This is a genomic window from Flavobacterium aquiphilum (genome assembly GCF_027111335.1).
GTDB lineage: Bacteria > Bacteroidota > Bacteroidia > Flavobacteriales > Flavobacteriaceae > Flavobacterium > Flavobacterium aquiphilum.
The window spans coordinates 3,171,521-3,229,191 of record NZ_CP114288.1 but is presented as its reverse complement, the minus strand read 5'-3'; the positions used below and the strand labels follow the sequence as shown (position 1 = coordinate 3,229,191).

The following is a 57,671-nucleotide window of genomic DNA, read 5'->3' as shown; positions in this document are numbered from 1 at the left end:
GAAAAATTGTTTTAAATAAATCCTTTGGTGTTGCAAATATTCAGGACAATATTCCTGTAGATAACCAAACAATTTTTGCCATCAATTCATGTACAAAGGTTTTTACTAGTGTGGCCATTATGCAACTGGTTGAAGATGGAAAGATCGAGCTATCGGCACCTATTTCTAAATATTTAGACAATCTTCCTATAGAGTGGGGACCTGTGAGAGTTAATCAGTTACTGACTCATTGTTCAGGATTACCCGATCTGCTAAAGCTGCTTGACCCGTATACGGGGGGCTTGGGAAGTCTGAAAAATGAAGAAACCATATGGGAAAAATTAAAATCCAAACCTTTGGAATTTCAACCTGGTAAGCGTTTTAGCTATAATCAGACCAACGCGTATTTATTAGGAAAAATAATAGATAAATTCAGAGAAAAGCCCTTTGCGGAAGTTTTTTCAGAAAAACAATTTAAACCTGCAGGTATACGCAATACCATTTTTGGTGATTCCCGCGATGTGATACCACATCTTGCACCAACTTATTTTTACAGAACAGAATTGGACGGACAAAAATATAAGGAGAAAAAAATGGTAAATAATTATTACGAGTTCCCCTATTTCAGAAGAACTGCTGCCGGGCTTAACAGTACTGCAGAAGACATGGCACAATGGGTTATTGCATTGCAAAACAGCAAACTCTTAAAATCCAAATCAACTTTAGAAACAATGTGGTCTCCAATTCAATTTAATAATGGTGAAAATACTCCGTGGGCACTCGGGTGGGGATTGGCAAAATTTCGCAAACATCATAGGGCTATAGGTATGTCAGGTGGTGGACGGGCTGCTTTTCTTATTTATCCCGATGACGACCTGGCGGTAATTGTATTAACCAATCTCGGAGGCGATTCTCCTGAAGATTATCTGGAAGAATTAGCGGCTTGTTATATCCCTGATATTTTAAATGCAGATCCATTGACTTTTTTGAGAATAAACTTGCAAAAAAGCGGATTCGATCAAGCCATTAAAATTGTGAAAGAACAACTTAAAAAAGACCCTTATTTTATACCAAATGAATTTGAAATCAACGAATGGGCATACAGAATGATGCAAAAGGGTCAAATTAAAAATGCTTTGCAGGTCTTTAAATTAAATGTATTCCTCTTTCCAAACAGCTCGAATGCTTATGACAGTTTTGGAGAAGCCTTATTGAAGGATAATAACAAAGAGGAAGCTATCAAAATGTATAAAAAATCCATCGAATTGGATCCAAAAAATGAGAACGCTAGCAAAGTTTTAGAAGGTCTATTATAAATATGATGGAGTTCCTATCTTTGTTAGGACGCAATTTATTACCCTCGTTACAGATAGTAAAAATGGCGGTAAAATCACCACCTATGAAAAAATAATTTATTTCTATAATGGTAAAGAAAATAAACTATCAGAATATAATAGCATAAAAAAAGATGTGTTAGAAAAATACAAATATCTTTCAGATTGTAATACTCCATACAATTCAGATAAAGTATTTGAGGTAGCATACAACAATAAAACATTTTCGACAGTAAGTGCTAAAGAGTCAACGATTTACAAAATAAGTGTTTCGATTTATAAGAAAATATAAAATTTTATCTTAGATATATAAACAGAAATAAGAGAGAAATTATATTTTAAAAATTGAATAGTTTTCAAAATTCTTTCTATAGTTTTATCCAAAGTAATGGACATGCAAACAAAAAAGGAAAATATCTTCAAGGGGTATCCTCTTGAATTTTTTAAATCCCTTTTCGAATTCTTCTCTTCTTTTTCTTCTTCAATTGCTTAGGTAAATAATCATAAGTCATTTCCGGTTGCAATAAAGAATCGATTAGTTTGCAAATTGCCAAAACATCCAATGTTTTTTTGGAATTATTTTCAAGGGTGAAAGCCTTTAGTCTTTCGGAGAGTTGCTGTTTATTTTCAGCAACGATAGGAGGTTCACAACGTTCCAGAATCCCTTTCGCACTATATTCTTTTCCCAAACTACTCCCATTAAAAATATTTTTGGTTACATGATCCACATAGGTTATCCCATATACTAAACCGGTTTCATTTTTTCTGAAAACCGTGCGGATTCCCTCTTTTTCCAACTGTTTGGCAAAACGGTCAAGCGATAAATTATGTTCTCTGATAAAAGTCATTTGAATCGTGTTTTTTAGCCGTGTTTTATCTGAAACTTTTCGGGTTTCGTTTGCTTTAAATTTGTCTTCTAAGAATTTCAAAGTCGGCTTAGTGTAAAAGTCACTGGCCTTGATCGGCACTCCGATTGGTTTTGCATTTTTGTCAAGGATTCTGTAAAGAAGGCCATTGTTTTTAAATACCCTGGATCTTTCGCTTCCCCGGTCAGCCTTAACATTGTACAACCCGAGAACGGCATTAAGCTCGGCAAGACTGGAATATTTATAATCAAACAATACCTTGTTTAAAACGCCATTGATTGCCTTTTTAGATTCAGTTTTTCCGTAATCTATTTTTCGGTTCGCAATGGGCTGTAAAGAAAACTGTTCGTTTGTTTTTTTGCTTTTAGCTTTTACAAGACCAAAAGTTTCTTCTATTTCTTTTCGCGCTTTTTCGGATTGATTTTTACCAATATTTTGCATGTTAATTCTACTTCCGTCCGCACGTACTTTTATCGAAACGATATGGATGTGAGGATGCCCCGAATCGTTATGTTGGTAAACCAAATACGGCTGTTGTCCGAAGCCTATTTTTTCCATATAGGCATTGGCTATATCCATCAGTTTTTCTTTCGAATGGTTTTCTGAAGGATCAAAATTCAAAGAAATATGAACACTGTTGCGTGTTACATTATCATTTAAGGTAACTTGATTTAACAATCTGTTTAACTTCATGGTATAATTCATTTTTTCCACGTCAACAGGATAATTACCTTCTCCGATGCATACAGCAATGCCTTGGGAAACTTTGTTCTCATTATAGTTAAAAGAGCTCCTTACAGAGTGTCCCGTTTTGATTATTGCAACCATTTTTGAGCTAGTTTTTCAATATGGTTTTGAATAGTGGCGACCAAATCAAAAAATGTTTTTTTATCCTGCTCATAAGAGACAATCCAGTACCTGAATTCGGCAATCTGACTAAGCGTGTGCAGCTTTTTAACGGCTTGGTTAAAGTTGTTTCCTATGGCATTTAATTCAAGGCGAAATTGGATCAGCTCGATCATTGTTTCGTCCAAAGACTCATTGCGGTATTTTAAAACAACAGGCTGTTGCAAGAGATTTTTTCGGGCATAATCGCTTAGTTTACGGCAGGTTGATTTTTTAAATCGGTCGTTTAGGGTTTCAAATTCACCTTGCGTTAATCTCAAATGGAGGAATTTGACACGGTTAACACTTTCTTTTTTCATCCTTTTTTCATCATTTATCAATTTCATTAGCATTAAAAACGTTGCAGTACCACTGCCCACGAGTTCCGAGTAAAAGGGCAGCAAGATATCGGTTGTGATACAACCGGACATCTTGCCGACTGCACAAAAAACAGCAGTCTTTCAGACTTTTATTACTACAACTAAATTAGAAAAGCTTTAACCACTAAACAATCCTCACTAAATTTTGAATCGAATAAAATCAGTGCTTGTTTCTACATTTACAACAGATAAATTATTAATTAAAACGTGAAAATTATGATTACAAAGAATGATGTTTCCAAGGTGTATGATACGGTTTTGAGTATCCCTGGAATGAAAGATGTAGTGAAGATTGATTTGAAAATTTCACGAAAAAATGTACTGCTATTGCATCATGTTATAGAACGCGGATTATCGACTACTGAGGATGATGGATCATCAATTCTCTTGGCGAGCATTGCTCAAGAAAATCTGCAGGAACTAAAACTCTTGGCAGAAGAATGTCTTCAAAAAGCAGGGCTTACAGAACTCAGTGAAAAGCTTACTATATTAAGTGAGACAGGAAAGTAAAAAAGGAGGGATGCCAATATAAAACGGCTTATTGGCATCTTTCTTAGTAAGTTCATTTTAACGCTTTATCGTTATTTTTTGTTTTTAACTAAAATTGAATGTTTTTGAAAAATCATGGCAGGTTTTTGGTAACAACCTGTAAAATAAATGATTGTAGTTTTGTTTCGATTCAAATCTTAATTGTCTAAATCGAAACTTCAAAAATCATGGAACGGAAGGAAACTATTAAAAGTAGAATTGTAGAAATAATTTGTCTGTTGTTTGTATTGTTATTTGTCTATGCAGCAGTCAGTAAATTATTGGATTTTGAGAACTTTCAAGTCCAGTTGGGGCAATCTCCATTACTAAGTGCTTTTGCCAGTTGGGTTTCCTGGTTGGTTCCAATTGTTGAATTGATTCTGGCTTTGTTACTTCTTTTTCCCAGATGGCGTATGATCGCTCTTTTTGCCGCTTTCAGTTTAATGCTTATGTTTACGGTATACATTCTTATTATTCTGAATTACAGTTCCTTCATCCCTTGTTCCTGCGGCGGAATTCTTGAAAAATTAGGATGGAAAGAACACCTCATTTTTAATATAGTTTTTATAATACTGGCGGCTGTGGGTATACTGATATTGGCCGGCGGGGTGTCATGGACACATCGTATTTCGAAACCTGCTGTACTCGCCAGTATTTTTTCGCTCACCACTTTTTTTAGTGTTGGTACCGTTGCTGTATTGTTCCTGTTATCGGAAGACATTATACATCATCGCAATAATTTTGTTCGTCGTTTTCCGGGGAATGCCACGCAAGTTAAAGAAATCGATCTCCGGTTTAGCTCTTATTATTTTGCAGGAGAGGCCAACGGCAAAATATATCTTGGTAATTATACCGCTCCGCTTTGGGTTACCAGATGGGATACCCTCTTACAGAAAAGAGATAAATTTAAGATTCATCCCTGTCGTACAGATTTTCCTTTTCAATCAGTACAGGTTCGTGTTTTACCTCCCAATTTTTATCTTATTGATGGGTCTGTTCCCGTAATTTTTAAAGGGAAGATAAAGGATTGGAGAGGGGATGTGAAATGGAATGGGACAACTACTTTTTCGCACTATCAGCTTATGGATTCACTAACATTGGCGATCCGTTCCAATGACAATATAAAGGGTGAAAGTCAGCTGGGATCTTTATATTTTGGGAACAAATCTAAAGCTCGTTTTAACGTACACTTACTTCAAAAACAGATAGATGGTATTTTCGATGTGGATGGAATGCTCCATTACGACTCAGCCCTTCAGAAACTGGTATATGTTTATCTGTACCGCAATCAATTTATTGTGGCAGACAAGACGCTTAATTTAAACCATCGGGGCAAGACTATAGATACAATTAACAAAGCCCAAATAAAAGTGGTTAACGTAAAAAGCAGGCACGAGCGGAAGCTGGCAGCACCTCCATTAATAGTAAATAAAACAAGTGCCGTCTGTAAAAATTTGCTGTTTGTCAATTCGGAATTGCTTGGAAAATATGAACCTGCCGAAATGTGGAAAGAAGCAAGTATTATTGACATCTATGATCTTACTACCAATTCCTATCAGGGCAGTTTTTATATCTACAATATTGGAAAAGAAAAGCTCAGGCATTTTATTGTTCGGGAAGGTAACTTTTATGGCTTTATCGGGCAGTATTTAGTTCATTACAAACTAAACAAAAGGTTAAACAACCTGTATCAAAATAAAAGACAATATAAAATTCGTCATTAATACATACTGCAGTGTCAGGGATGAGATCGAAAACCTGTAACAGAGTAGATCATAACTATTAAAACTATTTATTATGAAAACAATTTTTTCAAAAAGATTTATGGCACCGTTGGTTGTCATGATCTTAGGAGGAGCAGGAGCATTTGTGACCACTTCTATGAGTAGTACAAAATCGCTTGCACCAGTTCCTGGGTTTGTTAAACTCGACCCAAACGGTGATGAATGTGAGGAGCACGATGAGTGTTCCACAGTGAATAACGGAATTATTTGCCGTGTTGGATATTCGCCAGCCGGTGCACAATTGTATGATAAAAATTCGGCAGGCCAATGTACTGTGCCGGTTTATCGTCCATAGTCCCGTTATTTATTAAAAAGGCAATGCAGTTCTTTGATTGGAACTGCATTGTTTTTTAAACAAATGTCATGTTCTGATTAAAAATCAGTCCGGTTTTTTATCCCCTTTTAGATAATGGTCAAACCACTGTTCAATACTATGTGTGCGGTGTTACTTATTGAAGTGATTTGAAAGCGTGTCATGAGGATAAACGATCGATGAATATCTGTCGTAAGCTAGAAAAAAACACGGATTAATCTCCGCAATGAATAAGGGACAAAAATGGATAAGAAAGCATTCTGCAAGCTTAGATCAAGCTTCAAAATGATTTTTAGTAGTATAAAGTAATACTTAAATAAAATAGTTTAAAATCATTGATAGCAAATATATTGAAGTGATAAAAAAAGAAGAGTACATAAATTGTAACTTACAGTAAATCTTTATGCTCCATAAGATAGGCCAATGCTTCTTTTACTGCTTTCTCATTACTTTTAGGATTAAAACCCAGTTCGCTTCTTGATTTAGAAATATCGAAATCTTGTTGTAGACCAGAAAACATTGCAATATCTTTTGTGGTTAGTACAGGTGGTTTTCCGCTTACTTTAGCGGAAATCTCCATCAAGCCTGCTATAGCATACAATATAAACTTTGGAACAGAACCTGGCACTTTGAGTTTTAGCTCGGGATAAAGCTTTTGAGCTAATTTTGTGGTTTCCGTAATGGTCATGCATTTTTCATTGGTCAGAATATAACGCTCTCCCGACCGTCCTTTTTGTGCGGCAAGGTAACAACCTTCGGCTACATCTTTTACATCCACCCAATTCAGAGTAATCTTAGTATCTACCGGAATTTGTTTGTTCAAAATCAGTTTCAAAACACCATAGGAAACATTCAAAGGAAGAAATGCTTCGCTTCCAATCATTGCGCCGGGCATAACTGATACTAATTCAATTCCTAATTCTTTAGCCAGTTGGAAAGCCAGCTTTTCACCATCATTCTTCGAATTGTAATACATATCCCTTCGGTCTGGATTATAACCGTAACTTTCTTTGGTAGGGAGCTTGGTGTAATCCAGGGCAGCGATAGAACTCACGTAAACAATTCTTTTAACCCCCGCTTCTGAGGCGGCTTCTATCGTATTGCGTGTTCCCTGCATATTCACATCGTAGATTTCTTTTTTAGGGTCTTTAGCCCACAATTTAAAAGCTGCGCCTACTGCATAGAATGTATCAACCCCCTCTAGGGCTCTTTTAAAAGAAGTTTTATCAGTAATGTCCGCCTGAACAACTTCACAATCCAAGCCTTTGAAACAATCATTGTTTTTGATATTGCGAACGGTAGCCCTAACTTGATATCCTTTCTTTAGTAATAACCTCACAAGGTTGTTTCCCAAATGGCCATTGGCACCAGATACCAATACTAAATTTTTATTTGTCATATCCATTGATTTTAAATGATAGCACAAAGTTCTGCCTTGCTCATTTAAAATCACTTCACAAATGTTACCTAATAATCTGTTTTCGGATACGGCTCAAACTTTTCGGGTTCATGCCAAGAAAAGAGGCGATGTATTGCATTGGAACATTCTGTAATACTTCGGGATGCTCTTCCAACAGTTTTAAATATCGTTGTTCCGCTGTTAGTGTAGCCAACTCTTTTGAGCGTGTTTCATTATAATATAATGACTGTTGAAAGACCAAAATGCTAAAGTCTCTAAATGCAGAACTCTGTTGAATAAGCTCCTCTAAATCCGACTTAGTAATACGTAATAATTCGCACTCGGTAATGCATTCTAGAATTTCATCAGATTTTTTCTGATTCACAAAATTGGAATAAGAGGTAATGAAACCAGGAGGACAATTGATATGTGTGGTTACTTCATCATTTTTATCATTATAATGGAATAAACGGACAAATCCTGAAATTATTAAATACAGATACCTGGGTACTTTTCCTTCTTCCTCAAGGATACTATTTTTAGAATAGAGTACTGGTTCAAAATATTGAATGCACAAATCCTTCTCCCAATCAGAAAGTGTAAACCTTTGCGTAATAAGTTGGATAAGTTGATTGTGCATAGGACAAAGGTAAAAAATATGTAGTCGAGACTCAATGCGGAAATGAGCTTTTTTAAATCATTTAAATTTTAAGCTTCTACGTCAAACTCGGCTACCCAAGCCCATTGATTTACATATTCTTATAATGACTTTTTAAAGTCTTTAAATTCAAGTCATAATAGTACTATTTTAGAATGCAAGGAGAAGATGATATCAGAGGCTTAGTAAGATTATAGAATTTAGGTGAGCAGTCAGCATACCGCTCATGTTTATGGATTGTTACTGGTTCTGCTATGGGCTTTTTAGAAAACAAAGATGGATATTATCAATCCAAGTGGAGCGCAATTGTATAACAAAAATTCGGCAGATCAATGTACTGTGCCGGTTTATCGTCCATAGTCCCGTTATTTGTTAAAAAGGCAATGCAGTTCTTTGATTGGAGGGCACTGAAAAAGTCTTTTTTTTAAGATTAATTGTTAACAAGAGGAGTAGATAATCAAATTAAAAGAAACAATAGAGGATACTTAGGGAAATTTTACTTTATCAAAAGACAGAGATGCCAAAATAGGTCATAAATCCGCTAATAGTTTTTTCTTTGGATACAAGACTCATTTAGCAATGACCGAAGAGCATATCATTACAGCAGCTGTAATAACCTCAGGAGAAAAAGGAGATGCCAATTATCCGCATTTGCCATCCAGACAATAGCGAATTGGCCGAACAGATCATTTAGGTGCCAAACCTAATTCCCATTAAACCAGCTCTGCAAATAAATTGCAGCTAAACAACTTCTTTTTATCTTTTATTCCATAAATCATTTCCAAGATAAAGTTGTTTGGTCAATAATTCCTCATATATACTGCCTGCATTATCGCCATTTAAGAAAATTACATAGCCATTTTTTGATTTAGGAAACCATATAGCCAATGAGCTTACACCAGGGTCTTTTCCAGTATGTAATAAAGCAAATTCATCGTTGTTAAAGTCGGTTAAAATTTCCCAACCCAATCCGAAGAAGTCATTTTCTTTAAGTTTTGCATGATGTTTTATCATTTCCTGATACAAACTTTCATTAAGTCCGGCTCCATTGATCATATACTCTAAAAACTTCCCATAGTCTTCAACCGTAGTTAAAAGGTTTGCTGCAGCATTTGCCTCATAGTATTTTTCGATTTCTAATTTTTCTCCCTTATCGTTGAAGTTTTGGGCATATCTGGTTTCGTCCATTTCCTTGTCCCACCAAAAATGAGTATCTGACATTTTTAAAGGGTCAAATAAGAGTTCTTTTGCAAGCTCTTCTATGCTTTTACCAAGTTTATTTTCAATGGCATTTCTTAAATATTCAAAACCTTCACCCGAATATTGGTATTTTGTTCCCGGATCAAACTGAAAAGTTAGTTTATTTGATGGAGTCAAATAACGCCAATTTGGAAAACCCGTCTGGTGTGTTAAAATTATTTTTGGTGTAAGCTTTTTATATCTTTTGTCATTTTTAATATCTGGGTCAATCCAATATTTATATAAAGGCTCGTCTAAATCCAGCAATCCCTTGTCAATTAGTTTCAATACAGTGAGCGTAAAAATCGGCTTTGTCAGAGACGCTACTTTAAAAATGGTATTATAGGGTGCAGTTTTTTCTTTATCTAAAGTTCCATAAACTTCAATTTTGGATAATTTTCCACTTTCGATTATCCCAATTCCCAATGCAGGAACATTATTTCGTTTTAATAACTTTTCAATACTATGCTTATCGGTTTCAATAAGTGTGTTTTTATTGTCATAACTCGTGATTTCGTTACTGCTCTTATCGCTCTCAACAACTGTGTTTTGATGATCATAACTCAGGATTACGCTTAGTTTCCAATTATCATTATCCAAAATCCATAAATGGGTGAATTTTGCCGAGCTGGTCCATATATCTTCCTTACTTTTTTCTCTTAAATAGAAGTGATGGATTCCTTTTTGGATTGCCCCGTACAGTTTGCCATTGTTATATAGAGCAAAGACTTCTAAACTTTTTGCATCTACCTTACGGATTGGTTTTTTTTCTGAATCTGAACAAATGTATTTCTGCGTGTTCTCAAAAAACAAAGCTCTATTTTGAAACCCGATTTTGTCGTGGTAGAATTTTAAATCAACCGCTGTGTGATTTTTCAGGTAATCCAAATCACATTGATTGAATCCCCTCTCAAAGAAAATGCTGTCCTGCTTTTTAAGTGTTGCAAACAAGGCTGAACTTTTATCTACTTGTGCATTGGCGCCTAAAATAAATAATGCTGTAAAGGATACGATAAATAAGAATTGTTTTTTCATCTTTTTTTTTCTTCAAAGATGCAATAAAGAATCTTTTCCATCCTGAAAAACTACCCGACAATATCCCGACAATACCCCGTCAGCTTGGAAAAAAAACTCATATAATGCTAAAATTCAAACAAAAAAACAGTTTCCCTTTTTTGTCTATCTCGGCTGTATTTCTCAGGATAATCAATACATTGGAAAATACCAGAACAATCATAACAACTAAAATAAACTTACTGCCCAGTGAAAACCAGTTTTTAATAAAAGATGAAAGCATGAAAAGGATAACTGAGAAAATCGTCCATAAAATCTGGACAGAAACAATCTGTCTTGTCAGTGGGTTGAATTGCTTTTTAACAAGCATAATCATAAGAGGGATAACAATATTTATTGGAGGGACTACAGTAAATAGTAATGAAGATAAATTAATTACTTTAAGCAGTGTCAGGTTTATTTCGTCAGCAGTTTCCTGTTTTTGAAGCAGTTCGTTTTCTTGTATCCCTAAAGCTTTGGCCAATATTTTCAGTGTTTGTCCTTTTGGTTCATTACCCGATTCAATTCGTTGTATGGTTCGTACAGAAATTCCAGATCTATCAGAAAGTTCTTCCTGGGTCAGGTTAATTTTTTTTCGAATTTTATTAAGCTTTGACATCTTAGCCGCTTTTTTAACGTTGCCTAAATTGTATATTACGAAATAAATATCAGCCTATCCACCCAAAAAAAAATAAGGTAGGATTAACACAACTTGATTTCGTTTCACATCTTTTCAAAAATAACCAAAAGATTGTAAACCACACAAGAATATATTACGTCTGAACCGCTTCCAAACCAATGGACTTGAAATACACTGTAAAAAATATCACCAGAAACGCCATTTAGTCCATGCAATAGAGCCTCATAGAATACATTCCCTAAATTATTTCCTTATCTTTAACAGCTGTATAACAAGCTTTGTTCTGCTTAACTTCATTACAGCCAAATATAAAAAACAGAACTGCTGCCATAACTATCCCCCTTGTTCCATGCTTTACTATTTCAAATTTCATAATCTTTTTTTTAATTAAACTTCTTCTTTAATTTCTTTAAAATCAGTAAAAGCGGTAAAATGTGGGTTTAATGATAAAACCTGCCCTAAGCATTCCACGTTCTGATTTAAAATCAATAAGACTCTCACTATAGCCCTGCCACCATTGGAGAGTTATAAGTTGATTTACTTTTTTTGAAAATTTATAGCTGATTCCAAGATTTAAGCTTCCCTTAAAATTCCAGTAAGCACCTTTTCGTACTGTCACATCAACAAAAAATCTGTCGTTGTAGGAGATCCACTGCAGCTGTCCTTCTGTATAGCCGATATATTTTGGCAGAGACGGATTATTTTCCAGTAAAAATGGCAACCAGGCTTTTACGGTAACTATCAGTTCAGGCGAAAATACTCTTATAAAACCAATTGATATCATATTGATGCTTCTCGAGTAAATACTGTCGCGTCCATTTGATTCGTGTTCAATACCATAAGTTAATGCACCAAGAAACTTGTCATTATGAAATACCGGTTTAAGGAGCATTAGCCCGGGGTTATAGTTGCTTTCTTCAAACGGACTGGAAACTTTGTACACTTTCCAAAATGATTTCTGTGTATAAGTCAAATACGGATATGCACCAAATATTCCGGGTTTATTTGATAATCGCTGTTTGAAACTAAATTGAAACTTAGCATCCATGCTGTTTCTGGTAGGGGTTTCACCCAAATGAACACCTGTTACAAAATAATTATCTTTATATATTGAAAATGCGGGAAGTTTGGTAATTATTTTATGGATTGAATCTCTGTCTACTGAAAATTGGGCATAACCACAGCTAAAAAAGAGTAATAGTAATAAAATGAAGTGTTTTTTCATGAGAGCTTGGTGCTAATGGTAATCTGGTTCTGGCTAAGTATCTAGCTAATACTTTCAAAAGTAATCCTGCTCTTTCCAGTTCCGATTAATTCGATTAGTGCCACAATATGGGCAATATTGCTCACTTTTAGAATATCAACTTCCCGAAGTTCCTTTTGAGCACTTTCATTTTTTATTTTAACAATAAACTTTCCTGTAAATTCAGTAGTCCTTTCCCGATTAGAAGATTTACAAAATACCTTTCTGCATCCTTCATGAAGAAGTAATTCTGTCTGAGAAACTTCATTAAAAAAAAACAGTCCGGTTCCATCAGTATTAATCTCCACCTGTTGTCCCCTGAAATTTAAAAGTTTGATTAAAGCATCTAAAAATATAAGCACGCGTTCAAAATTGATTTCAGCAGTACTCAGATTTAAAATCTGACCGTTACACTTATGATGCGGAAAAACTCCGTAAGAGTTTCGAATTACATGATATTTCTTTGTTTCAAATATAATAGTACATGGATTATGCAGTTGATCAGGTAAATGCAAAATAAAATTTGGGTCATTCATAATACTTACGGCTAAATCAAAATCCAGTCTTGAGTTAAAGGATTTCCTAAGTATGTTTTTCTTTTCGATGAGCGGAATTTTAATACTTTTTACTTCCATAAAAGCATCTGTTAATTTGGGAAGAGGCTTTGGTTTTAAATTAAAACTTCTCCAATAACTGCTCACCGGCAAAGGGACTTTCATGGCAATACAAGCCTTTTTTACATCAGATTTTGCAATGCTATATTTTACGGTAATCTGATTTAAAGGATTTTCCCAAACTAATTTATAAAGCTCTTGCCTTGTAAATTCAATGTTGTTCATAATCAATATTTTAGCACTTTTAATAAATTGTAAATTCGGCTTTCTTCTACTAAAGCATTTTACAAGAAAGCTTCTTATTTCTCATCACTCCCCATTTCGTATAGGCAGCTACCTATGAAAAACCGACGCAAAAGTTGTAATCAATACATTTTGTCCGATTCCAAAATCATCTTTAAAATCCCATAAACATAATAGGGTGGTTGTGGAAGTTATATTCTCGTATTTCTGAATGTTAATTTTTATCCTGGATTTGTCTATACCCAGATTTGAACGCACAACCTCAATTATCCGGAGGTTTACCTGATTCGGTATTACCCAGTCAATATTACTACTGCTAATTCCGGTTCTTTTTTCAATCCATTGTTCTGAAGTTTCTTTTTTTTAGAAATTTTTTCATTACCTAAAAAGAAGGCGGCACAGAACCGCCGACAACTGTTATGACGACATTCATAAACTATTTTTTAAGTGTTGTTTTTTATCTTTCTAATGTGTTTATTTCAAAAAGAAAAAGTAAATAGCTATTTTTTAATCAATTATTCCCTTTTAAAATAATGGCTGCCGCTAGTATCTATAAAACATTTATTTAATAAAAAACCAATAAAAAGTATCCCAAGCATTTTATCGATAAAGCAGCCACCACTAATCAATACGGAGACATTGCCTCCCAGACAAATAACTAAGTAATATGAAATAATTACGACGGATTAAATGGTAAATCAATCGGTTAAGACCTATGATTTTTTAATGATGAGGAAAAGACAATAACGGGATATCTAAACCGGATGCCATTATCCTTGTTTTGCTTTTGTGAATCAGGGAATCCCAGAAACCATATTTTTTGGGCACCATAACCAAAATATCTGCCTGATAATGTTTGATTTCTTTTTCTATTTCATGAATAACGGCATTTGATCGCACTGTTTTATAAATGTATTTCACATCCTCAAACTCTTTTCCACTTACTCCATTCGTTACTAATACCTTATCTCGTTTCTTAATTTCAGCAACACTTTCATCGACACTAAAAAGTTCAATCTCGATATCAAGACTTCTTATTATTTGCATAATCCAGCTGAATCTTTTAGTGGCTGGAAAACTAAGGGTGTCACAGGCATAAAGAACCTTTCTCACTTTTTGAAAACGGGCGTTCAGAGGCACTGCCAAAATAGGAACATCAATATTTTTAATGAACGATGTTGTAGTGTTGCCCAGTAAATCCTGCTCAAAAGAACGTTCTGCCATACCCATGACTACAAGCGCTGCGCCCGTACTGTCAATTAAAGCTGAAAGTTCATCTTCCAGAAAAGAATGACTACAGAAGCACTGGACTTCAATTTTAAATAAATCGGCTATTTCCTTTCCCAGCGTTTCTAGTCTTAAAACAGCTTTATCTAATTCTTTCTGCGTTTCTTCTGCGCTAATAAGCGAATTTGCGCTGTGAACACTTAAAACAAAGGAATTAAAGAGAATAAGTTTTGCATTTGTTGCTCTGGTAATTCCTGCGGCATAGGTAACGGCATTTCTTGCTGTATCAGAATAATTTGTGGTTGCGATTATGGTTAGCGGTGTGATCATAATTTTAAATTTTGAGATGCTTTTTGAAAGACAACAGATTTTTATTATAAGCAGAAGAAAAAAACTTCTGCTTATAATATTTAGTTAATATTCGCCAATTGCTTTTTTGTATTTTGCCTCACAGATTTTGTATCTGGCTTTTGAATCAATAAGGTCAGCGTATGCTTTCTGCCACAGTACCTGCGCTTCTAAAACGTCCTCTCCCAGAACAGTTCCTGCATCAAAACGATCTTGATTTAAACGAAGATTTTCATCAGCCTGCTTCAGTGATTTTTTGTTCAAATCGATTTGTGTGGCGGCCTGATTAAGCATCAACCATGAATTCTGAACCTCAATGCCTAATAGTTCTTTTGTTTCTTCCAGTTCAAATTTTTGCGCTTCGGTTACAAATTGCTGTTCTTTAACTTTCTGTTTCCTCGCTCCCCAATCCAGAATAGGAATTGAAACGGTTACTAATCCCACGAAAGCCTGCATATCATCGCTTCCATCAGAAAAATTAATCTTTTTCCCGTAAGACCCAAGACCGTTTGCACTTAGCGCTACAGTGGGTTTCTGGTCTCCTTCGAGTAATTTAGTCTGATATTCATTAACCTCAACTGACTTAATGAGGGCATTCATTTCCGGACGGTTATTTACGGCCGACTCAACATCGGCTTTACTAACTAGTTGAATATCATCTAAAAAATTGCCTGTTACATCGTATTCAACTGCTCTCAAACCTGCAATTTGTGACAGAGCCAGTTTGGTTAACGTTAAACCATCTTTTGCTTTTGTCAAGTTTAGGATTGCTTCGTTTTGCTGTACTTCAACTTTTAAAAGATCATTTTTATAAATTAAACCGGCATTAAAAGAGTTTTCAAGGTCTTTTTTCAGCTCTCCCAAAAGTTTTAAGTACTTTTCCGCTAGAACTACTTTTTCTTTTAAGTTCAAGACCTGCCAATACGCTGTTTCAGCATTTAGCAGTACTTCATCTTCGGTTAAATTTTTCTGAGCACTCTGTAGATCAACAATAGAACTCGTCATTTTTTTTGCAGTCTGGATTTTACTTCCCGCGTATAAAACCTGAGTTACGGTAACTAAGCCGTTAGCACTGTATTCCGGCAGTAAAGTTTTAAAAGGATCCGAAAGATACAGACCGATAACACTTGCATCTACTGTTGGTTTTACGGCTGCATTGGCTGCCTGATTGGCCGCTTTGGCTGCATTGATGCTGCTTTGCGCTTTTTTGAGTTTTTTGTTATTTTCCAAGGCCATGCTTCTTATCTGATCCAAAGAAACAGTCTCTTGTGCCTGAACTATTCCCGAGAGTAAAATCAGAAATAGGGTATATATGGTGTTGTGTTTGCTTTTCATGTCAATTCATTTTTAAACTGTCTTTCCGAAACTTGAATGACAGGACGTTTGAAGAATTTATTATTTATCAATGCTCGTGAACCGGTTTATACAGTACATGATCTTCTCCATCTGGCTGTTCCTGCGGTGCTTCATCTACAATTATAGGTTGTTTCAGTAATTTATAATACATTACAGGCACTACAAAAAGCGTTAGTATCATCGAGAAGATCAAACCGAAGGCTAGCACGCTCCCTAACGGAGCCCACATAGGTGATTTCCCAATAATCATAGGCACTACTCCAACTGCAGCGGCTGCTGAAGTCAGAAATATAGGTCTCATTCTTCGTTTAGCGGCGGCTATGGCTGCGGCTTTATGATTGTATCCGTGATCCCTAATAAGTTCATCGGCATAATCCACCAGAATGATTCCGTTTCGCACCACGATACCTATTAAACTTATGATTCCCATAAATCCGGTCATACCAAGCGGATTTCCTGTTACAAGAAGACCTAAGAATGCTCCAAAAAGACTTAGTAAAAATGTACACAATACGATAAGTGACTTTCCTAGGCTCTTGAACTGAAACAACAGTGTCAGGAAAATCAGGATAAGGCTTACCCCCAGAGATACTCCCATACTTGGTGCATTTTCTCCGCTTGATTCTGCATCACCTCCGTATTGAATAGTAGTTCCGGGCGGTAGTTTAAGAGCGTCAATCTGCGGCTGTATTTCCTGAAGAATACGCGACGGTTTTTTACCCAGCTGTGCTTCAGAGAAAACACTCAGCATCTTTAATCCATTTCTTCTAAGAAGCATTCCGGTATGCCATTCGGGATCCAGCGTTGCTACAGCTTTAAGTGGTACTTTTTTCCCGTAACGAGTTGTAATATGCAGGTTTTGCAATGCAACGAGATCTTTACGGCTTTCTTCATCATAACGAAGAAAAATGTCTACCGTTTTATCCCCTTCCCACAAGGTTGAAATAGAGTATCCTTTTAAACCTGCACCTAAAGTTTGCGTAATGACCTGTGAGGTTATACCTAAGCGGTTTGCTTTGGCATTGTCTATGTTGAGTTTTACTCCCATATAATCATATTCACTGCTTAAGCGGACATAGTTTACTCCCTCGGCCTTTTCTAGAATTTTTTTGACTTGTATGGCTGTACGTTTCTGATCGGCTTCATTTTCACTTACTACCCTGATATCAATTGGCGCACCTTCCTGAAAACTCAACTGTTTGATTTTAACAGCTCCGTCTTGCATAAAACCTTTCAGCTTGTCCAGATATTCTCTGGCCATTTCATTTGCGGCATCGCTGTCGGTTGTGGTGATAAATACCTGTGCAAAGTGTTTTTTAGGAGTTTCGGGAGCGTATGACGTATGAAAACGCGGTGAACTCATTCCTATAAAACTGGTTACATCAACGACGCGCTTGTCTTCTTTTAGAATTTTTTCTAATTCTTTTACTTTCCCTTCGGTTTTTTCCAGAGATGTGCCGTTTGGCATCCAGACTTCCATGTTAAACTGATTGCGCTCACTTAAAGGGAAAAACTCCGAATCTACTTTTGTGGCTATAAAAAGAGCGGCAACGACAGAAAGCAATCCTATTCCCATGGTTATTTTAGGATTTCTAAAAGCCGCCTCGACCCCTTTATCAAAAACAGACTGAAGGTGATCCAGCAGATTTTTCTTTAGAGGCCTGTCACTTATTTTATGTTTTAATCCCTTTTTTATAAACACATAACAAGTATATGGAGTAAAAAGAAGAGCGATAAGCATAGAGACAATAAGAGCAATTGCAACCGTTACCGGAAGGTAGAACATAAAATCTTTGGCGATTCCATCCATAAAAATGGCCAGTGGTAAAAAAGCAAATATGATCGCGAGGGTTGCCGTAAATATGGGAACCATTAATTGTTTGGCGGCCTGCCAGGCTCCTGTCCACGGCTGTACGCCTTCGTCGAGTTTTTCTATATAGTTATCTACGACCACGATGGCATTATCGACCACCATTCCCAGTACAATAATTAGTGCAGCCAGTGTTACCTGATGAAGTTCAACACCAAGCATGTTCATAAATGCAAATGTAATCAGCATTGAAATTGGGGCAGCTGCAGAAGCTACCACAGCTATACGAAAAGGCAATAGCAGCATTACCACCAAAAGCACTGAACCGATTGCCAGACCAAATTCTTTCATAAAATGACTGATACTGTGCTCTACGTCCTTTGGCTGGTTCACAATGGTTTTCATTTTAATATCTGGCGGGAATGTTTTTTGTATTGCTGCAATTTTTGCTTCGACCTCTTCACCAAATGCCACAATATTGTTCCCCGGAAGCATATCAACAGACAAGACCATTGCTTTGTCTTCTCCTACACGTACAAACGATGATTTTTCTTCGAAACGGCGTTCAAGTTCTGCTACATCTTTTAAACGGACAATTGTTCCTGAAGGAGTTGTATATACAATCTGGCTGGCAATATCATTTTCATCCTTATAACGGCTGTTTGCATAAATCGGAACAATAGTATTAGAACCTACCGATACTTCTCCGGTATAGCCTGTAATATTTTGCTGCTGCAGGATTCCCATTAAAGTGCCGGCATCTAAGCCATACTGCTGGAGTTTTTTATCATTGATTTTAATGTAAATCTGCTGTCTTTGTCCTCCTGAACGATTGATTTTAGAAACCATCGGGATAACTTTAAGGCCGTCTTCAAGTTTGTCTAGGTATTTTTCGATCTCGGCATACGAACGCTCTTTTGACGATACAGAAATAATCATCGCAGTTACATCTGCAAAATTGCTGTTTATAAAAGGACCTATAACGCCCTGAGGTAGTTTTGAACGCAGATTGGCATCCATATCCAGCTGCAAAGTGTGCCAGAATTTTTTTCTGTCCTTTACCGTTGTGTAAATTTCGGTAGTTATAAATACCTGTCCCTCACGAACTTCAGACTTTACTTTTTTCTTTTTAATTTCTTCAAATGAAAATAAGTACTGCTCTATTTTTTTTGCTACTTCTTCCTCTACCTGATGTTCATTGGCACCGGGATAAATAGCATATACCAGAGCGGTAGGCATGTCGATTCGGGGGTTTTCGCTGCGGGGCATATTAACCAAGGAGTTAATTCCCATAAGCATCATCAGGACAACCAACACAATGACAACCTGCTTGTGTTTCATTGCGGCTTCCAAAAAGTGTATTTTACGCTTTGTCATCTTTTAATTGGATTTTAGGAAATTAGAATTTGACAGGCGTACCGTCTGTTAAGTTGATTTGTCCGTTTACAATGATATTATCTCCCGCCTGAAGTCCTTCTTTCACCACAACATCATTATTACCGGTCATTTTAGAAATATTGACTCTCTTTTTAAAAGCTATATGATCTGCTGTGGCGATATACACATAGTTTATATTATCCGGATCACGCACTACAGCCCCCGCGGGAATAATTACTGAATTTTGAGTTTTTCCGGAATTAATGCTGATATCTGCAATCATTCCCGGCAGCAGTTGTCCATTGGCATTCTCCAAACGCACCTTAACGGTATAAGTTTTTGAAAGATCATCGCCCTGCGGATTGATTATGGTAAGTTTTCCTTTGATTTCTCTATTCAGAGACGGGATCGTAATATTGGCATCTAGTCCGATTTTTAGTGAACTGATTTCATTTTCATTAATAGCGGCTACAGCATATACTTTATCTGTTTTTACAATTGTAAAAGCCGGAATTCCTGGTGCTGCGCTGGCACCTGCTTCGGTTAGTTTATGGGTTACAATTCCGGAAAAAGAAGCATACAATTTTGTGTCATGCATGTTTTTTGATGCCGTCTCCTTATTTGCTTTCGCCTGTGTCAAGCCGGTTTTTCCAGCAATATAATCACGTTCCGGAAGGCTTCCTTTTTTATACAGCTGGTCCAGACGATTGAAGTTATCCTGTGCCTGCTCCAGAGCTGCATTTGCTACGGTAAGATTGTTTTGATACGAATTTTGTTCAATTGATGCTAAAAGCTGTCCTTTTACAACACGCTCGCCTTCCTGCACCATCACAGCATTTACCCTTCCAGGTACACTAAAACCTATAGAAACGGTATTGTCTGCCTCGATAGTACCGCTGTAGTCCAAAACTTCTGCCTGAGATGACAGCTCTAATTTCCTCACACTGACTTTTACAGGTTCAGCTGTTTGGTTTTGGTTTGTTTCCTTTTTACCACACCCGGCACTTAATAATAGAACACTCAGAATAAACAGGATATTCCTCTTAAACATTACCATAATAATTTGCTTTTTAATTTATTATTAAAATTCCATCCAGTTATTCCAACTGATGGTGCAAATCTCCATAGAATGTTTAATCTGTAAAAGGTCTGTTCTGAGCCTTTTTTGGTCTAAAACCGTTATTTTATAAGAATGGGGTTTTATTTCCTTTGCATGAAAAAGGTTATTTTTAGAAAAAAATACAGCATTATTTAAAGCTTACTTATATTTATCACGAAATGATTTTGGCGTAATTTTCATTTTCTTTTTAAAGAATTTTCCAAAAAAAGACTGATCGCTGAAGTTAAGTATTTCGGCTATTTCTGTCAGAGAAAGTGAGGTTTCAATCAGCAGCTTTCGCGCTTCCATGACTACTGCCTCCTCAATAATTTCGCGGGAAGTTCCTCCTGTCGCTTCTTTCAGCAGTTTTGATAAGTGTCCCGGAGTGATAAAAAGTTTATCGGCATAAAACTGAACATTCCTGTTCTTGCGAACATGAATCGAAAGCAGGGATAAAAAATCACGAATAATCTCTTTTTTCCTGTTGGTTTTTACGTCGGTCTGATTCCCTCTGCTTCGGTGCATTTCCATTATTTCCAAAGCCAGTAAATTGAAATAATGAAATACCTTCGCATTTTTATAAAGATTAGTTTCCGATTGTGAAAAACAAAGTTTATGCATCTTTATCATGATATCGAAAATAATACTATAATGGTCTTCTGTAAGGGATAAAATGGGTGTCTGATTTAGCTCCGTAAACCGAAAAAGTCGTATATCCTCGTAAATCAGTAAATTGGTCATGGCAAATTCTTCTGTAAATACAAGACCGATACTCTGCACAGGTTCTATTATTTCCAGTATATGAATCATAGACTGCGAAGAGAGCGCCATCACGTCTTTCGGGCTGACAATAAAGGTTTCCAGATCAATCTGTACCCTCATCTTACCACACAGGAGAAGCATTATTCCAGTATTACTGCTTCTGAACGGGAATGGGAATGGATTTTCACGGATCAGTTCTTTGTTATAATGCACATGAAACTCGGCTCCATGCACCGCTTCCTCTCCTAGAATATTAAGAATATCCCGTAAGCTGTAATTATGTACTTCTTTGTGCTTATTCATATGATGTTACATTACCTGCAAATATATGTTTTACTTAGGTAATATATAAATCGATTAACTAAGCCTTTTACTGTAACCCACTTTTGCATTCCAGGAATCATTAAACGTGTACAGCAAATTAGCCAATGGAAAAAGATTGATGAAATTTAAAAGATGAGGATTCACATCGGTAGACAATAATATCTCCCTTTGGGCATATTTATATCTCAGACCGGCTACATAGTTAAGTTTTTCTGATTTTCCAGAATTCTGCGAATAAATAGCATTGATGTGATTGTTTGTTTTGGCAGTTCCACTAAATTAGGAATTGTCAACGGGTGGAACAGGTTCCGGATTGACGGTATTTCCATATAAATCGGTGTGTTCATAAAGTGTAGATGCGGTCAAAGCTGATTCGTTGGCAAAGGTGTTTGTATAGTCGAAATTGACCAAAGTAAATTTTCCTTCCTTTGTCTGCAAATTCGAATTGAAATAAGTAACTAAGCCGATTTTTTTAAAAAATATTGTTTTTGAAATTCTATAGATTAACTTTGTTGCCATTAAATAGTGCTAATTTATTGCATTTTTTAAAAATACTCAATGCACCCTTATATATCTATACTTACTATTTTTTTGACAATTTTGATGACCTATCATAATTGGAACATTAACCGTAATTCCATTTTTTTATCGGGATTCATTTACGTATTATGCTCTTATTCTTTAATGCACTATGTGTTATTTTTTGAAAAAAGTGTTTTTTTACTCGCTATTTTTTATAATAATACTGCTCCGATTGGTTTTATAATTGGTCCCCTATTATATTTTTATGTGAGAGGTACTCTATTCGATAATAGTAAATTTACCAAAGCTGATTATTTCCATTTCGTTCCAGCTTTTATCAATTTGGTTAGTATAACTCCATATTTACTAACTCCTTTTTCTTATAAATTAGCTTTAGCACAGCGAATAGTAAAGGATATTATGGTAGCAAAAACATTTACTGTAGGACTTTATCCTAATATTGTAAATATTATTGCAAGACCTACTTTATTGTGTATTTATCTAGTATTGGTACTTGTTATGTTGTTTCGCTTTTGGACTAAAATAGGTACTAATAAACGAATTCCTAAAGTCCAGACTCGTAAAGTATTGGTATGGCTTATTAGTTTTTTATTTATAATTCTATTAGTAATTGTATGTTTTGCGTTACTGTCTTATTCTTTTTTAAAAGAACCGAATCCAGACTTGGCCAAATTAAAAACTAGTTTACCAATGGATATTATTAGTTTTTGCCTGCTAGCTATCCCTGTTAGTTTATTAGTTTTTCCTGAATTGCTTTATGGAATTCCTCAAAGAAAGAAAAAAAACAATAAAAATAAATTTTTAGAATCTAAAAAACAGATAAAACCAGATGAAACAGTACCTCTAAAAAGCAATACTGTAAATGTTTTACAAAATGAGGAGCACAATGTGATACAAGAAGATCTTCAGGTAAAAGATATAGAGCCAAGATTTATTGAATTATCTCAATCGATCTTAGATTATATTAAAGAGAGTGAGATTTTTCTAAATACTAATTTTTCAATGGAAGAACTTTCCCGATCTATGAACGTACCCAAGCATCATCTTTATTATTGTTTTAATAGTATATTGAAAGTTAAATTAACAAAAATACGTGCTGAACTCAGGGTAGAATATGCAAAAAAGTTAATAGAAGATGGACTTTTAGATTCATTAACACTTGATGCAATAGGTAATAAAGCTGGATTTTCGTCACGTTCTTCTTTTCAGAGTACTTTTAAAGATGAAGTTGGTTGTACTCCAGGAGAATATCTAAAAATAAAATCTACCCTTTAGAATAAACTAAATTGCATTTTATGAAATTGAAATAATTACATTTCATAAAATACAGGTCTAAATAGACCTAAAACTTCTTTGATTTAAATCGCAATTTATAAAATAAACGAACTTCATTTTTGAATAGACACGCTTCTTCAGTTTTGTGTCTGCATAGATTTACCTATAGACTTGTCGGGCTTTTTTTGTATGTATTTAACAAAAAAGTACTAGTTGAAAATCATAACAAACTGAAATCTTTTTTAAAAAAGTATCTTTTTTTTTATGTTTTTAAACTTAATAGTCTTGATGATTTCAATAATAAAAGAATATTTAGAAATAAGCACAGTTCTATCTATTAAAGTCAAGTGCTTGAATTACTGAGTTTAAAAAAAAAATGATGTTGTTCAGAAATGTTTTTGTTTGCCAAAATCTTCGTTTTTGGACAAGGTTTGAGAGAGCAGGTAAATTACAGATTATTTCATTTTGTTTTTTTGCACGCTACAAATGGAATAATTTTTTATGAAAAAAACTCGACTCTTTAATTTTTGGGAAGCCTTTCAAAAATTTAAAATGGTATCATTACTCTTTGTAATTTTTCTTAAGCCTTTTTGGTTAAAAGTACATAGGAATGGACACATAATTTTTAGTGTGAAAATGTTATTGATTAATGAAAAAAGGAGGTTGAATCTAAATCTGTTTTTTTTCTTTTTATTATTTAGCCTGAATGGTTTTTCTCAAACCAATATTTCAGGGATAGTAAATAGCTATTTTTCGGTTACAGCTATCAATCAGCCCGTTTGTGCACCTTGTGATTTAGCATGTGTTAATACTATTACAGTTAGTAGTTCAGCCGGATTTTCGGTTGGAGATAAGGCTTTGATTATTCAGATGAAAGGGGCTACTATCGATGTCACTAATACTAGTGCAGGTGGAAATATATCGGCTATCAACAATACTGGTAATTATGAATTTTTCGAAATTAAAAGTATCGTTGGTAACGTTATAACACCAGTATATCCATTAATTAAAAGTTATACAATTAGTGGTTTGGTTCAGGTAGTAAGGGTTCCAAAATACGTAGGAGCAGTAAATATTAATGGTACTTTGACTGCAAAAGACTGGATTACTGCAGATAAAACAGGAGGAGTATTAGCTATTCAGGCAGATAAAGTGACTTTTAATGCCAATATAAATGTTGCAGGTAAAGGATACCAAGGAATTCAAATGTTGACAAATGGACCTAATAATGATTGTAGCATTAACCCTAATACCCAATATGTACAAAGTAGTACCTATACCGCATCTTTTACAAAAGGAGACGGGATTGTTTTAGATAATACAGGTAGCAATAGAGGACGATCACCACGAGCGAATGGAGGAGGTTCCGGAGTTTCTGGAGATTCTGGAGGCGGAGGCGGATCTAATTATGGTGCCGGAGGAGAAGGAGGAAAACGCTGGTGCGATGTTAATGGAGCCAATGCCGGAGGTATAGGCGGTGTAAGTTTGTCAACTTATTTTGCCCAGGACAAAGTTTTTCTTGGTGGTGCCGGAGGATCTGGATATGTAACAACAAGTAATCCTTCTTCGGCTGCAGATGGAGGGGGAATTGTTATCATTTTTGCGAATGAAATTGTTGGTAATGGTTATTCCATCATAGCTGATGGCTTCGCACCGTTAGCGGTTAATCCAACAGGTGCGCCAGATGGTGGAGGTGGTGGAGGTGCCGGTGGGACAGTCGTTTTAAAGACTCCTGTTTTTACAGGTAATTTAACGGTATCTACAAAAGGAGGTGACGGACAGGATTTGAATACAAATACGTATCATGGTCCCGGTGGTGGTGGTGGTGGCGGTGCTTTGCTTTATTCCTTAGCAAGTCTTCCTGCGAACGTGACATTGATTTCAGCAGGAGGTATTGGAGGACAACATTTGGACGGAGAAAGAAATGGTTCACAAAATGGAGGAACTGGAGGAAGCGTTTCATTGTACATTCCTGTCGAGAATCCTAATTATGAAGGGAATCAGGATAATGACGGTCTTAATGTAGAATGTGATTTGGATGATGACAACGATGGTATTTTAGATACAGTCGAAATAGGAAGTTTGTCTGATCCTTTTGGAGATGCAGATGGAGATAAAAAATTAAATTATGCAGATAAAGATGCCGCTGGTTTTGTTGATACAAATTCTGATGGTATTGATGATAGATATGACCAAGATTTAGATGGGTTAATAAATCAGCTTGATTTAGATTCAGATAATGATGGATGTCCAGATTCTGTAGAAGCATATGGTACTTCAACAGCTGATCCGGATTCAAATGGATATTATGGAACTGGTAATCCTCCTGTAACAAATTCAGCAGATGGCAAAGTAACAGCAGCTTCTTATGCCACTCCTGTAAATACTAACGGAACTTCTAAGGCGAATTATTTAGTTTCAAATGTTGTTGCAATTACTACTAGTCCAGCTAATACTAGCGTAAATGGAGGAGCTAATGCTACTTTTAGTGCAGTAGTTACGGGAACTCATTTAGTATATACCTGGAAGCAAAGTACTAATAGCGGTTCAACTTGGACAACTGTTACTAATGGAGGAACAAATCCAATTTTTTCAAATGCAGCCACAAATTCTTTGTCGTTAACGAATATTCCATACTCATATAATAATTATTTGTATAGGGTAGACGTTACAAGTACTTCAAATGTTTGTGCACAGCCTTCATCGAACACAGCAATTTTAAAAGTTACAAATAATGCGCCAGTTGCCGTAAACGATACTTACACTGTTGCCGAAGAGGGTACAGTGACATTGACCCCATTGGCACTGGATACGGATGTTGAAGGCGATACGCTGACCATTGTATCTATTAACGGAACAACTTTAACCGGAGGTGTTCAGACTATATCGGTTACCAACGGAACAGTAAATATCACTGCTACGGGTGTAATTACTTTTACGCCTTCAGCGGACTTTAATTCGGCTACCGCGATCAGCATTCCGTATGTGATTACAGATGGGGCTGCTACAGCTACAGCCAACGAACTGATTACCGTAACGGCAGTCAATGATGCGCCAGTTGCCGTAAACGATACTTACACTGTTGCCGAAGACGGTACAGTGACATTGACCCCATTGGCACTGGATACGGATGTTGAAGGCGATACGCTGACCATTGTATCTATCAACGGAACAACTTTAACCGGAGGTGTTCAGACTATATCGGTTACCAACGGAACAGTAAATATCACTGCTACGGGTGTAATTACTTTTACGCCTTCAGCGAACTTTAATTCGGCTACAGCAATCAGCATTCCGTATGTGATTACAGACGGGACTGCTACAGCTACAGCCAACGAACTGATTACCGTAACGGCAGTCAATGATGCTCCAATTGCCGTAAACGATACTTACACTGTTGCCGAAGAGGGTACAGTGACATTGACCCCATTGGCACTGGATACGGATGTTGAAGGCGATACGCTGACAATTGTATCTATTAACGGAACAACTTTAACCGGAGGTGTTCAGACTATATCGGTTACCAACGGAACAGTAAATATCACTGCTACGGGTGTAATTACTTTTACGCCTTCAGCGAACTTTAATTCGGCTACAGCAATCAGCATTCCGTATGTGATTACAGACGGGACTGCTACAGCTACAGCCAACGAACTGATTACCGTAACGGCAGTCAATGATGCTCCAATTGCCGTAAACGATACTTACACTGTTGCCGAAGAGGGTACAGTGACATTGACCCCATTGGCACTGGATACGGATGTTGAAGGCGATACGCTGACCATTGTATCTATCAACGGAACCGTTCTGACAGGAACAACACAGACTATATCGGTTACCAACGGAACAGTAAATATCACTGCTACGGGTGTAATTACTTTTACGCCTTCAGCGAACTTTAATTCGGCTACCGCGATCAGCATTCCGTATGTGATTACAGACGGGACTGCTACAGCTACAGCCAACGAACTGATTACCGTAACGGCAGTCAATGATGCTCCAGTTGCCGTAAACGATACTTACACTGTTGCCGAAGATGGTACAGTGACATTGACCCCATTGGCACTGGATACGGATGTTGAAGGCGATACGCTGACCATTGTATCTATCAACGGAACAACTTTAACCGGAGGTGTTCAGACTATATCGGTTACCAACGGAACAGTAAATATCACTGCTACGGGTGTAATTACTTTTACGCCTTCAGCGGACTTTAATTCGGCTACCGCGATCAGCATTCCGTATGTGATTACAGACGGGACTGCTACAGCTACAGCCAACGAACTGATTACCGTAACGGCAGTCAATAATGCTCCAGTTGCCGTAAACGATACTTACACTGTTGCCGAAGACGGTACAGTGACATTGACCCCATTGGCACTGGATACGGATGTTGAAGGCGATACGCTGACCATTGTATCTATCAACGGAACAACTTTAACCGGAGGTGTTCAGACTATATCGGTTACCAACGGAACAGTAAATATCACTGCTACGGGTGTAATTACTTTTACGCCTTCAGCGAACTTTAATTCGGCTACAGCAATCAGCATTCCGTATGTGATTACAGATGGGGCTGCTACAGCTACAGCCAACGAACTGATTACCGTAACGGCAGTCAATGATGCGCCAGTTGCCGTAAACGATACTTACACTGTTGCCGAAGAGGGTACAGTGACATTGACCCCATTGGCACTGGATACGGATGTTGAAGGCGATACGCTGACCATTGTATCTATCAACGGAACAACTTTAACCGGAGGTGTTCAGACTATATCGGTTACCAACGGAACAGTAAATATCACTGCTACGGGTGTAATTACTTTTACGCCTTCAGCGAACTTTAATTCGGCTACAGCAATCAGCATTCCGTATGTGATTACAGACGGGACTGCTACAGCTACAGCCAACGAACTGATTACCGTAACGGCAGTCAATGATGCTCCAGTTGCCGTAAACGATACTTACACTGTTGCCGAAGAGGGTACAGTGACATTGACCCCATTGGCACTGGATACGGATGTTGAAGGCGATACGCTGACAATTGTATCTATTAACGGAACAACTTTAACCGGAGGTGTTCAGACTATATCGGTTACCAACGGAACAGTAAATATCACTGCTACGGGTGTAATTACTTTTACGCCTTCAGCGAACTTTAATTCGGCTACCGCGATCAGCATTCCGTATGTGATTACAGACGGGACTGCTACAGCTACAGCCAACGAACTGATTACCGTAACGGCAGTCAATGATGCTCCAGTTGCCGTAAACGATACTTACACTGTTGCCGAAGAGGGTACAGTGACATTGACCCCATTGGCACTGGATACAGATGTTGAAGGCGATACGCTGACCATTGTATCTATCAACGGAACCGTTCTGACAGGAACAACACAGACTATATCGGTTACCAACGGAACAGTAAATATCACTGCTACGGGTGTAATTACTTTTACGCCTTCAGCGAACTTTAATTCGGCTACCGCGATCAGCATTCCGTATGTGATTACAGATGGGACTGCTACAGCTACAGCCAACGAACTGATTACCGTAACGGCAGTCAATGATGCTCCAGTTGCCGTAAACGATACTTACACTGTTGCCGAAGAGGGTACAGTGACATTGACCCCATTGGCACTGGATACGGATGTTGAAGGCGATACGCTGACAATTGTATCTATTAACGGAACAACTTTAACCGGAGGTGTTCAGACTATATCGGTTACCAACGGAACAGTAAATATCACTGCTACGGGTGTAATTACTTTTACGCCTTCAGCGAACTTTAATTCGGCTACCGCGATCAGCATTCCGTATGTGATTACAGACGGGACTGCTACAGCTACAGCCAACGAACTGATTACCGTAACGGCAGTCAATGATGCTCCAGTTGCCGTAAACGATACTTACACTGTTGCCGAAGAGGGTACAGTGACATTGACCCCATTGGCACTGGATGCGGATGTTGAAGGCGATACGCTGACCATTGTATCTATTAACGGAACAACTTTAACCGGAGGTGTTCAGACTATATCGGTTACCAACGGAACAGTAAATATCACTGCTACGGGTGTAATTACTTTTACGCCTTCAGCGAACTTTAATTCGGCTACAGCAATCAGCATTCCGTATGTGATTACAGACGGGACAGCTACAGCTACAGCCAACGAAATGATTACCGTAACGGCAGTCAATGATGCGCCTGTTGCCGTAAACGATACTTACACTGTTGCCGAAGAGGGTACAGTGACATTGACCCCATTGGCACTGGATACGGATGTTGACGGCGATACGCTGACCATTGTATCTATCAACGGAACCGTTCTGACAGGAACAACACAGACTATATCGGTTACCAACGGAACAGTAAATATCACTGCTACGGGTGTAATTACTTTTACGCCTTCAGCGGACTTTAATTCGGCTACCGCGATCAGCATTCCGTATGTGATTACAGATGGGGCTGCTACAGCTACAGCCAACGAACTGATTACCGTAACGGCAGTCAATGATGCGCCAGTTGCCGTAAACGATACTTACACTGTTGCCGAAGACGGTACAGTGACATTGACCCCATTGGCACTGGATACGGATGTTGAAGGCGATACGCTGACCATTGTATCTATCAACGGAACAACTTTAACCGGAGGTGTTCAGACTATATCGGTTACCAACGGAACAGTAAATATCACTGCTACGGGTGTAATTACTTTTACGCCTTCAGCGAACTTTAATTCGGCTACAGCAATCAGCATTCCGTATGTGATTACAGACGGGACTGCTACAGCTACAGCCAACGAACTGATTACCGTAACGGCAGTCAATGATGCTCCAGTTGCCGTAAACGATACTTACACTGTTGCCGAAGAGGGTACAGTGACATTGACCCCATTGGCACTGGATACGGATGTTGAAGGCGATACGCTGACAATTGTATCTATTAACGGAACAACTTTAACCGGAGGTGTTCAGACTATATCGGTTACCAACGGAACAGTAAATATCACTGCTACGGGTGTAATTACTTTTACGCCTTCAGCGAACTTTAATTCGGCTACAGCAATCAGCATTCCGTATGTGATTACAGACGGGACTGCTACAGCTACAGCCAACGAACTGATTACCGTAACGGCAGTCAATGATGCTCCAGTTGCCGTAAACGATACTTACACTGTTGCCGAAGACGGTACAGTGACATTGACCCCATTGGCACTGGATACGGATGTTGAAGGCGATACGCTGACCATTGTATCTATCAACGGAACCGTTCTGACAGGAACAACACAGACTATATCGGTTACCAACGGAACAGTAAATATCACTGCTACGGGTGTAATTACTTTTACGCCTTCAGCGGACTTTAATTCGGCTACCGCGATCAGCATTCCGTATGTGATTACAGACGGGACTGCTACAGCTACAGCCAACGAACTGATTACCGTAACGGCAGTCAATGATGCTCCAATTGCCGTAAACGATACTTACACTGTTGCCGAAGACGGTACAGTGACATTGACCCCATTGGCACTGGATACGGATGTTGAAGGCGATACGCTGACAATTGTATCTATCAACGGAACCATTCTGACAGGAACAACACAGACTATATCGGTTACCAACGGAACAGTAAATATCACTGCTACGGGTGTAATTACTTTTACGCCTTCAGCGAACTTTAATTCGGCTACAGCAATCAGCATTCCGTATGTGATTACAGACGGGACAGCTACAGCTACAGCCAACGAACTGATTACCGTAACGGCAGTCAATGATGCGCCAGTTGCCGTAAACGATACAAATAGAAGTATTCCATCAATTGCTAATGCGACATCAATTAACCCGCTTTCTGCAACAGATGTTGACGGAACAATAACTGGCTACACTATTGTAACACTTCCATCAAAGGGGATTCTGGCTTTGAACGGAATAACAATAATAACAGGACAAGTATTGACAACAGCAGAAATTGTAAAACTTACTTATGATCCAAGCGGTTTATTTACAGGAAATGATGCGTTTACTTTTACTGCAACGGATAATTCTGGAGCAAATTCTGCACCAGCTATAATTACAATTCCTGTTGGAAATAATCTGCCAATAGCAAATGATCATACTAATAATGGGATTCCTTCAAGTGCGGGTGCAACAGCAATTAATGCTTTAACAGCAACAGATACAGATGGAATGATAGTAAATTATATTGTATTGACATTACCATCTAATGGAGTGTTAGCATTAAACGGAGTTCCATTAACAGCTAATCAAATAGTAACACCTGCAGAAGCATTGTTGTTGACTTATGATCCAAGCGGAGTATTTTCAGGAGATGATTCGTTCAGTTTTACAGCAACGGATAATAATGGAGATGTAGATGCCACACCAGCAACTGTAAAAATTCCAGTTATAAAAAGAAATCTTGTTGTAACAAAAGATGAAATCGGTCCAGTTGTAGGCATCAATAAGGTTGTTCAGGTAGTAAATGTTTTAAACAATGATACTTTAGACAATAGTCCATTATTGATTACTAATGTTAATATAAATGTATTAACTCCAGATCCAGATAATAAATTGACGCTAAGACGAGATGGAATAGTTGAATTAGCCCCAAATACTCCTGCAGGAACTTACACCCTAACTTATGAAATCTGTGAAAAAGCGAATTCAGGAAATTGTAAATCAGCTTTGGTAGTAGTTAAAGTTACAGCTCCAACAATGACTATAAACGCAGAGAGTTATTGTGCGAAAAATGTTCCGTATGTTTCATATAATGTAACTGCTGATAATTTTACACCAACAGAATTGCTGACAATAAACTGGATAGATAGTGCTAATAATATTGTAGCCACACAAACTAATATGCCCTTAAGCGGTAATGTATTGTGGCCTGGTGCTGTAGTGGACACGAACAATAATCCGATTGATTGGCCAGGATGGATTTTAGTAAACGGGCAATGGTTAGAAGGTGCTGACGGATTTGAGTTGACAAGACCAGCGGTAACGATGCAGTTCACCTTAAATCCTACGCAATCAGTAACAGTAAATTATCCATCAGCAACATCGGGTTGTAATGCAAAACCTCAATTCGGAATAGAAGCCAGAAATGATGATGATATTGCAAGAGCAGACGGAATAAACGGTTCATTAAAAATTATTAATGTTTTAGACAATGATAATTTAAATGGTGTTCCAGTTAATCCTGCGAATGTTATTTTAAAAGGTGAAAATTTCCCATCAGGAATTACCCTAAATGCTGATGGAACTATTGACGTGGCTCCCGGTACAGCGAGCGGAAGCCATACTTTGACTTATCAAATTTGTGAAAAAGTCAACGGCAACAATTGCAGTAGTGCGACAGTTAAGATTTTTGTTGAAGTGCCGTCAATTGCGCTTGTCATGAAAGTGGCATCAGATGACAATAACAACAATGGTAATAATGAAGCTGGAGAAACTCTGACGTATACTTTTACGGTAACTAACACGGGTAATGTTCCTCTTCAAAACATTCAGATTTCTGATCTTTTACCAGGAGTTATAATTACCGGAGGCCCAATAAGTTTGGCGGTTGGAGAAAGTAATGACATTTCATTCACTGGAACTTATACCTTGACACAGACAGACATCAATTCAGGAGAGGTAAGTAACCAGGCAACTGCTTCAGGGACTACTCTAAGGGGAATCAGTGTTTCTGATAAATCTGATGTTGAGAATACCCAAGACGGTAATCCAACTGTTATAGAACTAAATGGCTGTAATATCAAAGTTTTCAATGCAATGTCTTTGAATGGAGATGAGAAAAATGAGAGATTTTACATTCGAGGTATCGAGTGTTATCCGGATAATACCGTTCAGATTTATAATCGTTGGGGAGTTTTAGTTTTCGAAAGAGATCATTATAATAATACTGATGTAGTATTTAAAGGTTTTTCAGAAGGAAGAACAACCGTAAAAGAATCAAACGGATTACCAGAAGGAACATATTATTACATACTGAGATATACTAAGCAATCGAAGCCTCAACAGGAATCAGGATACTTATATCTTACTAGATAATATTTCATACTAATAAAAATGGCTTAGCCATAGGTTAAGCCATTATTTTAAAAATATATAAATGAAAAAATTAGCTTTAGTTTTATTGTTTTGTTCTGTTGCTGGTTTTGCACAGCAGGATGCACAGTTTACACAGTATATGCACAATACCATCAATGTAAATCCTGCCTACGCTGGTTCCAGAGAAGTGATGAGTATTTTTGGGTTATACCGTACACAATGGGTAGGACTTGACGGAGCTCCCGAAACCAGTACAATCTCATTAAACACACCATTAAATAATAATGTAGGATTGGGATTCTCATTAATAAATGATAAAATTGGCCCTACTACCGAGAATAATATCTCGGTAGATTTCTCTTATACTATTCAGACATCAGCGACAGCTAAATTAGCATTTGGTATAAAAGGATCTGGAAATATTTTTAATCTTGATCCAAACAAACTGGAGCCTGAACATCAGGGAGATTCCCAGTTTTCAGATTTCAGAAACAAATTTTCGCCAAATGTTGGGGCTGGAGTTTATTGGCATTCAGACAATTGTTACGTAGGTCTGTCTGTTCCTAATTTTATCCAGACCAATCGTTATGATGATAATGACACCGCTATTTTTAAAGAGTTGATCAATTATTATTTCATTGCTGGTTATGTCTTTAACTTAGACCGTTACGAAATGATTAAATTCAAACCAGCTGTTTTAGCTAAAATGGTTGAAGGCTCTCCGCTTCAGTTAGATGTTTCTGCAAATTTTATGTTTAATGATAAATTTACAGCAGGTGTTTCATATAGATGGAGTGCTGCTTTAAGCGCAATGGCAGGATTTCAGGTTAGTAAAAGTATGTACATTGGTTATGCTTATGATAGAGAAACAACCAAGCTGAATAATTACAATTCAGGTTCACATGAAATCTTTCTGCGTTTTGAGTTTATGAATAATTATAGCCGAATTACATCACCAAGATTTTTCTAATTATGAAATTTAAAAAAATAGTATGCACCGTATTTTTGTCTCTTTTCTTTTTTAATGCAATTGGACAAAAAGCTTTATTGCAAAAAGCAGAAAAAGAATACAATGATTTTGCTTATGCAGATGCAATAGCGATTTACGAAAAACTTGCACTAAAAGGTTATGAAGATGAAACAATGTTTCAGCGACTTGGAAATGCCTATTACTTTAATGCTGAACTGCCAAAAGCAGTAATATGGTATGATAGACTTTTTATAATCAATTCCCATCAGGAAGCGGAATATTATTATAGATATTCACAAGCACTTAAGTCAATTGGTAATTATGAAAAAGCGGATAAAATACTGAATGAATTCAATAAAAAAAACGTAGTTGACAGCAGGGGCGTTTTATTTGAAAACAATAAAAATTATCTGGAACAAATTAAATTAAATTCAGGAAGATTTGAAGTTTCTATTGTAAATGTTAATTCAGTAAGTTCAGATTTTGGAAGTGCATTCCTGAATAATAATTTAGTGTTTAGTTCTGCTAGAAAAATTGGGAAAACGGAAGGAAAAATATTCAAATGGACAAACAAGTCATTTACCAATTTATATATAGCGGCCATTAAACCAGATGGAAAAGTTCATAATCCTGTTCTTTTAAACAAAGAAATCAATTCGAAGTTTAATGAATCGACTCCTGTATTTACAAAAGATGGTAAAACAATGTACTTCACCAGAAATAACTTTTTGGATGGAAAACGTGGAAAAGATGATAAAAATATCACATTGTTAAAACTCTACACAGCCAGTTTGATAGATGGAAAATGGGATAACATTATCGAACTGCCTTTTAACAGTGATGCATACAGTACTGCACATCCTGCGTTAAGTTTAGACGAAAAGAAGTTATATTTCGCTTCAGATATGCCGGGTACTTTAGGGCAGTCAGATTTATTTAGTGTTACAATCAATGCCGATGGAACATTTGGAAAACCTGAAAATCTTGGAGCAGGAATTAATACTGAAGGAAGAGAAACATTTCCTTTTATTTCGGGAGATAATGAATTGTACTTTGCCACTGATGGGCGACCGGGACTTGGCGGACTAGATATATTTGTTTCTAAAATCCTGGAAGATGCAACTTTTGATCAGGTGCAGAATATTGGAGAACCAATCAACACCAAATTTGATGATTTTGCTTTTATAATTAATAGCAGTACCCGTAAAGGTTATTTCTCTTCAAACAAAAAAGGTGGTATCGGAAATGATGATATCTACAAATTTACAGAAACAAAAAAACTGATTTGTGAAATAACACTTACTGGAACCATTTTAGACAGCAAAACGAATGAAGCCATAGAAGGGGCGAAAGTAACACTATTAGACGAAAATAATCAAGTCATTCAGGAAATTGCTACAGGAAAAAACGGAAACTACAATGTAAAAGTAAATTGCAACAAAAAGTATTCGGTTAAAGTGGAAAGAAAAGACTATCCAACCAAAGAAAGCCAGATTACAATTTCAACAAATATTGAAAATATATTAGATTTTACTTTAGAAAAAGAGAAAATTACTACGATAGAAATTCCGGAAATAAAAGGAATCAAAGCAGGAACAGATTTAGCTAAAATACTAAATATTTCGATGATTTATTTTGATTTAGCAAAATGGAATATAACAGATAAAGCAGCAATTGAGTTAGAGAAAATTTTAGCCGTAATGCAGGAATACCCACAGATAAAAATCGAAATCCGTTCACATACAGATAGCAGATCATCGACAAAATCAAATCTCGTTTTATCTGATAAAAGAGCCAAATCGATTATGGCATGGCTTATTGGAAAAGGAATCAATGCTGATAGATTAAAAGGTAAAGGATTTGGCGAAAGTAAATTAATAAATAAATGTAAAGACGGTGTTAAATGTTCTGAAGAAGAGCATTTAAAGAACAGAAGAAGTGAGTTTTTAATTTTATAGAATTAATTTGTAATTGTTATCTTATCCTGGGGAAATGAAAAAAATAAATAGAACAGCTGCAAGTATATAATTCTGCAGCTGTTTCTCATTGTTAAAAGAGTTATAATAAAACTTCGATCCTTTTTTTGCAGTTCATATAACTTCGAAAGTTGTGTGTTGGCTAATAGGAATAGCTTATGATAGTTTAGTAATATTTCCGGGAGCTACTTTTACTTTTTTGTGACCAAAATAAAGACATTATCAGCAGTGGTAATTATGATCAATAGTATCTTATATTTTTTTTAGAATAGTGGCAATTTTTTTCAGCATTAAATAATTCCGTTTGAGCATCTAAAATTATCCGGACGCTGTCAATGGATTCGGTATCGATAATTTTTTTGGTGGCCGAGACGACACAATCTGTTGCGGAAGCACCGGGATTACCTATCTCATAAACAATATCCGGCAGGAGTACAAAGTATCCTTTTGAGGTAAAATTGGAAATGTTAAATCCTGTAGGATTGTTTTGGGATGGATTTACGTAGTTGTACAATTCCTTTGACAGCTTTTCGTAAACATATACCACCATAGGATATTTTGTATCGGTATGATAATTGGCAGGATAGCATAAAACTCCATTTAAAATATTGCCCTTGGAATTGGTATAGGTAATCAGCTTAGAAGTTCCCCAATTGTATTTAAAATGCTGTGGGTTGCTTTGAAACAATACTTTATCTTTTGAATTCCGATTCTCTTTAAAGAGTATTCTGGGAGGTGTATTAAAATTTTCTTCCACATACGCATAACTGTTATTTTTCGTAGCTGCTATGAATTGACTGGTCTTCATTGTCTTGTCCAGCAAGGGCTGTACACCGGCTTTTCGGCTCCAAAAGCAATAACCTGTATGTTCCAGTGATACGGTCTTGATCAGTAGTCTGTCATCGGGTTGAAACAGACCTTTATAATTGCCGTTATAATTGCTTTTATGAGGTGATTGTTCTTCAGATTGCACCACTATTCGGTGCGTTGTTTTAGTTGAACGCCCATTGGTCAACCGAAAAGGAGTGGAACCATCCAATGGAACGCCCCAGATATCGTATTTATCGTAAAATAAAAGTGTTTTGTTTTGTGCTATCCATCCCGGATTACCAAAAGGGGAGGATTCTTCGGGCCAGTCGGACTCCATATCAGAAAAAGACACATTCAGCTCTTTGGTCAGGTTCTTGTGCAATCCGCTCTTACTATCATAAACCCACCAATTTCTGTCTTTAAAATAGACCACGTATTCTTCGTAAAAAGAAATAGATGATCCTCCACTGTTTGACTGATTTTGTAGCAGTAATTTTCGCTTTCCTGTTGCCAAATCCATGATGTAAACATTCAAGAGAGCATCCCGGTTCGCCTGCGGTTCATTTTGCAGAGGATTAAAGAGAAAAGCATATTTTTGGTCTCCACTTAACATCATCTTCGGGAACTCATTATCCGTAATAAAATTAAAGCGATACTCCTCAGGCCACCATACCAGTACTTTGGGGATCCCTTTCCAGTCGTTAATTTGCACTTTGGCAGGATAAAGGGCTTTGTCCTGCGTATTCCAGGTTTGTACCTCAGAGGTATCAACAGGACTTGTGGTTTTCTGTACCTTAAAAAATATTCTTTTACCATCCTTAGAGATGCTAAGATTTGGAAACGAAGAAGAGCAAATTTCTGTATCTTCCGGAAAATCTTTCATTCCTGTCGGGTTGAAAACAGCTAACCTAGCATCTGTTATCGTATAATGGCTTACGGAAGTACGTACTGTTTTTTCAGCATCCTTCAAAGCTTGCTTTAAAAAAGCGATGGAGGAGCCGTTCTCCTGCCAAACGATGTTGGAATAGTTACAGGGCTCTGCAGTACTGGCGATTAGAGTGGTCATCTTATCACGCAAACGGAGCAGGGTAATAGCTGTTTTGTTTCCCGACTTTGTGGTATACACTATTGCATCAGCTTTTGGATTGTACGAGTAAATTTCAACATCACTTAAAACGGCAGATGTACTAGTTTCCATATTTCTTAACTCCAACTGTTTTTTTCCATCGGTTCCCTTTTTTAAAATAATCAGGTCTTTGGTATTGTCCCTCAAATTGTATTGAATAACCTCTGGAATAATCTCCTCTTTAGAGGTAAGTAAGTTGGTGATTTTCAGTTCTCCCTTTTGAGTCTTACAGAAAAACCAACTGTCCCCGCAAAATCCCCCTTTACTGGCTCCCGGAAAATGATAGGTCTTGGTTCCTTTATTATTAGTCACAAACAAGCTGTCTTTGCCATTTTCATAGTGAAGAGAGAAGCTTACCCATTTTCCTTTTTCAGAGAGTTTTTCCATGGTAGGGAAACTCCATAAGTGATAATCAGCAGCGGTAAGTTCCTTTTTTGGCTTGTTTTGCCCAAATCCGATAAATGAAACCAAAAAAAGGACTATCACTAAAATAAAAAACATTATGCCGTTTATTAATGCAACAGGATTATCTATCTTGTATTTTGTTTTATTCGATTTCATTTTAGTATCCCGGGTTTTGAGGGTTCAGGTTCGGATTGAGTGTAAGTTCGGATTCGGGCAGGGGCAATAACCGGTCAGTGGTATTCCAACCCGCTTTGACAGGTGATAATGCTTCATCGAGCATATTTGCCCTTTTTAGGTCGAAAAAACGGTGACCATGTTCGGTAAAGAGTTCCACTCTTCGCTCCTGAAAAATGGCTTTGAGTATATCCTGTTGGCTTAAGGCGATAGTCCCTGCAAGTCCCGCGGTATTTCTGATTTTGTTCAAATCCTCTTTGGCTCCTATGAGGTCTCCCTGTTGCGCACGGGCTTCGGCGCGGATCAGGTATTGTTCAGCCAAACGGAAGACAATGGAGTATTCCAATGAACTTGTGGTCGTTGTTCTTTGTTTGTATTTATAAGGATAGTACAAGGTAGTAGTCCCTTTGGTTACCGAACCTATCCAGTGAATCCTGCGCTGGTCCCCGGGTTCAAATGCATTAACCAGTTGATTGCTTAAAGCCGAATTCGACGGAGGCACAGAGACGAATATAAAAGTTATAGCTTCCTGCGTATTTGTACCTTGGATGCGTGGCATGAATTGCCAGATGGTTGTTGTACTGCCTTTTAAGAATATCTTGTCCAGATTGGTTTCCCAGGCGTATGTACCAGTATTATTAATAAGATAGGAGGCCGCATTGGCGGCTTCTGCCCACATATTGTTGTAAAGATAAACTCGTGCCAATAATGCTGTCGCCACCGACTTATTAGGACGGATGCGGTCGCTGGAAAGATAGGCTTCGGGCAATAATGAAATGGCCAGATTCAAATCATTCACTAAGTGCGAATACAATTCAGTAGTGGGTATTTTGTGCATTACTTTGTTTTGCTGATAGTCGGTTGCGGTGATATAAGGAACTTCGCCATAGAGATTGAGCAGGTAAAAATGAAGCAACGAACGTACAAAAAGGGCTTCTCCCTTAAATTGGTTTTTATCTGCAACAGCTAATGCCGTGGAAGTCGAAACGCCTTCGATTATGGCATTTGCCGCATAAATTTGTTTGTAGCCGGTGCTCCACAAATTAAAATTATTCACATTGGAAGCCAGAATGGTGTTGTTGTAAAAATTTCGTGTTATTCCGGTAATACCGCCATAATACACTAATTCGTCTGCATAGTTTCCCATTTGATTAGACAAACCTCCCTGAGTTCCGGAAAGAATGCCCGAATCCCTCATTCTGGCATAAATATTGGACATGGCAGCATTTACCGTATTCCTGTCTTGGAAAACAGCACTTGCAGGAAGCTGTGATCTCGGGAGATCGACCTCGACAAAATTATCGCAGTCACTCATAAGCAGTACAATGGCCACAAGGAATATTCTCATAGCGTAATTGATAATTACGGTCAAGAATCTATTATTTGTACTCAATTGTGAAATTGTTTTCTTTTTCATATGCTGATATTTATTATTTTTTAATGGTCATATGCAATTCGCATATCATCATTGGTGTTTGCGACCAATTTTGCAGTCATGCTCATTTCATACTAGTTGAATTAAAAGATTAGAAAGTAAGTTGCAGTCCTGTTGTGAAGACTTTTAGCGGAGGGAGGGAAAACCTGTAACTGGATTCGGGATCGCCACCCTCATAGGAGGTAAACGTCAAAAGATTTTGCCCTTCAAACACCACTTTGCATTTCATTCCTTTGAGCCACTGCTGAGGGACGGTATAGGATAAAGACACGTTTTTAAGCCTTATATAGGAGGCATCTGTTATTATGGCATCGCTCGTATAATATTTGCTAAAAGCATCGACGGCCGTACTATTTACTCCTGTGGAGTACTTCTGATAGGTCGCGTTATCGCCGGGATTTTGCCAGTGGTCGATTACCGTTATATGCTGGTTGGTCATGCTGCCCGGCATCCCCGTGGTAAAAGAGGCGTTATAGCCCAGTTGATTGACGAACTGGAACAGAAAATCCAATTGCCAGTTTTGATAGCTTATCGTGTTTTGAAGCCCACCGTAATATTTTGGATTGAAGTCCTGTACATATTGTTTGTCTTCTGCTGCCGTAATTAAACCGTCCGCGTTGAAATCCTCAAATTGGTAAATGCCAATTGCGGGATCCATTCCTGTGTAATGGTACACTTTTTTTATATTTAGGGGTTCGCCGATTACATACTGGTTTTTGTAGGTTGACGCCTTGAGATTAGGGAAAGACACTAGTTTGTTCCCTGAAAAAGTCAAATTAAAATTAGTCGTCCAGTTAAAGGATTGCCCTTGGAAATTAACTGTACGTAGGGTTAATTCGACACCCTTGTTTTCGACCGTGGCGTCCAAATTGGCCTGTATAGAATTGAATCCTGTTACGGCAGGAAGGGGGATTCCCACCAATTGATTCGAGGAGCGATTGCTGTACCAGCCTGCCGTCATGAAAATACGGTCCTGACAAAAACCGGTTTCCAATGCGACTTCGAATTTTTTATTGACTTCCCAACCAAAATCGGGATTGTACAATCGATTAGGTTCCAAGCCATTCACGCCAGCGTAATTGATTCCCGAAGAACCATAGGTATCCAAAAACTGGTAATCTCCAATTTGATCATTTCCGCTGGAGCCGTAACTGACGCGAAGTTTTCCAAAACTCAGAAAGCCAAGGTTTTCTTTTACGAAGTTTTCATTGGAGAACAACCAGGCACCTCCGACCGCTCCAAAGGTGGCGAACTGCTTTCCGGGACCAAACCGGCTCGAACCGTCCCTTCGTCCGGTAAGATTCAAGATGTAACGCTCGTTCCATGAAAAATTAACCCTCCCGAAAAAGGCCTGATATTTATAGACCGATTCGCTGTGTACGATATCGTACACATTAAAGGCAGAGGAAAGATTATAGATTAGGCTATTGCTGCTGAATCCGTTGGCTTCCTGTACCAGCTGGCTGGCTGTTTGTTGTTGAAAGGTACCACCCAACAGTACTTCTGTTTTTCCTTTGCGAAAGCTTTTGGACCAGGAGAGTTGAGGCTCTATAATCCATGATTTTCGTGTGGTCGTATTGACATAGATCGATGACTTGTCGCTGCCCGATTTATAGGCAGGATCAACCATAGTGCTGGGACTGGTACGGCTGTCCTCAAAATGGGTATCGGTAAAACCAAAACTTGCTTTGGCAATTAAACCGGGCAAGATAACATAGGACAGCAGGCTGTTGGCTAAAAGATCGTTGCTTTTGGAAATGTATTTTCCTTCCAGATTGCTTAGCGGATTCGTCCATGTACTGTTCTCCCAGTTTAAATTACCCTGTGCGTCGTACAACGCCGGTGCATTGGGAGCCAAAACAAAGGCTTGGGATGTGAAGTCGAATCCCGGCTGGTTGTTTTCTTGTGCGGTATATCCCATTGAAAAATTAATGTGAAATCTTTTGTCCTCGGATTCATGGTTTAAATTGGCATACACATTGGCTTTTCTATAGTTAAAGTCACCGGGAAATACAGTTGTTTCCTTGTGATAATTGCCGTTGATTAGGAATTGAGTTTGTTCAGATCCACCAGAAATAGAGGTCTGTACATCGTTGATTTCCGAGGTTCCGCCAATGAGCACTTTTTGCCAGTCGGTATAGCGGTTTGGATCCCAGGTACCGTTTACGTCATAATCAGTTGGACCATACGGAATCCCATCATTGACAAAGGCCTCTCTTCTCATTTTTAGGTAGGGCTCGGTATGCATCAGGTCTGCAAACCGGGTCACTTTTCCTAATCCTCCCGAGAGGTTTGCGGTAAATTTTGTTTTGCCTGTTTTACCCTTTTTGGAAGTAATCAGCACTACGCCATTAGCCCCACGGGAACCGTAGATAGCCGTGGCATCGGCATCTTTGAGCACTTCGATACTTTCAATATCACTGGGGTTGATACTGTTTAAGGGACTCGTTGGACCAGGGAGAACAGCTCCCGTAATATCGGAACCCACTCCCGCAGCAGAATATGGAACGCCATCAATGATGTACAGAGGGGCATTTCCTTCAGTGCGGATGCTGTTTTGCCCGCGTATTTCAATATCAAAACCACCACCGGACACACCGGTAGATTGTTTTATATTGACTCCTGCCATACGTCCCTGCATGGTGGCAAGCATGTTAGTGACAGGCTGTTTCTCGATGTCTTTAGAGGTGATGCGCGAGATGCTTCCGGTGCGTTCGCTGTTCTTAACGGAATAATAGCCCGCATTGATCTTGACTTCCTGGAGTTTGGTGGCGTTTTCCTGTAAGCTGACATTTATAGTTGTGCGCCCTTGTACGGAAATTGTCTCAGTTTTGTAACCTACATAGGAAAAAATCAAAACATCTTGCGGCGATGCAGAAAGGGTATAGTGCCCGCTAAAATCGGTGGAGGCAGTAATTGACTTCCCTTTTACGGATATGCTTACTCCGGCCAGGGGATTGCTGCCATCGGTGACAATTCCCTGAACTTTAAACTGTTGGATTGTGCTTAGGCTATGCCTACTGAAATTGTTAGCTTGTATAGGGGAAAAAGACAGGATGAATCCCATTAAAAACAGGAAACAAAAAGCCTTTCCACCCTCTGAAAATGAAAAATTATTCATAATATTGGGATTGGTTAGTTAAATATGATTTGATTGGCTACAGGTCCTCTATACAAGTTTGGCGACAGGGTAGAGGGCCATTTTTGTTGCGGTGTCAGGAGTGACACGAAGCAACCACGTTCTTACAATTCGGTCATAGGCAATTTTTTTTAATTTTTAATTCAAATTCTTTGTCATATCGACGTAGGAGATAGCTCCGCAAGTTATATTACGTTTACAAAGTCATTGCGAGGCACGAAGCAACCACGTTCTAATTCAGTTATAGGCATTTTTTTTAATTTTTAATCATTCTGAGCGCAGTCGAAGAATGAGGGATTGCAGAGTCACGGTAAGGCACGAAACACCCCCACTTTCACGACTCACAATTCACGACTCACAATTAACAATTAACAATTAAATTAGGAAAGCCTCCTGCCGTTGCCTGTTGCAGCCAGACGGTGGCAGTGCCTTTCCAACTAATTCAATAATAATTAATGTATTGCGAAACTTAAAAAAGGAAGCAGTGCTATGAATGAAAGTTGAGTAGTACCTAAATAATGGGCGAAAAAAAGGCATGGAACTCAGCTTATTGCCCTCAAGGTACTGGTATACCTACACGCGAATAAGTGAGCCCACGCCCTAAAGCGTGAGCATTTGCACTTATCATCTCGCGTGTTAAAATTACCAGTTTTTGAGGACGAGATTCAAAGCGAATGCTTCAAATGTTTTATATGAAGAATCGCAAAATTAGTATTCCTGTTTTGAATACAAAACAAATATATGAAAAATATATAACATACTCATAGGTATGTGTTAAATATTTTTTTAATCCTGTTCTTACAGTATTAAATATTATGCATGGTTATTGAGATTATTATATCAGAATTAGATTTTTATTTAATCGAAAGAATTAGGGAATTGAGGATAAATTCAAATTTATCTCAAGTTGCTTTAGCTCAAAAAATTGGTGTATCCGAAGGTTATATTGGGAATATTGAAAATCATAAACAGTCTAAGAAATACAATATTCGAATGTTAGCTAGAATAGCAGTTGCCTTAGAATTAAAATCTTATTTAGATTTATTTCCTGAAAAAATTTATACGAATGATTTAGTTCGAATAAAAATTGATCTAATTGATAAAAAGAGTTTAAAGAGAGAAGGTAAATTTGGGTTAGAAAGACTTATTGTCTTATCAGTAACACCTCTGACAGAACATGAAATTTCTGCTTATGATAAAAAGTTTACAGGAAAATAAAATTGAAAATTCAAAATAAAGAAGATGCATATTGGCATCTTTTTTTTATGCCCATTAGTTAAATACTTGTCAATTCCGGATAAAGTGTTATCAATTCGGGAGTATTTGATTTGAGCTGAGTGAAAATGTTATTTGCCCATTCTATATTTGAGATATGGAATGGTATTAAATAATAATGTTATTGTGAATATCCCGGTGAGAGGCTATATACGAGGGAAGGTATATGAGGTAAGGAAGAGTTGTGGTTCTGGTCATAGTGATAGTTGGAGAGGTAGAAAGAAGAAATGAGAAGATGCTGGGGAGGTGTCTTTTTTATGTTAATAACTCACGATTTATTTGCTTTTAAAAAGGCTTATCTTCGTATATTTCACTACAACAAACATTTAAAATAATGAGTATACTTACTGATATAATTGATTGGGTTGAAACTAAACCTCAATTTTGGCAATATGCAATCGATAAGCTGATTAGAAATAATAATCTCACGCCAGATGATTTATCACTTATGAAAGAGATTTGCAAAGCAGAAACAGGTTTGAGCAAGGCTCAGTTTTCTGCTGTCGACTTTGGCTTGTTAAGAGCATTTATATCACACTCTGCCGGCAATGCTAGCGTAATACTTTCTAAAATCCAGAATATTGAAAACATCAATGCGCTTTCGCGCACTAGTGTATTGGAATTTGCACCGACGGGTTTAACAGCTGTTTATGGAGATAATGGTGTTGGAAAGTCTAGTTATGTTAGTGTTCTTAAGCATATATGCAACACTCGAGGACAAAAACCACCAATTAATGATAATTTGTATGACGCTGCCAGTCGAGGAACAGATAAAAAAGCTGATGTTGAATTTACCACGGATGGAGTAACTTTTAATACGGTTACACTAAAAAATACTGAGGTTAGTAATTCTACGCTCAAAAGTGTTGACGTTTTTGATTCTTTTAGCGCTAATCATTATATAGAAAACGAGGACGAAATTGCATTTATCCCACAGGGACTATCATTCATAGAAAAATTCGCTATTGCTTTAAAATATATTGAGACCGAAATTAATAATGAATCACAGGGATTGGAAAGTTCAAAGCTGAACTTACAGCTACTACAGGTCGATGAAGGGACAGCTGCTAAAATGTTCCTTGATAATTTGAATTCGGAAACAACGCTCGATGATTTGCGCGCCCATTCTCAGTGGCATTCAACGAGTGATGGTCGGGTTACTGCATTAAAAAAAATAATTGCTGATCTTAAAGCAACCGATCCAGCTGCAACTGTAAAAAGTAATGAGCAAAAAATAGAACGTTTTAAAGTGCTAAAGAATAAATTTCAGTCACTCGAAAATTCGTTAATAACACGCGAGACTTTAGATAACACAAAGAAAATTGCAGTGGATTATGCAACGGCATTGGAAACTCTAAAAGCTTCATCGGAAGATATATTTTCTGGCTTGCCATTAACTGGTATTGGTGATGCTACTTGGAAGCAACTATGGGAAAGCGCACGAAAATTTTATAATACTGAAAAAGGAGAAAATGTCTTCCCTGAAACCGATTCAGATAGTGCTTGCCCATTATGTCTTCAACAACTGGACGATTCTGCAAAAAGACGATTTGTCAATTTCGAGGAATTTGTAAAAAATGATCTACAACAAGTACACGATAATGCAGAAAAAGCATATGATGATTTTCTTCTGAAAACAAAAAGCCTATCTTTTATTATCGACGATCATGAACCAACAATTGTCGAACTGGAATCTGTTTTAGATGGTTATAGGCTTGGTCAAAATAAATATTTGGAAGCTTTATCGGGCGAAAGAGAAAAAATAGTAGCACTTCTAGCAGAAAAAAAAGCTATTGAAACTCTTCCAGTTCCAGAACTAGAGATTAATTCGAGGATTGTAATTGAAAAATTTGTAGCAAAGCTTGAAGCGGATAATATTAAATTAAGGCTACAATCGATTGAAGAAGATCTAAAGCCATTTGAAAATGAGCTGTTGCAACTCATTAATCAAAAGAGGTTATATGATTTTAAACCTCAGTTAGCTAGGGAAATTTATCGCCAAAAGAAGTTAGCTTTATTAAATAAATGCTATAGCAAATGTGCAACAAGAACTGTTACGATATTAAGTAATTCGGTAGCCGCATCGTACATATCTCAAAATCTTAAAGATAACTTTCAGGCAGAATTAGTAAAATTGGGTTTTAAAAACATTAAGATAGAAACCGAAACAAAAGGTGCGAAAGGAAAGCAATATCATTATCTTCGACTTGACGAACCAAATAGTCATGATGTTGCCCTTAAAGACATTTTAAGTGAGGGTGAACACCGCTGCATTGCCTTATCAACATTCTTGTCTGAATTATCATTGTCTGATCATAAAAGCGCGATTGTATTTGACGATCCTGTATCATCACTCGATCATAAATGGAGAAATAAAATAGCTAAAAGAATAGTGGAGGAGTCTCAAATTAGACAAGTAATTGTTTTTACACATGATATAACTTTCTTACTTATGCTTCAGGAGCATGCCAAACAGCTTCAATGCGCTCTTGAGATTAAAAGCTTGACACGTAAAAAAAATGAAACCGGTATGATTGCTAGCAATCCGCCATGGGATGCGTTGCCAATAAATAGGAGAATTGGAATACTGAAAAGTGAGCAACAGAAACTGGATAAAATTGAGAGGACACAAACAGAAGAAATATACCGAGAGAACATTAAGCCTCTTTACGGATTACTTCGTGAAACGTGGGAAAGATTTGTCGAAGAAGTTTTATTAGATAACATTATCCAAAGATTTGGTAGGGAAATTCAAACCAAGCGATTGTCAAAACTTGTGGATTTAACAGCAGAAGATTACAAAAAAGTTGATGAAAATATGGGAAAATGTTCTACTTATTTCTTTGGGCATGATAGTGCTGGTACTTTGATTGAAGAAATGCCAAATGCCGCTGAATTTTTATCAGATGTGATAATTTTAGAGAATTTTGCAAAAGAAGTAAGGCTTCGACGCAGATAATAAATATTTGATATATGTATAAATTAAATTCTTTAGGGTGGTATGGATTTCAGGAGTTATGCAATTCAATTGCTAGGCAGGTTTTGGGGCAAACTTCTATGACTTTCTTAGATTCTTCAGATGGCGGACGAGATGGGTGCTTTTCTGGAAAATGGAAAAATATAGATGGTCAGATCTATGATGGAGAGTTTGTAATCCAGTGTAAATTTAGAACCAAGGGTAATGGGAACTTAAAGTTTTCGGATGTAAGTGAAGAAATTGACAAGGCTCATGTTCTTGCTGAGAAAGGTTTATGTGATATATATATTTTGATGACAAACGCTGGTGTATCGGCACCTATTGCAGCTAAAATTCAAAAACATTTAAAAGAAGTTGGAATTAAACATGTTATGATATTTGGATCAACATGGATAAATAGTCAAATAAAAGAGAACTCGCATCTCCGCAGATTAGTTCCAAGAATTTATGGACTTGGTGACCTTAGCGAAATTTTAGATGACCGCGTTTATGATCAAGGAAAAGCTTTATTGGAATATTTAAAAGATGAACTTGCGAAAGTGGTTATTACATCTTCATATAAAAAAGCTGCCGACGCTATAGAAGAGCATGGCTTTGTTTTATTAATTGGAGAACCAGCTGCGGGTAAGACAACTATTGCTTCTTTACTTGCAATGGGAGCTTTAGATCAATGGAAGGCAAACACGATGAAATTAGAAACTGCTGAACAAGTAGTGAAACATTGGAATCCTAATAATTCAGCACAATTTTTTTGGATTGATGACGCATTTGGAGTTACTCAATATGAATCAACGCTTAGTAATCGTTGGAATCAAGCTATGCCAAAAATCATTACAATGCTTGATAAAGGAGTAAAAATAGTTATGACTTCAAGAGATTACATATATAATGCCGCAAAAAAAGATTTAAAAAAAGGCGCTTTCCCTCTATTACACGAGAGCCAAGTAGTAATCGATGTACAAAATTTGACTTTAATTGAAAAAAGACAAATGCTTTACAATCACATAAAAATGGGTAAACAATTGCTTAGTTTTAAAAAAGATATTAAACAGTATCTGGAGTATATTGCAAATCATCAGAGATTCATTCCAGAAATAGCTAGAAGAATTTCTGACCCTTTTTTTACAAAAAATCTGAATCTTTCTGAATTTTATTTGCATAATTTCATTGATAAACAGGAAAGCTTTTTGCTTGAGCTTATTGAGGAATTAGATAAGAATAGCCAAGCTGCACTAGCATTGATTTATATGAATAGTGAAAAACTCAAATCTCCGTTGGAAATAAATGAATTTGAAACAAATGCAATTACAAAGCTGGGAAGTTCTCTAAGTGGCTGCATAAACGCACTCGAAGCGATGAAAGGGAATATGGTCCAGCATTTGATAATTGATGATGAATCGATTTGGAAATATAAGCACCCAACAGTTGGAGATGCATTTGCAAAATTTATAGTGCGTTCTCCTGATATGATTGAAATTTATTTGCACGGCAGTACTACTGATAAACTGCTAGATCATATTACTTGTGGCGATGTAACAATTAAAAATGCTATCATTGTTCCTAAAAAACTCTTTCCTTTAATCCTTGATAAACTAAACTCTTATAAGGCAACTAAAAAATACAAGAGTGAATTTTTATCTGAATGGGGAGCAAAAAGAAATTTATTTAATTTTTTAGCCCGAAGATGTTCGTTACAATTTTTAAAAATCTATATAGAAAATAATCCCGAAATTTTAGAACAGGTAACAGAGCCTAGTCAGTTTTTAGAATATTCACCTGAAGTTGCGTTAGCTTATACTCTTTTTTCAAATGATTTACTTCCCGATAGGAATCGTAAAATGTTCATTGAGAAAGTTTCAGAATATGCTTTGAATGGTGAAAATTTATATGCTCTAAGTTCTGAAAACATAAAACAAATGTTTACGAAAAATGAACTTAAAGAGCTTTTAGATAAGATAAAAATTAATCTTATACCCAAAATTTCTAGTTTAAAAGAAACATGGAAATCAAATTTCAATCATGATGATGATCCAGGATATCACATGTCTTCACTTAAAGAAAATCTTGAAATTATCGAAAATGAATTTTCTGATAAACCTGAGATAGTTTTCGCAGTAAATTTAGAATTATCAGAAATTGAAAATTGGATAAAAGAAAATACTAATGAAGATACAGTTTCTCAGCTGGATAATTTAAGTGGAGATAGCGAAGAACAAGACGATATTGAGAGAAGCATTTTTGAAGATATAGACGAGTAGGTTTTATAGAGTTGACAAATGTATGTGTTTTTTTTATTTTTGATAATATAGAAAAGGGTAAAGAATAGTGGAAATAGTTTTGTATGTTGGGTATTAGAGTTGAGTAAATAGTCTAGATCACGTATGTAATACTTGATTTTAGATGAAGATGCGGAATATATATAAGGAGTTAGTTATAACAGAAAAACAGTATGAAAGTTGAATTTAGAAATGAATATGGAATAAAACCTCCTGGTTCATTAGTTGAAATATTATCTCATCCATTTCATTCAAATAAATCTATTGAAATTGCTGTTTTTCAAGAGCACAGATATGCTTTCTTTTATTGGTCAAAATGGAGGAAAGAACTGAAATCTGAAATATCGCCTTGTTTAGTTAGTTTAGATTGGCATCAAGACTTATGCTTTCCGTGTGAAACTGAGAAGAAATGGCTTAAAAATTTGAACCTTGAAAATGAGGGAGAAGTGGCATTTTTTTCTTGGGCTAAACTAGCAGGAAATAATGATGGACACATTTTGTGTGCGGCATATCTCAATTTGATTGGAAACATTTATGTCCATTGTAGACAAGGGAAATTTGAATCAGATTGGGAAGATGAAAAACTTATAGATTTATATGGAAATACACATATAATTAAAAAGTTTAAAACATATGAAGCTCTTGAAAATTGTCTTTTAAAATCGAAAGAACAAGATGTATACTTTGATATTGATTTAGATTTTTTTACACTTAATAATCCATATAATAATGGAAGATTTGAAGAGAAGTATAGATATCTAAGACAGAAAAATATTATAGAAATGTTAAACATTGATAGACCTTTGATTGCTTGGATTTTTGAAAGATTAGAGGGGTTTACTATTGCAACTGAGCCGGAACATTGTGGAGGTTTGCTCAAATCTAATAAATTACTTGATTTGATAAATAAGATTTATTTTGAACCAAGTTTATTTACTCCTATGACTTGCGAATGGAAACATAAAAAACAAAAACATTATCGCTAAAAGCAATAACCGTTGCTTTTATTTTGAGTCCGATTAAAAAAGCATCCCCTCTGGTGGTCGTTTGCAACGAGTATCTACATTCTTTTGTCTGCTACTTCGAGCGTTTGCAACGCAGCTAATTTACCATGCTCTCTTGATCTCAGCTTTATTAAGGCATTCTCCTAATCGATTGCGATGTTTATTATAATGATTTATAAGAATTAATATTTATATTTGATTTTAAATAAAGCATGACAGCAATCATTCATATCTAGCTAAAACTGGACAGCTTTGTATGACATTATCATACCTATAAACAAGTTGGCAGTAATTCTAAAAAACCGAGGAGAATTCAATAATAAAATAAAGACTTTAATTAACAATAAATGCTCAAAATTCTACTTTGGAATATAAACAAGAAAAATCTTCATCAAGAAATACAGGATTTAGTAATAATTCATCAAATCAATGTATTAATTATAATTGAATTTGGCGAATTTGAAGATGTCATATTAAATAATTTGCGAAGTCATAATGCAGACTTTCGTATAATTCCTAAAATAATATTTAATAAAGCTAAAATTTTCACTTCAATTAATGAATTAAAAATAGATGAAGTTTATGGTCATGGTAGGTATGGTTTATATCATTTGCAACATAATTTGTTTCAAGATTTGATGATGGGTGTAGTTCATTTTCCTTCCAAAGTAAATTGGGGAAATAGTGATGATCATTCAGGTCTTTGTTCTAGTTTGAGAGAAGATGTTGAAATAAAAGAATTAGAATTAAATCACTCGAGAACTTTTATTCTAGGTGATTTTAATATGAATCCATTTGAAAATGGATTAATTAGTGCAAACGGACTAAACAATACGAGTTCTAGAGAAATTGCAAAAATTGGTCAGAGAAAAGTCCTAGAGAAACCATTTAAATATTTTTATAATCCAATGTGGAATTTCTTCGGAGAATTTTCAAAAGGTAACGTTTCAGGAACACATTATTTTGACACTTATAAATATATTAATTTGCATTGGAATATTTATGATCAAATTATAATTCGACCAGAATTATTAGATGTATTTGATGAAAATAATTTAGATATTATTCATGAAATCAATGGCAAATCTTTATTAAAAACAATTAATTTAACATCTAGAATTGATAAAAAAATATCAGATCACTTACCTTTAAAATTCAATATTAATTTAACAAATGTATAATGGAAAATCTTTGGAATAAAATAGAATTAAAAAAAACAGAACCAACACCAAAAGAAATATTATCAATTCAATCAAATTTTTTAACCGAAATTTCAAATGGTAAACTTCAAGGGAATATTGGAACTATAACAGGCCAACCATTTTTAAATTCAGATGCAGACGATTTTAATGCGGAATGCTTTATACATACATTTCGCATAAACGTTCCTGAATTAGGTTATACTTTTACTTTATTGAGATTAGCTCATGAAACCTTAAAAACGTCTCCATATCAAATCTATAGTTCATTAGAAAACAAAAAATATAAAGGGAAAACAATTGAAGAATTGAATGATATTTTAAGAAGTATTTTTAATAGCTCAGAGGTTAGCACAGCAGTAAAAAATTTATTAGCTCAAACATCATAAAAAAAGAACTACTGCCAACCGTCGTTTGGCAATATGGCGGGATTTGGCTTAATTTGAAGATGGTTTTGTACTTGAAAAATTAGTCATTAACCGAAAGATTAGGCTTCCTTAGTCCGCCACATCGCCAAGCGACCAAACGTAGGCAATTTGACCACTTATGAGATTAACATTAGCAATTGACGAAGATGGAGATATGGATGACGTTGCAATACCTGAAAAGTATATCAAAGTCAATAATATTTGTGCGGTTATTTATGACCAACTAACCGAAGTTTATAAAGAGAAAAATTATAAAAATCTTTTTCAAACCTCTATAACCGGAGAAAATGCAATAAAGTTTATGGAGGAGACAAAGAAAAGTAAAATTCATGCTTTGGATTGGTTAAAATCTCAAAATCTAACAATTGAAATAGAACTTGTTGTTTCGAAGCAAATATTAAGTGCAGTCACATCAGACTTAATAAATTTTATATTTGAATCAATGCATGCCGCAAAAAGAGGGAAAATGACTGTTGCTTATGCTTTGTTGAGAAAACCATTTGCTGATGAATTATTTATCCTTGAGCAACTTCTCATCGATAGAGCCGAATTCATCAATCGCTTTTTTCATATTGGAGATCCAGAAACTTATGATCCGAGTAATAGAAAACTTAACAAGAAAGAAATCATTAAAAAAGTGTTTGATAAAATTGATACGACTTTTCTCTATGATTCCGAACTTATATATGATTTAAGATATAATAAAGCCTTCGATGCTGGAATTAATGGCACAACAAATCAAGCGTTGCATATAGTAACTAATGATAAAAATTACAAAACAACTGAGCAAAACTTCAATTTTGTTTTTTCACAGAAAAACGATTATAATAGATATTTTGAAAATTATTATTTAGTTGTTCCTAACTTACTATTTTATGCAGTATCGGTTATTGATGCAATTATTTTTAATTTTTTAGAAGACGAAAAAAATCAAAACATAAGAGCGCTTAAAAAATTACGTAGAACTATTGGATTTTTACAATTACTTGAAATTAATAATTCCGTAAGTAAATCCAGAATAGACAAGATATTCAAAATTATTTGTCAAGATTTACATTTCACTTGTGGAAAATGTAAAAAAACAACACACATAGAACGAGCTGATTTAGATTTATATTTTGAAATAGAAAATTTCATTTGTGTTCATTGTTTTAGGACGTTGTTACATACAAAGACATCAATAAAAACATTGAGAAAATTATGTGATAAATTATAAACTCTCCGAAGTGTTGGTCTTTACCACAACTGCTGCACAAACGTCTCTGACTTTGCGCCCGCTTCTATAAGTCACAATAATAGCCCAATCACTCGGATTTATTAACAATCGTCAGCCCCGCTCATGCGCCAGATACAGCTTTTGATCCCCTCTGGTGATCGTTTGCAACGAGTACCTACATCTCTTTTAAGCCTCTTGACCTCACTTTTATTATACATTCTCCTAATCGATTACGATGGTTATTATGATGATTTGTAAGAATTAATATTTATATTTGGATTTAAATAAAGTATGCTCCCAATCATACATATCTAACTAAAAGGGGATAGCTTTGTATGACATTATCATACGTATAAACAAGTTACAGGATATTGTAAACCAAGCTGTACGTTGAAAAAGAAACTAACAGAAAATGGAATACGTAATTATAGCAGTTTTGTTAATTGTCTTATTTTTAGTATTTTTGCGGGAAGAAGAAAAACAAAGAGTTATGTCGTATAGTCCAACTACAATAGCAAATTATTTTATAGAAAAGCACTCCAAAGACGGAGAGTTAACACCTATGAAATTACTAAAACTTACTTACATTGCTTACGGTTGGTATTTAGCAGTTACAGAAAAGACTAAAAAACTACTAAACGAACAGCCAGTAGCTTGGGACTATGGTCCAGTTTTTCCCTCTCTATATGGGAACTTGAAAAGAGTTGGAGATTTGAAAATAAAGGATAAATTACCTAACCAAGCTTCAGGAGAAAAAATAACATCAGAAGACGAAAAATTTTTAGATAAAATTTGGAGTATTTATGGAAAGTTTGATGGTGTTTATCTAAGTGCTTTAACTCACCAAGAAGGAACACCTTGGAAAGAGGTGTACTGTCCAGGTTGCAATTCTATACTAAACGATGATAGTATTTATGAGCATTATAAATCAAAGCTAACACCCTCTGCTTAATGAGTAGTTTTGATGAAAATTTAGGAAGAATACCTCTTCAACCTGAAACACCTCCAACACAAGAAGACTTTAACAGAGGTGAAATACAAACTGCGTTACTGTCTTACAGTTTAGAAACAGCAAAAGTAAGTAGATTCATTGCTAAACAGGATTAAGAACTAAAATGTCTTATTGGGCTTCTGCTACAATTTCTATTTGGTTACTTATTGTTGCGTATATTTTAGTAAACAATAATGATAAATTTTGTCTATCCGATAGTGTTTTAAACACTTTAATTACTACAACAACAATTAACGTTATTGGTATTATTTTGATTTGCTTCCGTGATTTGTTTAATGGAAAATCTGAAATCACTATAAAATAAACAAAACCTAAAGAATAACAACATCCTGTAACCGTTGTTTGGCAATATGTATGACAAAGAACAGAAGCACAGCTTGTAACCGTCCACCTCTTTGAAGTCTCATGACCTGATTTTATTATGCATCCTCCTAATCGATTGCGAAAGTTATTTTGATTATTTGTAAGAATTAATATTTATATTTGGTTTCAAATAAAGTATATCCCACATCATACATATCTAGTAAAACGGGATCGCTTTGTATGACATTATCATACGTATAAACAAGTTATCGGCTACCTTAAACAACGACACTGCAACAAATGGATTTTAAAATAATAAACAACTTATCCGTCACGGATAACCACTCAACTCGACTAAAAGAACTGTTCGGGGACAGTGACACAGTAATCCTCACAAGTCCATTTCTAATGACAGACTTTGCGGACTTCTTTGGCGAGGTTGACTTTTCGCAACTAAAAAAACTACACTTAATCACGACACTTTCACCAAAGTCGTTTGACCAAATAAAGAAAATCAGTTCACTTATTTCTTTTATTGAATTTCCCGACATCAAAGACAAAAAAGTGATTAACCAAATTTCACTTAACAACAAGTTGCACGGCAAAATTTATATCTTCAAAAAGGACGACAATTATGTTTCCGCAATTGTGTCATCTGCAAACTTTACAGACAGCGGACTTTCCAGAAACCACGAGTGGGGTATAGAAATTTCAGATAAAGTTGAAATCAAAAAACTTGAAACATCAATTCTTGATAGCATTGAGTTTTCAAATTTGAGCTTTGACGAAATATATCGTATGCAACAAGCAACGACAAACTTTTTAGCAAAACAACCACAGACAGAAACACGGGATATTGACTTAAAACTTACTGACTTACTTTCTTCTTCAAGTTGGACTTCTCAGCTTAACGACACAATTGTATTTTGGCTCAAACCTATTGGTGTTACAGACAATCCTGTAACGGAGGATAGGCTTTTTAATAGTTTAGAACAAGAATTAAACTTTTCTAAGTTGAGACCGAATGGAGTAAAGCCGAATGACATTCTTATTGCCTACGGAGTTGGCACAACAAAAATTTTATCGGTTTACAGAGTAACGTCTTTTCCGCAAATGGCGACACCTGAAGAAATTGAGGAGGATGATTGGTTGGAAAGATGGCCTTGGTATGTGGATGCAGAAAATTTAACTCCAAACTTTGGTGCGACTTGGGGAAGTCATAATCTTTGGATAAACTCTCTCAAAGACGAATTTTTGGCAGCTAATCCTGACGAAGCCATTACAGCAGTTGGCGGACAAACTTTAGGTGCATTAAATTACGGCAAAGACAAATTGAAACTATCTCCCGATTTTGCTAAATTCATTATTGACAAAGTTGTAGCTATTAACGACAGACGATGAGCAATAAAGAATTAACGACACTTCGGACGAACAGAAAGGCAGCCGATAACAGCAAGGATTTCGTTGCGTGCGCAGCATGAACACCCGAGTCCCGATAAATATCGGGACGAACAGACGAAGTAATGAAATGAAATTCACGGTTACCAAAACAAAATAAAAACCAGCCGTAAACCCTGGCTGGACGAAACCAGAGGTAATTTAAAAAAAATAGTAGTTACCGATTATATTTAGATAATAACGAATTATCAAAAACGGGGTGGAGGTTTTTAGTCAAACTGATGTTGAAGACAATGCTAACACAATCCCAAGGATATAACGTAATTTTTATATTAAGCCAAAATGAACATTAACTTTTCTTCTAACTTATTTCTGTGGCTATTATTAATGATTTTACCAGAAATGGCATTTTCTCAATCGGCCGACTTCGCCATTCAAGATGTAAAGTTTGAAAGTCAGGGCATCACTCTTGCAGGCTCAATTTTAACACCTAAAAAAGCATTTGCAGCTGTTGTAATTGTTCATGGGTCTGATCCTGTAAAAAGAGAAATGGAGTTCGCTAAACGTCTTGCCAAAGAAGGTATTGCTGTATTAACATATGATAAACGTGGAGTTGGAGAATCTGGTGGTGTATATGTAGGCCCATCCGTTGGCACGAATAATATTGACACTACTAATCTTAATTTATTATCTCAAGATGCAAGTTCAGCAGTAAATACATTTCGCACACATTTAAAAAATAAAAGAATACCGATCGGATTACTTGGCTTCAGTCAAGCAGGATGGATAATCCCAATTGCTGCAAACAAAAACCCGCAAATAGAATTTATGGTTTTATTTAGTTGCCCTACAATTACAACTCTGGAACAACTTCGATTTCAGTTTTATACTAATGGGAACAATAATTTTTGGGAAAATCATACTGAAGCAGAAACTCGTGAACATATCAAAAATGATGCTGACCGTTATCAATTTACTGCAACAGACCCAAAAAAATCTCTGAATACTATTTCAATTCCGGGACTGTGGCTTTTTGGTGAGAAAGATATACAGATTCCAGTAAAGTTGTGTATAGAGCAATTAAATACATTTAAAGCTCAAGGTAAACCTTTCGAGTATACTTTGTTTTCTAAATTAGGGCACAATACTTCTTCTGAAAATGACACAGAACCTTTTGATATTTCAATTCAATGGATAAAGCAGAAGACTTTTAATA

The 57,671-nt window shown here is 36.4% G+C and carries 38 protein-coding genes and 1 pseudogene (2 of these 39 running past the window's edge); 19 read left to right on the top strand and 20 right to left on the bottom strand.

Going from position 1 to position 57,671, the window contains the following annotated elements; translation table 11 throughout:
• Positions 1 to 1,295 carry the 3' portion of a serine hydrolase gene (locus OZP12_RS13275; protein WP_281225503.1) on the top strand. It extends 145 nt beyond the left edge of the window, so only the last 1,295 of its 1,440 coding nucleotides appear in the window; its start codon lies beyond the left edge, outside the window; it ends in the stop codon at positions 1,293 to 1,295.
• 461 nt (positions 1,296 to 1,756) lie between these two features.
• On the opposite strand, the gene OZP12_RS13270 is transcribed toward OZP12_RS13275, so the two are convergent.
• Together OZP12_RS13270 and OZP12_RS13265 are read right to left on the bottom strand one after the other, a co-directional pair.
• Positions 1,757 to 3,007 carry a relaxase/mobilization nuclease domain-containing protein gene (locus OZP12_RS13270; RefSeq protein WP_281225502.1) on the bottom strand — a complete coding sequence of 417 codons (1,251 nt, stop codon included), beginning with the start codon at positions 3,005 to 3,007 and terminating at the stop codon, positions 1,757 to 1,759.
• On the bottom strand, positions 2,995 to 3,384 hold the full coding sequence (locus tag OZP12_RS13265; protein WP_281225501.1) for a plasmid mobilization protein: 390 nt from the start codon (positions 3,382 to 3,384) through the stop codon (positions 2,995 to 2,997). Before OZP12_RS13265 ends, OZP12_RS13270 begins: the two co-directional genes overlap by 13 nt.
• A 276-nt stretch (positions 3,385 to 3,660) precedes the next feature.
• Between OZP12_RS13265 and OZP12_RS13260 the strand changes: the two genes are divergently transcribed.
• The 3 genes from OZP12_RS13260 (at position 3,661) to OZP12_RS13250 (ending at position 6,051) form a co-directional block, all read left to right on the top strand.
• On the top strand, positions 3,661 to 3,954 hold the full coding sequence (locus OZP12_RS13260) for a hypothetical protein (protein WP_281225500.1): 294 nt from the start codon (positions 3,661 to 3,663) through the stop codon (positions 3,952 to 3,954).
• A 206-nt stretch (positions 3,955 to 4,160) separates the two neighbouring features.
• The gene (locus tag OZP12_RS13255) at positions 4,161 to 5,696 is read left to right on the top strand and encodes a MauE/DoxX family redox-associated membrane protein (protein ID WP_281225499.1); all 1,536 of its coding nucleotides are present in this window, start codon (positions 4,161 to 4,163) and stop codon (positions 5,694 to 5,696) included.
• Positions 5,697 to 5,769: 73 nt separating this feature from the next.
• Positions 5,770 to 6,051 (top strand): hypothetical protein, encoded by a 282-nt coding sequence (locus OZP12_RS13250; protein WP_281225498.1) that lies wholly within the window; start codon positions 5,770 to 5,772, stop codon positions 6,049 to 6,051.
• Between the two features lie 406 nt (positions 6,052 to 6,457).
• Here the strand turns inward: OZP12_RS13250 and OZP12_RS13245 are convergent, their stop codons facing one another.
• The 15 genes and pseudogenes from OZP12_RS13245 to OZP12_RS13185 all read right to left on the bottom strand — a co-directional run bounded on the left by OZP12_RS13245 (position 6,458) and on the right by OZP12_RS13185 (position 21,980).
• The gene (locus tag OZP12_RS13245; RefSeq protein WP_281225497.1) at positions 6,458 to 7,468 is read right to left on the bottom strand and encodes an NAD-dependent epimerase/dehydratase family protein; all 1,011 of its coding nucleotides are present in this window, start codon (positions 7,466 to 7,468) and stop codon (positions 6,458 to 6,460) included.
• A gap of 64 nt (positions 7,469 to 7,532) precedes the next feature.
• Entirely contained in the window at positions 7,533 to 8,108 is a 576-nt protein-coding gene (locus tag OZP12_RS13240) for a Crp/Fnr family transcriptional regulator (RefSeq protein WP_281225496.1), read from the bottom strand.
• 774 nt (positions 8,109 to 8,882) lie between these two features.
• Positions 8,883 to 10,400 carry a serine hydrolase domain-containing protein gene (locus OZP12_RS13235; RefSeq protein WP_281225495.1) on the bottom strand — a complete coding sequence of 506 codons (1,518 nt, stop codon included), beginning with the start codon at positions 10,398 to 10,400 and terminating at the stop codon, positions 8,883 to 8,885.
• 97 nt (positions 10,401 to 10,497) lie between these two features.
• A complete protein-coding gene (locus tag OZP12_RS13230; RefSeq protein WP_281225494.1) occupies positions 10,498 to 11,037 on the bottom strand; it encodes a helix-turn-helix domain-containing protein in 540 nt (179 codons plus the stop codon).
• 259 nt (positions 11,038 to 11,296) lie between these two features.
• Positions 11,297 to 11,431, bottom strand: coding sequence for a hypothetical protein (locus OZP12_RS13225; protein ID WP_281225493.1), 135 nt, complete (start codon positions 11,429 to 11,431; stop codon positions 11,297 to 11,299).
• 42 nt (positions 11,432 to 11,473) lie between these two features.
• Entirely contained in the window at positions 11,474 to 12,283 is an 810-nt protein-coding gene (locus OZP12_RS13220) for a phospholipase A (RefSeq protein ID WP_281225492.1), read from the bottom strand.
• A gap of 41 nt (positions 12,284 to 12,324) precedes the next feature.
• Complete coding sequence (locus tag OZP12_RS13215; RefSeq protein WP_281225490.1) at positions 12,325 to 13,140, bottom strand: hypothetical protein; 816 nt, start codon at positions 13,138 to 13,140, stop codon at positions 12,325 to 12,327.
• A gap of 108 nt (positions 13,141 to 13,248) precedes the next feature.
• Positions 13,249 to 13,479, bottom strand: a complete 231-nt coding sequence (locus OZP12_RS20645; protein ID WP_432419529.1) for a 3-oxoacyl-[acyl-carrier-protein] synthase III C-terminal domain-containing protein — start codon at positions 13,477 to 13,479, stop codon at positions 13,249 to 13,251.
• 402 nt (positions 13,480 to 13,881) lie between these two features.
• Positions 13,882 to 14,715, bottom strand: coding sequence for a universal stress protein (locus tag OZP12_RS13210; RefSeq protein ID WP_281225489.1), 834 nt, complete (start codon positions 14,713 to 14,715; stop codon positions 13,882 to 13,884).
• Between the two features lie 84 nt (positions 14,716 to 14,799).
• On the bottom strand, positions 14,800 to 16,068 hold the full coding sequence (locus tag OZP12_RS13205; RefSeq protein WP_281225488.1) for a TolC family protein: 1,269 nt from the start codon (positions 16,066 to 16,068) through the stop codon (positions 14,800 to 14,802).
• A gap of 67 nt (positions 16,069 to 16,135) precedes the next feature.
• On the bottom strand, positions 16,136 to 19,276 hold the full coding sequence (locus tag OZP12_RS13200; RefSeq protein WP_281225487.1) for an efflux RND transporter permease subunit: 3,141 nt from the start codon (positions 19,274 to 19,276) through the stop codon (positions 16,136 to 16,138).
• A gap of 22 nt (positions 19,277 to 19,298) precedes the next feature.
• Positions 19,299 to 20,333: an efflux RND transporter periplasmic adaptor subunit gene (locus OZP12_RS13195; protein WP_281225485.1), complete on the bottom strand. Its 1,035-nt coding sequence runs from the start codon at positions 20,331 to 20,333 to the stop codon at positions 19,299 to 19,301.
• 201 nt (positions 20,334 to 20,534) lie between these two features.
• Positions 20,535 to 21,440 carry a helix-turn-helix domain-containing protein gene (locus tag OZP12_RS13190; protein WP_281225484.1) on the bottom strand — a complete coding sequence of 302 codons (906 nt, stop codon included), beginning with the start codon at positions 21,438 to 21,440 and terminating at the stop codon, positions 20,535 to 20,537.
• Between the two features lie 54 nt (positions 21,441 to 21,494).
• Positions 21,495 to 21,719 (bottom strand): annotated as a pseudogene (locus OZP12_RS20640) (outer membrane beta-barrel protein); the annotation flags it as partial.
• Between the two features lie 21 nt (positions 21,720 to 21,740).
• The gene (locus OZP12_RS13185; RefSeq protein ID WP_281225483.1) at positions 21,741 to 21,980 is read right to left on the bottom strand and encodes a hypothetical protein; all 240 of its coding nucleotides are present in this window, start codon (positions 21,978 to 21,980) and stop codon (positions 21,741 to 21,743) included.
• 39 nt (positions 21,981 to 22,019) lie between these two features.
• On the opposite strand from OZP12_RS13185, the gene OZP12_RS13180 reads away from it, so the two are divergent.
• The 4 genes from OZP12_RS13180 (at position 22,020) to OZP12_RS13165 (ending at position 36,260) form a co-directional block, all read left to right on the top strand.
• Positions 22,020 to 23,279, top strand: coding sequence for a helix-turn-helix domain-containing protein (locus tag OZP12_RS13180; RefSeq protein ID WP_281225482.1), 1,260 nt, complete (start codon positions 22,020 to 22,022; stop codon positions 23,277 to 23,279).
• A 552-nt stretch (positions 23,280 to 23,831) separates the two neighbouring features.
• A complete protein-coding gene (locus OZP12_RS13175; RefSeq protein WP_281225481.1) occupies positions 23,832 to 33,332 on the top strand; it encodes an Ig-like domain-containing protein in 9,501 nt (3,166 codons plus the stop codon).
• Positions 33,333 to 33,393: 61 nt separating this feature from the next.
• Positions 33,394 to 34,302 carry a PorP/SprF family type IX secretion system membrane protein gene (locus OZP12_RS13170; protein ID WP_281225480.1) on the top strand — a complete coding sequence of 303 codons (909 nt, stop codon included), beginning with the start codon at positions 33,394 to 33,396 and terminating at the stop codon, positions 34,300 to 34,302.
• A gap of 2 nt (positions 34,303 to 34,304) precedes the next feature.
• The gene (locus OZP12_RS13165; protein WP_281225479.1) at positions 34,305 to 36,260 is read left to right on the top strand and encodes an OmpA family protein; all 1,956 of its coding nucleotides are present in this window, start codon (positions 34,305 to 34,307) and stop codon (positions 36,258 to 36,260) included.
• 259 nt (positions 36,261 to 36,519) lie between these two features.
• Here the strand turns inward: OZP12_RS13165 and OZP12_RS13160 are convergent, their stop codons facing one another.
• The 3 genes from OZP12_RS13160 to OZP12_RS13150 all read right to left on the bottom strand — a co-directional run bounded on the left by OZP12_RS13160 (position 36,520) and on the right by OZP12_RS13150 (position 43,349).
• A complete protein-coding gene (locus tag OZP12_RS13160; protein ID WP_281225478.1) occupies positions 36,520 to 38,775 on the bottom strand; it encodes a S9 family peptidase in 2,256 nt (751 codons plus the stop codon).
• A gap of 1 nt (position 38,776) precedes the next feature.
• A complete protein-coding gene (locus OZP12_RS13155; protein ID WP_281225477.1) occupies positions 38,777 to 40,210 on the bottom strand; it encodes a RagB/SusD family nutrient uptake outer membrane protein in 1,434 nt (477 codons plus the stop codon).
• A 109-nt stretch (positions 40,211 to 40,319) separates the two neighbouring features.
• The gene (locus OZP12_RS13150; RefSeq protein ID WP_281225476.1) at positions 40,320 to 43,349 is read right to left on the bottom strand and encodes a SusC/RagA family TonB-linked outer membrane protein; all 3,030 of its coding nucleotides are present in this window, start codon (positions 43,347 to 43,349) and stop codon (positions 40,320 to 40,322) included.
• Between the two features lie 837 nt (positions 43,350 to 44,186).
• On the opposite strand from OZP12_RS13150, the gene OZP12_RS13145 reads away from it, so the two are divergent.
• The 11 genes from OZP12_RS13145 to OZP12_RS13095 form a co-directional block, all read left to right on the top strand.
• A complete protein-coding gene (locus tag OZP12_RS13145) occupies positions 44,187 to 44,585 on the top strand; it encodes a helix-turn-helix domain-containing protein (protein WP_281225475.1) in 399 nt (132 codons plus the stop codon).
• Positions 44,586 to 44,976: 391 nt separating this feature from the next.
• Entirely contained in the window at positions 44,977 to 47,601 is a 2,625-nt protein-coding gene (locus tag OZP12_RS13140; RefSeq protein ID WP_281225473.1) for an AAA family ATPase, read from the top strand.
• A gap of 14 nt (positions 47,602 to 47,615) precedes the next feature.
• Complete coding sequence (locus OZP12_RS13135) at positions 47,616 to 49,877, top strand: nSTAND3 domain-containing NTPase (RefSeq protein ID WP_281225472.1); 2,262 nt, start codon at positions 47,616 to 47,618, stop codon at positions 49,875 to 49,877.
• A gap of 191 nt (positions 49,878 to 50,068) precedes the next feature.
• On the top strand, positions 50,069 to 50,881 hold the full coding sequence (locus tag OZP12_RS13130; RefSeq protein ID WP_281225471.1) for a hypothetical protein: 813 nt from the start codon (positions 50,069 to 50,071) through the stop codon (positions 50,879 to 50,881).
• Between the two features lie 365 nt (positions 50,882 to 51,246).
• Positions 51,247 to 52,080, top strand: a complete 834-nt coding sequence (locus OZP12_RS13125) for a hypothetical protein (RefSeq protein WP_281225470.1) — start codon at positions 51,247 to 51,249, stop codon at positions 52,078 to 52,080.
• On the top strand, positions 52,080 to 52,487 hold the full coding sequence (locus OZP12_RS13120) for a hypothetical protein (RefSeq protein ID WP_281225468.1): 408 nt from the start codon (positions 52,080 to 52,082) through the stop codon (positions 52,485 to 52,487). The genes OZP12_RS13125 and OZP12_RS13120 overlap by 1 nt, the downstream gene beginning before the upstream one ends.
• Before the next feature lie 157 nt (positions 52,488 to 52,644).
• Positions 52,645 to 53,742, top strand: coding sequence for a hypothetical protein (locus tag OZP12_RS13115; protein ID WP_281225466.1), 1,098 nt, complete (start codon positions 52,645 to 52,647; stop codon positions 53,740 to 53,742).
• Between the two features lie 412 nt (positions 53,743 to 54,154).
• Positions 54,155 to 54,694 carry a Panacea domain-containing protein gene (locus OZP12_RS13110; protein WP_281225465.1) on the top strand — a complete coding sequence of 180 codons (540 nt, stop codon included), beginning with the start codon at positions 54,155 to 54,157 and terminating at the stop codon, positions 54,692 to 54,694.
• A complete protein-coding gene (locus OZP12_RS13105; RefSeq protein ID WP_281225464.1) occupies positions 54,694 to 54,849 on the top strand; it encodes a hypothetical protein in 156 nt (51 codons plus the stop codon). The genes OZP12_RS13110 and OZP12_RS13105 overlap by 1 nt, the downstream gene beginning before the upstream one ends.
• A 616-nt stretch (positions 54,850 to 55,465) precedes the next feature.
• Positions 55,466 to 56,458, top strand: a complete 993-nt coding sequence (locus OZP12_RS13100; RefSeq protein ID WP_281225463.1) for a restriction endonuclease PLD domain-containing protein — start codon at positions 55,466 to 55,468, stop codon at positions 56,456 to 56,458.
• Between the two features lie 339 nt (positions 56,459 to 56,797).
• Positions 56,798 to 57,671 carry the 5' portion of an alpha/beta hydrolase gene (locus OZP12_RS13095; protein WP_281225462.1) on the top strand. It continues 20 nt past the right edge of the window, so only the first 874 of its 894 coding nucleotides appear in the window; it begins with the start codon at positions 56,798 to 56,800; its stop codon lies beyond the right edge, outside the window.

Bases quoted from the DNA above. Each gene is read 5' to 3' on its own strand.
- OZP12_RS13270 (WP_281225502.1), bottom strand. From the start codon at position 3,007: ATGGTTGCAATAATCAAAACGGGACACTCTGTAAGGAGCTCTTTTAAC.
- OZP12_RS13265 (WP_281225501.1), bottom strand. From the start codon at position 3,384: ATGAAAAAAGAAAGTGTTAACCGTGTCAAATTCCTCCATTTGAGATTA.
- OZP12_RS13260 (WP_281225500.1), top strand. From the start codon at position 3,661: ATGATTACAAAGAATGATGTTTCCAAGGTGTATGATACGGTTTTGAGT.
- OZP12_RS13255 (WP_281225499.1), top strand. From the start codon at position 4,161: ATGGAACGGAAGGAAACTATTAAAAGTAGAATTGTAGAAATAATTTGT.
- OZP12_RS13250 (WP_281225498.1), top strand. From the start codon at position 5,770: ATGAAAACAATTTTTTCAAAAAGATTTATGGCACCGTTGGTTGTCATG.
- OZP12_RS13245 (WP_281225497.1), bottom strand. From the start codon at position 7,468: ATGACAAATAAAAATTTAGTATTGGTATCTGGTGCCAATGGCCATTTG.
- OZP12_RS13240 (WP_281225496.1), bottom strand. From the start codon at position 8,108: ATGCACAATCAACTTATCCAACTTATTACGCAAAGGTTTACACTTTCT.
- OZP12_RS13235 (WP_281225495.1), bottom strand. From the start codon at position 10,400: ATGAAAAAACAATTCTTATTTATCGTATCCTTTACAGCATTATTTATT.
- OZP12_RS13230 (WP_281225494.1), bottom strand. From the start codon at position 11,037: ATGTCAAAGCTTAATAAAATTCGAAAAAAAATTAACCTGACCCAGGAA.
- OZP12_RS13225 (WP_281225493.1), bottom strand. From the start codon at position 11,431: ATGAAATTTGAAATAGTAAAGCATGGAACAAGGGGGATAGTTATGGCA.
- OZP12_RS13220 (WP_281225492.1), bottom strand. From the start codon at position 12,283: ATGAAAAAACACTTCATTTTATTACTATTACTCTTTTTTAGCTGTGGT.
- OZP12_RS13215 (WP_281225490.1), bottom strand. From the start codon at position 13,140: ATGAACAACATTGAATTTACAAGGCAAGAGCTTTATAAATTAGTTTGG.
- OZP12_RS13210 (WP_281225489.1), bottom strand. From the start codon at position 14,715: ATGATCACACCGCTAACCATAATCGCAACCACAAATTATTCTGATACA.
- OZP12_RS13205 (WP_281225488.1), bottom strand. From the start codon at position 16,068: ATGAAAAGCAAACACAACACCATATATACCCTATTTCTGATTTTACTC.
- OZP12_RS13200 (WP_281225487.1), bottom strand. From the start codon at position 19,276: ATGACAAAGCGTAAAATACACTTTTTGGAAGCCGCAATGAAACACAAG.
- OZP12_RS13195 (WP_281225485.1), bottom strand. From the start codon at position 20,333: ATGGTAATGTTTAAGAGGAATATCCTGTTTATTCTGAGTGTTCTATTA.
- OZP12_RS13190 (WP_281225484.1), bottom strand. From the start codon at position 21,440: ATGAATAAGCACAAAGAAGTACATAATTACAGCTTACGGGATATTCTT.
- OZP12_RS13185 (WP_281225483.1), bottom strand. From the start codon at position 21,980: ATGGCAACAAAGTTAATCTATAGAATTTCAAAAACAATATTTTTTAAA.
- OZP12_RS13180 (WP_281225482.1), top strand. From the start codon at position 22,020: ATGCACCCTTATATATCTATACTTACTATTTTTTTGACAATTTTGATG.
- OZP12_RS13175 (WP_281225481.1), top strand. From the start codon at position 23,832: ATGGTATCATTACTCTTTGTAATTTTTCTTAAGCCTTTTTGGTTAAAA.
- OZP12_RS13170 (WP_281225480.1), top strand. From the start codon at position 33,394: ATGAAAAAATTAGCTTTAGTTTTATTGTTTTGTTCTGTTGCTGGTTTT.
- OZP12_RS13165 (WP_281225479.1), top strand. From the start codon at position 34,305: ATGAAATTTAAAAAAATAGTATGCACCGTATTTTTGTCTCTTTTCTTT.
- OZP12_RS13160 (WP_281225478.1), bottom strand. From the start codon at position 38,775: ATGAAATCGAATAAAACAAAATACAAGATAGATAATCCTGTTGCATTA.
- OZP12_RS13155 (WP_281225477.1), bottom strand. From the start codon at position 40,210: ATGAAAAAGAAAACAATTTCACAATTGAGTACAAATAATAGATTCTTG.
- OZP12_RS13150 (WP_281225476.1), bottom strand. From the start codon at position 43,349: ATGAATAATTTTTCATTTTCAGAGGGTGGAAAGGCTTTTTGTTTCCTG.
- OZP12_RS13145 (WP_281225475.1), top strand. From the start codon at position 44,187: ATGGTTATTGAGATTATTATATCAGAATTAGATTTTTATTTAATCGAA.
- OZP12_RS13140 (WP_281225473.1), top strand. From the start codon at position 44,977: ATGAGTATACTTACTGATATAATTGATTGGGTTGAAACTAAACCTCAA.
- OZP12_RS13135 (WP_281225472.1), top strand. From the start codon at position 47,616: ATGTATAAATTAAATTCTTTAGGGTGGTATGGATTTCAGGAGTTATGC.
- OZP12_RS13130 (WP_281225471.1), top strand. From the start codon at position 50,069: ATGAAAGTTGAATTTAGAAATGAATATGGAATAAAACCTCCTGGTTCA.
- OZP12_RS13125 (WP_281225470.1), top strand. From the start codon at position 51,247: ATGCTCAAAATTCTACTTTGGAATATAAACAAGAAAAATCTTCATCAA.
- OZP12_RS13120 (WP_281225468.1), top strand. From the start codon at position 52,080: ATGGAAAATCTTTGGAATAAAATAGAATTAAAAAAAACAGAACCAACA.
- OZP12_RS13115 (WP_281225466.1), top strand. From the start codon at position 52,645: ATGAGATTAACATTAGCAATTGACGAAGATGGAGATATGGATGACGTT.
- OZP12_RS13110 (WP_281225465.1), top strand. From the start codon at position 54,155: ATGGAATACGTAATTATAGCAGTTTTGTTAATTGTCTTATTTTTAGTA.
- OZP12_RS13105 (WP_281225464.1), top strand. From the start codon at position 54,694: ATGAGTAGTTTTGATGAAAATTTAGGAAGAATACCTCTTCAACCTGAA.
- OZP12_RS13100 (WP_281225463.1), top strand. From the start codon at position 55,466: ATGACAGACTTTGCGGACTTCTTTGGCGAGGTTGACTTTTCGCAACTA.